This is a genomic window from Oxalobacteraceae sp. CFBP 8761 (genome assembly GCA_014841595.1).
Classification (GTDB): domain Bacteria; phylum Pseudomonadota; class Gammaproteobacteria; order Burkholderiales; family Burkholderiaceae_D; genus Telluria.
In genome coordinates, this window is record JACYUE010000001.1 from 1,779,176 (window position 1) to 1,835,983 (window position 56,808).

General features: G+C 65.1%; 52 protein-coding genes (2 of these 52 only partly in view). 33 read left to right on the forward strand and 19 right to left on the reverse strand.

Annotated features, from left to right (window positions below):
- The 4 genes in view from IFU00_07875 to IFU00_07890 are tightly spaced (at most 39 nt apart) and all read left to right on the forward strand, a layout consistent with a single transcriptional unit that may run on beyond the window.
- On the forward strand, positions 1-726 hold the 3' portion of the coding sequence (locus IFU00_07875; protein MBD8542194.1) for a bifunctional salicylyl-CoA 5-hydroxylase/oxidoreductase. The gene continues 1,605 nt to the left of window position 1, outside the view; the window shows 726 of its 2,331 coding nt (coding positions 1,606-2,331); its start codon lies off the left edge, out of view; the stop codon is at positions 724-726.
- A 39-nt stretch (positions 727-765) separates the two neighbouring features.
- Positions 766-1,605, forward strand: a complete 840-nt coding sequence (locus IFU00_07880; protein MBD8542195.1) for an enoyl-CoA hydratase family protein — start codon at positions 766-768, stop codon at positions 1,603-1,605.
- Positions 1,602-2,771, forward strand: a complete 1,170-nt coding sequence (locus IFU00_07885; protein MBD8542196.1) for an acyl-CoA dehydrogenase family protein — start codon at positions 1,602-1,604, stop codon at positions 2,769-2,771. The genes IFU00_07880 and IFU00_07885 overlap by 4 nt, the downstream gene beginning before the upstream one ends.
- A 21-nt stretch (positions 2,772-2,792) precedes the next feature.
- On the forward strand, positions 2,793-3,185 hold the full coding sequence (locus IFU00_07890) for a RidA family protein (GenBank protein ID MBD8542197.1): 393 nt from the start codon (positions 2,793-2,795) through the stop codon (positions 3,183-3,185).
- A 101-nt stretch (positions 3,186-3,286) separates the two neighbouring features.
- Here the strand turns inward: IFU00_07890 and IFU00_07895 are convergent, their stop codons facing one another.
- Positions 3,287-4,699, reverse strand: coding sequence for an SRPBCC family protein (locus IFU00_07895; GenBank protein ID MBD8542198.1), 1,413 nt, complete (start codon positions 4,697-4,699; stop codon positions 3,287-3,289).
- A 526-nt stretch (positions 4,700-5,225) separates the two neighbouring features.
- Between IFU00_07895 and IFU00_07900 the strand changes: the two genes are divergently transcribed.
- Complete coding sequence (locus tag IFU00_07900; protein ID MBD8542199.1) at positions 5,226-5,567, forward strand: hypothetical protein; 342 nt, start codon at positions 5,226-5,228, stop codon at positions 5,565-5,567.
- 29 nt (positions 5,568-5,596) lie between these two features.
- Here the strand turns inward: IFU00_07900 and IFU00_07905 are convergent, their stop codons facing one another.
- The 4 genes from IFU00_07905 to IFU00_07920 form a co-directional block, all read right to left on the reverse strand.
- The gene (locus tag IFU00_07905) at positions 5,597-7,201 is read right to left on the reverse strand and encodes a cache domain-containing protein (GenBank protein ID MBD8542200.1); all 1,605 of its coding nucleotides are present in this window, start codon (positions 7,199-7,201) and stop codon (positions 5,597-5,599) included.
- A 358-nt stretch (positions 7,202-7,559) separates the two neighbouring features.
- Positions 7,560-8,402: an S-formylglutathione hydrolase gene (fghA, locus tag IFU00_07910; GenBank protein ID MBD8542201.1), complete on the reverse strand. Its 843-nt coding sequence runs from the start codon at positions 8,400-8,402 to the stop codon at positions 7,560-7,562.
- Positions 8,403-8,474: 72 nt separating this feature from the next.
- Positions 8,475-9,056 carry a chromate transporter gene (locus tag IFU00_07915; protein MBD8542202.1) on the reverse strand — a complete coding sequence of 194 codons (582 nt, stop codon included), beginning with the start codon at positions 9,054-9,056 and terminating at the stop codon, positions 8,475-8,477.
- Positions 9,053-9,652 (reverse strand): chromate transporter, encoded by a 600-nt coding sequence (locus tag IFU00_07920; protein MBD8542203.1) that lies wholly within the window; start codon positions 9,650-9,652, stop codon positions 9,053-9,055. Before IFU00_07920 ends, IFU00_07915 begins: the two co-directional genes overlap by 4 nt.
- Before the next feature lie 141 nt (positions 9,653-9,793).
- Between IFU00_07920 and IFU00_07925 the strand changes: the two genes are divergently transcribed.
- From IFU00_07925 to IFU00_07935, 3 genes are all read left to right on the forward strand, one after another.
- Positions 9,794-10,012, forward strand: a complete 219-nt coding sequence (locus IFU00_07925; GenBank protein MBD8542204.1) for a hypothetical protein — start codon at positions 9,794-9,796, stop codon at positions 10,010-10,012.
- 326 nt (positions 10,013-10,338) lie between these two features.
- Positions 10,339-12,432 carry an ATP-dependent helicase gene (locus IFU00_07930; GenBank protein MBD8542205.1) on the forward strand — a complete coding sequence of 698 codons (2,094 nt, stop codon included), beginning with the start codon at positions 10,339-10,341 and terminating at the stop codon, positions 12,430-12,432.
- A gap of 524 nt (positions 12,433-12,956) precedes the next feature.
- A complete protein-coding gene (locus tag IFU00_07935; protein ID MBD8542206.1) occupies positions 12,957-14,390 on the forward strand; it encodes a sugar porter family MFS transporter in 1,434 nt (477 codons plus the stop codon).
- Between the two features lie 18 nt (positions 14,391-14,408).
- On the opposite strand, the gene IFU00_07940 is transcribed toward IFU00_07935, so the two are convergent.
- Positions 14,409-15,038, reverse strand: coding sequence for a phosphohydrolase (locus IFU00_07940; protein ID MBD8542207.1), 630 nt, complete (start codon positions 15,036-15,038; stop codon positions 14,409-14,411).
- 158 nt (positions 15,039-15,196) lie between these two features.
- On the opposite strand from IFU00_07940, the gene glpD reads away from it, so the two are divergent.
- A complete protein-coding gene (glpD, locus tag IFU00_07945) occupies positions 15,197-16,762 on the forward strand; it encodes a glycerol-3-phosphate dehydrogenase (GenBank protein ID MBD8542208.1) in 1,566 nt (521 codons plus the stop codon).
- Between the two features lie 319 nt (positions 16,763-17,081).
- On the forward strand, positions 17,082-17,804 hold the full coding sequence (locus tag IFU00_07950; GenBank protein ID MBD8542209.1) for a LuxR family transcriptional regulator: 723 nt from the start codon (positions 17,082-17,084) through the stop codon (positions 17,802-17,804).
- On the opposite strand, the gene IFU00_07955 is transcribed toward IFU00_07950, so the two are convergent.
- On the reverse strand, positions 17,779-18,051 hold the full coding sequence (locus IFU00_07955) for a helix-turn-helix transcriptional regulator (protein MBD8542210.1): 273 nt from the start codon (positions 18,049-18,051) through the stop codon (positions 17,779-17,781). The two genes, IFU00_07950 and IFU00_07955, sit on opposite strands and share 26 nt — an antisense overlap.
- A gap of 179 nt (positions 18,052-18,230) precedes the next feature.
- On the opposite strand from IFU00_07955, the gene IFU00_07960 reads away from it, so the two are divergent.
- From IFU00_07960 to IFU00_07990, 7 genes are all read left to right on the forward strand, one after another.
- On the forward strand, positions 18,231-18,812 hold the full coding sequence (locus tag IFU00_07960) for a GNAT family N-acetyltransferase (protein MBD8542211.1): 582 nt from the start codon (positions 18,231-18,233) through the stop codon (positions 18,810-18,812).
- A 198-nt stretch (positions 18,813-19,010) separates the two neighbouring features.
- On the forward strand, positions 19,011-22,064 hold the full coding sequence (locus IFU00_07965; protein MBD8542212.1) for a CHASE domain-containing protein: 3,054 nt from the start codon (positions 19,011-19,013) through the stop codon (positions 22,062-22,064).
- 72 nt (positions 22,065-22,136) lie between these two features.
- Positions 22,137-25,547 (forward strand): exodeoxyribonuclease V subunit gamma, encoded by a 3,411-nt coding sequence (recC, locus tag IFU00_07970; protein ID MBD8542213.1) that lies wholly within the window; start codon positions 22,137-22,139, stop codon positions 25,545-25,547.
- Positions 25,544-29,191, forward strand: coding sequence for an exodeoxyribonuclease V subunit beta (gene recB / locus IFU00_07975; GenBank protein ID MBD8542214.1), 3,648 nt, complete (start codon positions 25,544-25,546; stop codon positions 29,189-29,191). The genes recC and recB overlap by 4 nt, the downstream gene beginning before the upstream one ends.
- Positions 29,178-31,103 carry an exodeoxyribonuclease V subunit alpha gene (recD, locus tag IFU00_07980; GenBank protein ID MBD8542215.1) on the forward strand — a complete coding sequence of 642 codons (1,926 nt, stop codon included), beginning with the start codon at positions 29,178-29,180 and terminating at the stop codon, positions 31,101-31,103. The genes recB and recD overlap by 14 nt, the downstream gene beginning before the upstream one ends.
- 89 nt (positions 31,104-31,192) lie before the next feature.
- Positions 31,193-31,855, forward strand: a complete 663-nt coding sequence (locus tag IFU00_07985) for a thiol:disulfide interchange protein DsbA/DsbL (protein ID MBD8542216.1) — start codon at positions 31,193-31,195, stop codon at positions 31,853-31,855.
- Positions 31,856-31,894: 39 nt separating this feature from the next.
- Positions 31,895-32,422: a GNAT family N-acetyltransferase gene (locus IFU00_07990; protein ID MBD8542217.1), complete on the forward strand. Its 528-nt coding sequence runs from the start codon at positions 31,895-31,897 to the stop codon at positions 32,420-32,422.
- A 49-nt stretch (positions 32,423-32,471) separates the two neighbouring features.
- On the opposite strand, the gene IFU00_07995 is transcribed toward IFU00_07990, so the two are convergent.
- A complete protein-coding gene (locus IFU00_07995) occupies positions 32,472-33,443 on the reverse strand; it encodes a serine hydrolase (GenBank protein MBD8542218.1) in 972 nt (323 codons plus the stop codon).
- 335 nt (positions 33,444-33,778) lie between these two features.
- On the opposite strand from IFU00_07995, the gene IFU00_08000 reads away from it, so the two are divergent.
- A complete protein-coding gene (locus IFU00_08000; protein ID MBD8542219.1) occupies positions 33,779-34,747 on the forward strand; it encodes an IS1595 family transposase in 969 nt (322 codons plus the stop codon).
- Between the two features lie 61 nt (positions 34,748-34,808).
- Here the strand turns inward: IFU00_08000 and IFU00_08005 are convergent, their stop codons facing one another.
- On the reverse strand, positions 34,809-35,828 hold the full coding sequence (locus tag IFU00_08005) for a sulfate ABC transporter substrate-binding protein (protein ID MBD8542220.1): 1,020 nt from the start codon (positions 35,826-35,828) through the stop codon (positions 34,809-34,811).
- A 221-nt stretch (positions 35,829-36,049) separates the two neighbouring features.
- On the opposite strand from IFU00_08005, the gene IFU00_08010 reads away from it, so the two are divergent.
- The 5 genes from IFU00_08010 to IFU00_08030 all read left to right on the forward strand — a co-directional run bounded on the left by IFU00_08010 (position 36,050) and on the right by IFU00_08030 (position 38,699).
- Positions 36,050-36,574 carry a GNAT family N-acetyltransferase gene (locus IFU00_08010; GenBank protein MBD8542221.1) on the forward strand — a complete coding sequence of 175 codons (525 nt, stop codon included), beginning with the start codon at positions 36,050-36,052 and terminating at the stop codon, positions 36,572-36,574.
- Positions 36,575-36,685: 111 nt separating this feature from the next.
- Positions 36,686-37,303, forward strand: coding sequence for a DUF882 domain-containing protein (locus IFU00_08015; GenBank protein MBD8542222.1), 618 nt, complete (start codon positions 36,686-36,688; stop codon positions 37,301-37,303).
- Positions 37,304-37,447: 144 nt separating this feature from the next.
- Positions 37,448-37,738 carry a DUF378 domain-containing protein gene (locus IFU00_08020; GenBank protein MBD8542223.1) on the forward strand — a complete coding sequence of 97 codons (291 nt, stop codon included), beginning with the start codon at positions 37,448-37,450 and terminating at the stop codon, positions 37,736-37,738.
- Positions 37,739-37,744: 6 nt separating this feature from the next.
- Positions 37,745-38,206, forward strand: coding sequence for a metallophosphoesterase family protein (locus tag IFU00_08025; protein MBD8542224.1), 462 nt, complete (start codon positions 37,745-37,747; stop codon positions 38,204-38,206).
- A gap of 88 nt (positions 38,207-38,294) precedes the next feature.
- The gene (locus IFU00_08030) at positions 38,295-38,699 is read left to right on the forward strand and encodes a hypothetical protein (GenBank protein MBD8542225.1); all 405 of its coding nucleotides are present in this window, start codon (positions 38,295-38,297) and stop codon (positions 38,697-38,699) included.
- A 5-nt stretch (positions 38,700-38,704) separates the two neighbouring features.
- Here IFU00_08030 and IFU00_08035 read toward each other — a convergent pair whose 3' ends face one another.
- The gene (locus IFU00_08035) at positions 38,705-39,676 is read right to left on the reverse strand and encodes an SMP-30/gluconolactonase/LRE family protein (protein ID MBD8542226.1); all 972 of its coding nucleotides are present in this window, start codon (positions 39,674-39,676) and stop codon (positions 38,705-38,707) included.
- A gap of 126 nt (positions 39,677-39,802) precedes the next feature.
- On the opposite strand from IFU00_08035, the gene IFU00_08040 reads away from it, so the two are divergent.
- Complete coding sequence (locus IFU00_08040) at positions 39,803-40,912, forward strand: Gfo/Idh/MocA family oxidoreductase (GenBank protein ID MBD8542227.1); 1,110 nt, start codon at positions 39,803-39,805, stop codon at positions 40,910-40,912.
- Between the two features lie 61 nt (positions 40,913-40,973).
- Positions 40,974-41,813 (forward strand): transporter substrate-binding domain-containing protein, encoded by an 840-nt coding sequence (locus tag IFU00_08045; protein MBD8542228.1) that lies wholly within the window; start codon positions 40,974-40,976, stop codon positions 41,811-41,813.
- Between the two features lie 60 nt (positions 41,814-41,873).
- Here the strand turns inward: IFU00_08045 and IFU00_08050 are convergent, their stop codons facing one another.
- The gene (locus tag IFU00_08050; GenBank protein MBD8542229.1) at positions 41,874-42,227 is read right to left on the reverse strand and encodes a hypothetical protein; all 354 of its coding nucleotides are present in this window, start codon (positions 42,225-42,227) and stop codon (positions 41,874-41,876) included.
- Positions 42,228-42,358: 131 nt separating this feature from the next.
- A complete protein-coding gene (locus IFU00_08055; protein ID MBD8542230.1) occupies positions 42,359-44,035 on the reverse strand; it encodes an electron transfer flavoprotein-ubiquinone oxidoreductase in 1,677 nt (558 codons plus the stop codon).
- A gap of 182 nt (positions 44,036-44,217) precedes the next feature.
- On the opposite strand from IFU00_08055, the gene IFU00_08060 reads away from it, so the two are divergent.
- From IFU00_08060 to IFU00_08070, 3 genes are read left to right on the forward strand one after another with little or no spacing between them, the layout of a single operon-like run.
- Positions 44,218-44,994: an SDR family oxidoreductase gene (locus IFU00_08060; GenBank protein ID MBD8542231.1), complete on the forward strand. Its 777-nt coding sequence runs from the start codon at positions 44,218-44,220 to the stop codon at positions 44,992-44,994.
- A gap of 41 nt (positions 44,995-45,035) precedes the next feature.
- On the forward strand, positions 45,036-45,443 hold the full coding sequence (locus tag IFU00_08065) for an acyl-CoA thioesterase (GenBank protein ID MBD8542232.1): 408 nt from the start codon (positions 45,036-45,038) through the stop codon (positions 45,441-45,443).
- Positions 45,440-46,975: an aromatic amino acid lyase gene (locus IFU00_08070; GenBank protein MBD8542233.1), complete on the forward strand. Its 1,536-nt coding sequence runs from the start codon at positions 45,440-45,442 to the stop codon at positions 46,973-46,975. The genes IFU00_08065 and IFU00_08070 overlap by 4 nt, the downstream gene beginning before the upstream one ends.
- 34 nt (positions 46,976-47,009) lie before the next feature.
- On the opposite strand, the gene IFU00_08075 is transcribed toward IFU00_08070, so the two are convergent.
- A complete protein-coding gene (locus IFU00_08075; protein MBD8542234.1) occupies positions 47,010-47,567 on the reverse strand; it encodes a PAS and helix-turn-helix domain-containing protein in 558 nt (185 codons plus the stop codon).
- A 129-nt stretch (positions 47,568-47,696) separates the two neighbouring features.
- Between IFU00_08075 and IFU00_08080 the strand changes: the two genes are divergently transcribed.
- Together IFU00_08080 and IFU00_08085 are read left to right on the forward strand one after the other, a co-directional pair.
- Positions 47,697-48,401 carry a CoA transferase subunit A gene (locus IFU00_08080; protein ID MBD8542235.1) on the forward strand — a complete coding sequence of 235 codons (705 nt, stop codon included), beginning with the start codon at positions 47,697-47,699 and terminating at the stop codon, positions 48,399-48,401.
- A 36-nt stretch (positions 48,402-48,437) separates the two neighbouring features.
- Positions 48,438-49,097 carry a CoA transferase subunit B gene (locus IFU00_08085; protein ID MBD8542236.1) on the forward strand — a complete coding sequence of 220 codons (660 nt, stop codon included), beginning with the start codon at positions 48,438-48,440 and terminating at the stop codon, positions 49,095-49,097.
- Positions 49,098-49,233: 136 nt separating this feature from the next.
- Here IFU00_08085 and IFU00_08090 read toward each other — a convergent pair whose 3' ends face one another.
- The 6 genes from IFU00_08090 to IFU00_08115 all read right to left on the reverse strand — a co-directional run bounded on the left by IFU00_08090 (position 49,234) and on the right by IFU00_08115 (position 54,285).
- Complete coding sequence (locus IFU00_08090; protein MBD8542237.1) at positions 49,234-50,505, reverse strand: M56 family metallopeptidase; 1,272 nt, start codon at positions 50,503-50,505, stop codon at positions 49,234-49,236.
- Positions 50,502-50,888, reverse strand: coding sequence for a BlaI/MecI/CopY family transcriptional regulator (locus tag IFU00_08095; protein ID MBD8542238.1), 387 nt, complete (start codon positions 50,886-50,888; stop codon positions 50,502-50,504). Before IFU00_08095 ends, IFU00_08090 begins: the two co-directional genes overlap by 4 nt.
- 88 nt (positions 50,889-50,976) lie before the next feature.
- Positions 50,977-51,387, reverse strand: a complete 411-nt coding sequence (locus IFU00_08100) for a response regulator (GenBank protein MBD8542239.1) — start codon at positions 51,385-51,387, stop codon at positions 50,977-50,979.
- A complete protein-coding gene (locus IFU00_08105) occupies positions 51,380-51,883 on the reverse strand; it encodes a GAF domain-containing protein (protein ID MBD8542240.1) in 504 nt (167 codons plus the stop codon). Before IFU00_08105 ends, IFU00_08100 begins: the two co-directional genes overlap by 8 nt.
- Positions 51,884-52,025: 142 nt before the next feature.
- Positions 52,026-53,327: a dicarboxylate/amino acid:cation symporter gene (locus IFU00_08110; GenBank protein ID MBD8542241.1), complete on the reverse strand. Its 1,302-nt coding sequence runs from the start codon at positions 53,325-53,327 to the stop codon at positions 52,026-52,028.
- Positions 53,328-53,490: 163 nt separating this feature from the next.
- Positions 53,491-54,285, reverse strand: coding sequence for a 3-hydroxybutyrate dehydrogenase (locus tag IFU00_08115; protein ID MBD8542242.1), 795 nt, complete (start codon positions 54,283-54,285; stop codon positions 53,491-53,493).
- Between the two features lie 137 nt (positions 54,286-54,422).
- Here IFU00_08115 and IFU00_08120 point away from each other — a divergent pair, with 137 nt between their 5' ends.
- The 3 genes in view from IFU00_08120 to IFU00_08130 are tightly spaced (at most 41 nt apart) and all read left to right on the forward strand, a layout consistent with a single transcriptional unit that may run on beyond the window.
- On the forward strand, positions 54,423-55,310 hold the full coding sequence (locus IFU00_08120; protein ID MBD8542243.1) for an alpha/beta hydrolase: 888 nt from the start codon (positions 54,423-54,425) through the stop codon (positions 55,308-55,310).
- Between the two features lie 41 nt (positions 55,311-55,351).
- Positions 55,352-55,702, forward strand: a complete 351-nt coding sequence (locus tag IFU00_08125) for a RidA family protein (GenBank protein MBD8542244.1) — start codon at positions 55,352-55,354, stop codon at positions 55,700-55,702.
- Positions 55,703-55,706: 4 nt separating this feature from the next.
- A protein-coding gene (locus IFU00_08130; protein ID MBD8542245.1) for a bifunctional (p)ppGpp synthetase/guanosine-3',5'-bis(diphosphate) 3'-pyrophosphohydrolase crosses the window boundary here: on the forward strand, positions 55,707-56,808 show its 5' end (the start). The gene runs 1,139 nt beyond the window's last position; only the first 1,102 of its 2,241 coding nucleotides appear in the window; it begins with the start codon at positions 55,707-55,709; the stop codon falls past the right edge of the window.

Consider the following 56,808-nt stretch of genomic DNA (forward strand, 5'->3'; position numbering starts at 1 on the left):
GTGGCGGCGTCGCCCCAGCAATACCTGGCCGGCGTGTCGCAGGTGGCGCGCCAGGCAAGCGAGGCCGACATGGCGCAGATCGAAGCCGATTTCGTGCGCGCCACGTTGGCCGCCAGCGAGGCAGGCTTCGACTGGCTCGAACTGCATTGCGCGCACGGTTACCTGCTCTCGGGTTTCATCTCGCCGCTGACCAACCAGCGCCCTGATGCTTACGGTGGCAGTCTTGAGAACCGCTGCCGCTTTCCACTGCGCGTGTTTGCCGCCGTGCGCGCGGCCTGGCCGGCGCACCTGCCGATCAGCGTGCGCATCTCAAGCCATGACTGGGTCGATGGCGGGATCACCCCGATGGACGCCGTCGAGATCGCGCGCCTGTTTCGCGCCGCCGGCGCCGACATGATCGACTGCTCGTCCGGGCAGGTGAGCAAGGCCGAGCAACCCGTGTATGGCCGCATGTACCAGACGCCGTTTTCGGACCGCATCCGCAACGAGGCAGACATCGCGACGATCGCCGTCGGTGGTATCAGCGAGGCCGACCACGTCAACAGCATCATCGCCGCCGGCCGCGCTGATCTGTGCGCGGTGGGGCGCCCGCACCTGGCCAATCCCGCGTGGACGCTGAGCGAGGCGGCGCGCATCGGCTACACTGGCGCCGCGTGGCCGCGCCAGTACGTCCCTGGCAAGCAGCAACTCGAGCGCAATCTGGCGCGCGGGCGGCCAAACACGTGACCGGTTCGTCCATTTTTCAACGCGTCATCAGGAGCAGGCATGCATGATCTAGCGGGCAATCCAACGGGGCTGACCGGCTACGTGGCGCAGCACGTCGGCTTGGTGCTTGACCCGGCGACGCGGGTAGCAACCGTGACGCTCGACCGGCCCGAGCGCAAGAATCCGCTCACGTTCGCCGCCTACGCCGAGCTGCGTGACCTGTTTCGCGCGCTGGCATATGCCGACGACGTCAAGGCGGTCGTGCTCACCGGCGCGGGCGAAAATTTCTGTTCGGGCGGCGACGTGCACGAGATCATCGGACCGCTGACGCAACTGGACATGCCGGGCCTGCTGGCCTTCACCCGCATGACGGGGGACCTCGTGAAAGCGATGCGCGCCTGTCCGCAACCGATCGTCGCGGCGGTGGATGGGGTATGCGCCGGCGCCGGTGCCATCCTGGCGCTGGCCTCGGACATCCGCTATGCCACGGCGCGCAGCCGCACCGCCTTTCTATTTACGCGCGTGGGCCTGGCCGGCTGCGACATGGGCGCCTGCGCCTTGCTGCCGCGCGTGATCGGCCAGGGCCGCGCGGCCGAATTGCTGTACACCGGCCGCTCGATGGATGGCGAAGAGGGCGAGCGCTGGGGCTTCTTCAATCGCTTGTGCGCACCGGGCGACGTCCTCGCCGAGGCGCAGGCGTTTGCCGCGCAGCTGGCGGCCGGCCCGACGTTCGCGCACGGCATGACCAAGAAAATGCTGCAGCAGGAATGGAATATGGGCGTGGACGAAGCCATCGAGGCCGAGGCACAGGCTCAGGCCATCTGCATGATGACGCAGGATTTCCAGCGCGCCTACCAGGCGTTCGTGGGCAAACAGCGGCCGCAGTTCGAGGGCAACTGATGGAACCCGATGTCCTCGACTGGCCATTTTTCGATGCGCACCATGGCGTGCTGGCGCGTGAGCTCGACGCCTGGGCCGCGGCGAATCTGGCCGATGCGCACGGAACCGATGTCGACGCCGTCTGCCGCGCGCTGGTCACGAGGCTGGGACAGGGCGGCTGGCTGCGCCACGCCGTGGCTGGCGTCGAGCATGGCGGCGCACAGGCCGCCATCGACACCCGCGCCATTTGCCTGATCCGCGAAATCCTTGCGCGCCACGCCGGGCTGGCCGATTTTGCGTTCGCGATGCAGGGCCTGGGCAGCGGGGCGATCTCGCTGTTCGGCAGCGCTGCGCAGCGTCAACACTGGCTGCCGCGTGTGGCCGACGGCAGCGCGATCGCCGCCTTTGCGCTGTCCGAGCCTGCCGCCGGCTCCGACGTCGCGGCGCTGCAATGTGCGGCGCGCCGCGACGGCGATGCCTGGGTGCTCGATGGCGAAAAAACCTGGATCTCGAATGGCGGCATCGCCGACTTCTACGTCGTGTTCGCACGCACGGGCGATGCGGTCGAACGCAGCGCGTGCGGCATCTCGGCCTTCATCGTCGATGCGGCCACACCGGGCCTCGAGGTCGCCGAGCGCATCAATGTGATCGCGCCGCATCCGCTGGCGCGCCTCTGCTTCAACGGTTGCCGGGTGCCGGCCGGTTGCCTGGTTGGCGGCGAGGGCGACGGCTTCAAGGTGGCGATGGCCACCCTCGACGTGTTTCGCACGTCGGTGGCGGCAGCGGCATTGGGCTTCGCGCGGCGCGCCATGGCCGAAGCACTGGCGCATGCGCAGGCGCGCCCCATGTTCGGCAAGCTGCTGGCCGACTTCCAGCTCACGCAGGCCCGACTGGCGCAGATGGCGCTGGAGATCGACGCCGCCGCGCTGCTGACTTACCGCGCGGCGTGGCTGCGCGACAGCGGCAAGCGCGTCACAAAAGAAGCGGCAATGGCCAAGCTGGCCGCAACCGAATCGGCGCAGCGCGTGATCGACGGCGCGGTGCAGCTGTTTGGCGGGCAGGGCGTGCAACGGGGCCAGGTCGTCGAAGGCCTGTACCGCGAGATCCGCGCGCTGCGCATCTACGAGGGAGCCAGCGAAGTGCAGCTCCTGATCATCGCGCGCGAACTGCTCGCGCCGCAACACTGAGGCCGCATGTCGGGAGATTTAATGAAATTCTTGCAGCCGCCTGGTTGGCCGCGTCCGAAAGGCTACGCCAATGGCGTCGTCGCGCGCGGCCGGCAGGTGCATGTCAGCGGGATGGTTGGCTGGACGCCGGCAGGCCGGTTCGAGACGGATGATTTCGTCGGGCAGTCGCGCCAGGCGCTTGCCAATATCGTGGCCGTGCTGCGCGAAGCCGGCGCCGGCCCGGAACACATCGTACGCATGACATGGTATGTGCTCGACAAGCGCGAATATCTCGATGCCGGGCCGGCACTGGGCGCAGCCTACCGCGACGTCATCGGCCGCCATTATCCGGCGATGACGGCGGTGCAGGTGGCGGGCCTGATGGAAGACCGCGCGCGGGTGGAGATCGAGGTCACTGCGATCATTCCGGATTGAACGCTGCCAGACGAACGAATGGCCCCGCTTGGGGGCCATTCATGGTCTTGCACCGCCTTGCCGTTTATCGTTTTGCGCGGCAACGCAGGGGCCGGGACGGGTTAGCGGCGGCCTGCGCCACGCGCACCACCGCGTTCGATGAACGCTTTCATCTCCGCCAGGTCGTCATCCATCTGACGCTGCGGATCGACGCCCAGCATGCGTGCCACGCCGTGGCCCAGCGCGCCCGCTGGTGGTGCGTAGCTGATGCGCACCGTCGCACGCGTGCCGCCATTGACCGACTCGAACGTGACGCTGCCGTCCTGTTCGATTTCCGAACCCGGCTCGCTGCGCCACGACAGGCGATCCGGACGCGATTGCTCGGTCATGACCGCGTTCCATGCGTATTCCATGCCGGCCGGGCCGCGCACGACCCAGTGCGAACGGCGGTGGCCGAGGTCACGCACTTCGGTCACGTGCGACATGAAGCGCGGGAAGTTTTCCACGTCGGCCCACGCATCGAACACTTCACGTGGCGATGCATCGATGAAGACGCTGTTCTCGACTTCGACCCGGCTTGCTTCGCCGCGGTGACGCAGCGAGTCGACCAGGTTGCGGCCACGGTCACTGCGCAGCAGCACTGCCAGCGCGCCCAGGCCCAGCAGGGCGACGGCCGGCGAACGGCGCGCCAGGCCGACGATGCTCAGCGCGCTGGTGCCCAGCAGCGCCGAGTTGGTCAGCGTCGGGCCGCGCGAGCCGAAGGCCTGCGTCAGGTGATCGGTCCATTCGCGTACCTGGTTACCCACGTCGTTGGCGCGGGCACGGGCCCCGTTACCGGCGCTGTGCGCGGCATGTGCCAGGTTTTCACGGGCGATGTCGGCGCGTTCGCGTGCGCGGTCGGCAGCGTCATCGGCGTTGCTGCGGGCCTTGTCGGCAGCGTCACTGGCGCTGCTGCGCGCCTTGTCGGCAGCGTAGTTGGCGCGGTCACGTGCGTCGTTGGCGACGTGGTGCGCGCGCGAGCGGACGTCGTCGGCGTAGTCACGTGCATCGTCGGCGGCGCGGGCGGCGGCGGTGCGGGCCGTGTCGGCAGCTTGCGACACGCGGTCACGCGCCGTGTCGGCAGCATGCGATACGCGGTCACGGGCATAGTCCGCAGCGTGCGAGGCGCGGTCGCGTGCATCGTACGATGCTTCGGCCAGGCGGCCGCGCGCGCGTTCGAGGCGGTCGCGCGTTTCGTGCGATGCCTCGGCCAGGCGGTCACCGGCAGCGTGGGCGGCGCCGGCCAGGCGCGCGCCGGCGCGCAGGTAGACCGATTCGGCACGCTCGCGCGCCGAGTCGAAGCGCTCGCCGGCAGTATGCAGCGCGTGCTCGAGTTTGTCGGCGCCGCGGTGACGCGCGTCGCGCAGTGCGCCCTTGGCGCGTGCACGGCGTTTCGGGCCGCGGTCTGGGTCGAATGCATACATCAGCAGGGCGCCAGCCACTGCGGCGCCAATCCATTTACCTGCGTTGTTTCCCTGATCGTTCGATTCGTTCATGTCGACTCCTCTCGGTTAGTTGTACTGTGTCGTGCTGGACCTGGTCGCCAGGCGGTGCCACGGCATAGCCGGCCCATCACTGGTCTGTTACTGACTATTCATCGTGCTTTGCAGCGTCGCTTTGCCGCGTCGCTTGCACACATAAAAAAACGCACCGCTTCGCTGTCATGCGTTGCAGTGCGTTCCGGCGAACCATCACGCGATTCGAGCCGAACCCGATGCGCAGTAGATGGTCAGACGACGTGCTTTGTCAGCCTGCTTTTTGCAGGATCAGTAGCAGTACGCCGTTCTCGAGCTTCACCCATGTCACCACGTCCACGACGCCGCTGATTTGGTGAAGCCGCGCAGGTATCTGCGTGCATTGCATTTAGCATACACCACGGTTTCGCGTTCCCGGCGTTCGTTTGCCGCATGGCAATTGACCGGGGTCAGCCTTGGCGACGGGCGTGTTCAAGGACTTCGGGTGGCCTGCGCCGCGTACCACGGGATTCTGATACGGTGGTTGCCAATGAAACAAGGAGATAACATGAATCACCATATCGTTCGCATGTTGCCCAACTTCGAAGCGGCCGAGGCAGCCCGCAATGGCTTGCTGGCCGAGGGCTTCGACGGCGACGGCATCAATGTCAATGTCACCACCGACGAAGCAGGTCCTGCTGAAAGCAATTTCTATGTGGGCGACTCGCCCGCTGTCAAAGGCGGCACCGATTACGAGGATGTCTTCAAGCCTGCCGTCCGCGGCGATCTGTGCATGATGACGGTCACCGTTGCCGAAGCCTTCCAGCTCGAACGGGCTGCTGCCATTCTGGAGCACCATGGCGGGATCGACGTCGATCCGGCCCATGGCGCGGCCAGCAGCACCTTCTAACACCGCATCACGCCAGGGAAGGCGAAAGATCAGTGACCGGCGCGTGACGTCAATACAAGGCGGGGCGCCGTGCCCGGGCGAAGCTGGCTTGCCGTCAGTTTGAACAGGCTCACAGCACCGGTCAGATTGTGTGCCTGCGTGTGCAGCGAGGCGGACGCCGATGCTGCTTCTTCGACCAGCGCGGCGTTTTGCTGCATCGTGCTGTCCATCTCGAGAATCGTGTCGTTGATCTGTTGCAGCTCCACCTGCTGCGCTTGTCCGGCATCCGCGATTTCCGCGATGATATCCGTTACGCGTTTGACGCTCGCGACAATGTCATCCATCGTGCTGCCGGCTTCGCCGACCAGTTTGCTGCCTGCCTCGACCTTCGCAACCGAATCCCCAATGAGCGTCTTGACGTCCCTGGCCGCTGCCGCCGAGCGCTGGGCCAGGTTGCGCACTTCAGCGGCAACGACAGCAAAGCCGCGACCCTGTTCACCCGCCCGCGCTGCTTCAACAGCAGCGTTCAATGCCAGGATGTTGGTCTGGAAGGCGATGCCATCGATGACGCTGATGATGTCGACGATCTTGGTCGATGAGGCATTGATCGACGCCATCGTCACCACCACCTGAGAGACGATCGTGCCGCCGTGGGTTGCCACATCGGACGCCGACAACGCCAGTGTGTTCGCCTGGCGCGCATGGTTACCGTTTTCGCGCACGGTGCCGGCCAATGTTTCCATCGACGCGGTGGTTTTGTCGAGCGAAGCGACCTGCTGCTCGGTACGCGCCGACAGATCCAGATTGCCTTGCGCGATCTGCGATGAAGCGGCGGCGATCGCGTCCGTGCCCTGGCGTACTTCGCTTACCACGTTGGCGAGGCCTTCCTGCATTCTCGCGAGCGACGACATCAGTTGCGCGATCTCGTCCTTGCCATCGATCGTGATGTGATGGGTCAGGTCGCCGCCGGCCACGGCGTCTGCTGCACTGACCGCCTGGCGGATCGAACGCGTGATATTGCGCAGTACCAGCAAGACAATCGTGCTGAGAACCACCCCGCAAATGGCGAGGAAGACGACTGCGCGCCATATGTCGCCAATGAACGCGTCGTGCAGGTCATCGAGGTACAGCCCCGTCATGAAGGTCCAGTCCCACGGCTTGTAGGTGAGCACGTAGGCACCTTTCGGGAACACCTGCTGCTGGTCCGGGTGGCCTGGCTTGGGCCAGACATATTCTATCCAGCCTTCTCCGCTGCCTTTGGCAATGGCCGCCACGTCACGGTACAAATAGGTGCCATTGGTGTCCTTGAAGTCGCTGAGATCCTTGCCGATCAGCTCTGCCTTGACCGGGTGCATCAGCATTGTCGGGGCCGAATCGACGACCGTGTAATAGCCATCCTTCCCGTACCGCATGGACTTGAGCCGCTTCAAGGCTTGCTGCTGCGCTTCGGCGACGGGCATTGCTCCAGATGACGCCAATTCCGCGTATTCCTTGACGGTGGACATGCCGACATCGGTCGCAAATCTCAGGGCGACCTTGCGTTCTTCCAGGCGCTGGACGTTGCTTTCATAAACATGAAAAATTGCCATCGCCGACAGGCATAGCCAACTGAGGATAAGGGGCAGGTAAAGTTTGGCGCGGAAGCTTAGTTTCATCGTGTGTTGACGTTCTCTGGGTACTGAAAAAGGGAAGGGGGCATCGTGGCGAGCCGAATGCGTTCACAACGTCTGAAGATCGTGAACAATGACGTGGGCGGATTGAAGACCGGCTTGTATCGTGGCGACAGGACGCAATACGCGCGAGGGCCGTGATGCACATGGACATTTGTGCAACCATTGTATCCTGTGGGAAACTTTATGGGCGGCGTAATTCACGCGCTCTGCATGATCGCCTGATGAACCGGGATGTTTGTTGCAGTTATCAGACAGCAATCAGCCGTGGCATGCTGCTTCGGCCAGAGTCTTCATACCGAACGCGGGAAATCGGCTTCAGGCGGACTGAAGCCGTACGCTATCAGCCGAGCTGACGTGCGTGGAAACGCAGATGGTCTTCGACGAACGTCGAGATGAAGTAGTAGCCATGGTCATAGCCCGGCTGGCGGCGCAGCGTGAGCGGCTGGCCGATGCGGGCGCAGGCGCCTTCGAAGGCTTCCGGCCGCAACTGCTCGGGCAGGAACTTGTCGCCCAGGCCCTGGTCAATCAGGATACCGTCCGGGAACGGCGCCGTCTCTTGCTGCGCCATCAGCGCGCTGGCGTCGTATTGCTGCCAGGTGCTTTCATCCGGGCCCAGGTAACCGCCGAAGGCTTTCACGCCCCATGGGCAGCGGCTTGGCGCGGCGATCGGTGCAAACGCCGACACCGAGTGGAACAGCTCAGGGTGGCGCAGTGCCATGACCAGCGCGCCGTGGCCGCCCATCGAGTGGCCAAAGATGCCCACGCGCGCCGGATCGGCCGGCAGCAGATCCAGCACCAGCGCGTGCAGTTCGAGCAGGTAGCTGTGCATGCGGTAATGGGTCGACCATGGCGCTTCGGTGGCGTCGAGGTAAAAGCCGGCGCCAACGCCGAAGTCCCAGCTGTCGGTCTCGCCCGGTACGTTCGCGCCGCGCGGGCTGGTGTCGGGCGCCACCAGGATGATGCCCAGTTCGCTCGCCACGCGCTGCGCGCCCGCCTTGGTCATGAACGTTTCTTCGGTACAGGTCAGACCGGCCAGGTAGAACAGCACCGGCAGCTTCTTGCCGCTGGCCTCGGGTGGCAGGTACACCGAAAACTTCATCGGCAAGCCGATGGCGCTGGAATCGTGCTGGTAGAAACGCTGCTCGCCGCCGAAGCAGGCATGTTGGTTCAGGAGTTCGGACATCGTCATGTGGGGGACAGTGAAAGATGCGGCCAGTATGCCGCGTCCTGCGAAGGCATGCCAACTACATGCCAACTACAGCAGTCCAAGCGCACCGAGCGCGGCGCCGGCCGCCAGCATCCACAGCAGGTGCAGACGGGTGCGCCAGATAATGATGCAGCTGGCCGCCGACAGCAGCCACAGTGGCCAGTGGTCCGGACCGGTGGCGCCGCCCGAGGCCAGCAGCCAGGCGGTCGACAGCAGCATCGCAATGACGAGCGGGGCCATGCCCTGCTTGAAGGCGCGTACGGCCCGCCGTCCACGATTGCGATGCGCCCACTGCGCGACCTGATACGTAAACACGGTCGACGGCAGCATGATGCCGATCATCGCGATGAGCACGCCGCAGAGCGCGGCCATCGTGCTGCCGTTGTTCAGGCCCACGTTCCAGCCCAGCAGCGCCACGAACAGCACGTTCGGCCCGGGCGACGATTGTGCCAGCGCGACCGAGTCGCCGAACTGTGCGGGCGTCAGCCAGCCCTGGCGCTCGACCAGATAGCGCTGCATTTCGGACGTGGTCGAGATCGCGCCGCCGAGCGACATCAGCGACAACCCCAGAAAGTGCGTGAACAGGCTGACCCAGTCGTGCCAGGTGAAGACGAGTTGCGGCGCGCTCATGGGGAGAGCCTGCGCCAGGCCAGTACGCAGCCCAGGCCGCCAAGTCCCAATACGACGGCCGCCAGCGGCACCCGCACCCAGGCCAGCAGCACGAAGGCGACCGCAGCGATGAGTACGCAGACGATGAGCGGCAGCACGTTCTTGCCCAATGCGGCCGACATCTTCAGGCCGGTGGCCGCCACCAGGCCAGCGGCGACGGCCGCCATGCCGCGCAGCGCGCCCTGGACCTGTGGCACATCGGCGAAGCGGGCGTACACCAGCGCCAGCGCCAGCACGACGACCAGTGGCGCCGCCAGCAAGCCGGCCAGTGCGCTCATCGCGCCGGCCAGGCCGAAATGGCGCTGACCGATCATCAGCGCCAGGTTGCACACGTTCGGCCCGGGCAGGATTTGCGCGACCGACCATTCCTCGATGAATTCTTCATTGCTCAGCCAACGTTTGCGCTCGACCATTTCGCGCTGGATCACGGCCAGCACACCGCCGAAGCCCTGCAGGGCGATCAGCGTGAACGAGACGAACAGGTCGGTGCACGAGGCCGGCACCGGGTGCGCTGCGGCGGGCGGCGCGCTTGGAGAGGGAAGGGGTGAGGGGCTCATCCCGTTATTATCGCTGTTGCGCCGTGCTCGCGCTCGGCATGACATGGTATTTGCGAACTGATACAGGTTTGCCATTGACTTTGGATTTACTTCGCCAATAATCGTGGTGCATGACGCATCCACCATCACCGGAGTTCAGCGATGAAATCACTGCACGCGCAAGACATCCATCCACGCGCTGCCAGCGTGTCCGAGTTGCGATCGAATGCCGACCAGCGCGATGTCGTCACGCGTGGCATTGCCACCTTGTGCGAACTCGGCGTCGTCCCGGCGGTCGAATACCTGAAGTCCAACGGTGTGCGGCCGAAGGTCATCGAGCGCGTTTTGCTCGAGCCCGAACGGCGCCGCGCACTGGCGTAATCCGCACAGGGGTACGCGCGCTGTCAAGGGTGCCGGCACCTTTGTCAGGGGCTATTTTGCAGTTGTCACCGTCGTTGCCTTCCCAATAGGCAAATTGTTGAAAGCCGCCCCGCAGGCCATGTTCAGCGTGTCAAGCCCCCGCTTTTCCACATAGTTATTCACAGACTTTGTGGATATCCAAAACAGTTTATTTTTCCATGGCCTGGCGCTGGGACGGTAATTCGCGCCCGATGTCAGGCGTGGGCAGGGCGCGCGGACGGGCGATTTAGCGCTTGTGGTTTGGTACTGGATAAATGTACAGTATCGCTTTCTCCGTCTGCCATACCATGACCACCGCCACCGCCGAGCCTGCCATTGAGGACCCGTTCGCCAGCCTGAATCCAGAGCAGCGCGCCGCGGTCGAGCATGACATCGGCGTGGCCACGCCGCGTCCGCTGCTGGTGGTGGCTGGCGCTGGCTCGGGCAAGACCAATACGCTGGCGCACCGCGTGGCGCGCCTGATCGGGGCCGGCGCCGATCCGCAGCGCATCCTGCTGCTGACCTTTTCGCGCCGCGCCGCCGGCGAGATGAGCCAGCGCGCCAGCGGCGTCCTGCACCGTTTGCTTGGCCGTGGCGCGGCTTCCCGGGCCCAGGCGCCGGTGGCGCTGCCCTGGGCCGGCACCTTCCACAGCATCGGTGCACGCCTGCTGCGCGAATTTGCCGGGCGCATCGGGCTCGATCCGCAATTCACGATCCACGACCGGGGCGACGCCGAGGACCTGATGGGCATGGTGCGTCACGAAATCGGCCTTTCGCGCACCGAAAAACGCTTTCCCATGAAAGGCACCTGCCTGTCGATCTATTCGCGGGTGGTCAACAGCCGCGATCCGCTGGATCAGGTATTGCAAGCCTGTTTCCCGTGGTGCGCCGAATGGGAAGCCCAGCTCAAGACGCTGTTTGGCGCCTATGTCGACGCCAAGCAGGAGCAGAACGTGCTCGACTACGACGACCTGCTGCTGTTCTGGGCCGAGATGGCCGCCGACCCCGTGCTGGGGGCTGAGCTGGGCAGCTGGTTCGACCACGTCCTGGTCGACGAATACCAGGACACCAACCGCCTGCAGGCCGCGATCATCACCGGCATGAAGCCCGATGGCAGGGGTGTGATGGTGGTCGGCGACGACGCCCAGTCCATCTATGGATTTCGCGGTGCCACCGTGCGCAACATCCTCGATTTTGCGGGCCAGTTCTCGCAACCGGCGCACCTGATCACGCTCGAGCGCAATTACCGCTCGACGCAGCCGATCCTCGACGCGTCCAACGCTGTCATTGGCGCGGCGCTCGAACGCCATGCCAAGACCCTCTGGACCGACAAGGCCTCGGCCATCAAGCCGCAGCTGGTCCTGATTCCCGACGAAGCCGAGCAGGCGCGCTGGGTCTGCAGCCGTATCCTCGAGCAGCGCGAAGAAGGTATGCCACTCAAGTCGCAGGCGGTGCTGTTTCGGGCGGCCAGCCACAGTGCCGCGCTCGAACTCGAGCTCATGCGGCGCAACGTCCCGTTCGTCAAGTTCGGCGGCCTGAAGTTTCTGGAGGCCTCGCATATCAAGGATGTGCTGGCGCTGCTGCGCTTTGCCCAGAACCCGAGCGGGCGGCTGGCCGGGTTTCGCGTGCTGCAACTGATCCCCGGGATCGGCCAGGCGACTGCCACCCGCGTGCTGGACGCGGTGGGCGAGAGCAGCGAAGTCACCGCCACGCTGGCGGCGTTCCCTGTGCCAGCGCGCAGCAGCGTCGAGTGGCAGGCATTCAGCGCGCTGTATGCACGCCTGCGCGCACCTGGCCTGCGCTGGCCGCAAGACCTGGAACTGGTGCGCGACTGGTACGCGCCGCACCTGGAGCGTCTGCACGACGATTTCCAGGTGCGCGCACTCGACCTCGACCAGCTTGTCGCCCTGTCGGGTGGCCATGCCAACCGCGAGAGTTTCCTGGCCGAGATCACGCTCGACCCGCCCGAAGCGACCAGCGACCGCGCCGGCCCGCCACTGCTCGACGACGATTACGTGATCCTGTCCACGATTCACTCGAGCAAAGGGCAAGAGTGGAAATCGGTGCATGTGCTTAATGTGGTCGACGGTTGCATACCGTCGGACATGGCCACTGGCAACCAGGACGATATCGAGGAAGAGCGGCGTTTATTGTATGTGGCCATGACCCGGGCCCGCGACAACCTGCACCTGATCGTGCCGAATCGCTTCTTCATCAAGCAGCAATCCAACATGGGTGACCGCCATGTGTATGCGACGCGCTCGCGCTTTGTCACGCCTGTCATGCTCAAGCATTTCGAAGAATCGGCGTGGCTGAGCGCCGACAAGCGCGAGCTGCGCACGCCCATGCCTGACAGCGTCCGCATGCTCGTGCGTGACCGGGCTCGCAGCGCCTGGAAATGACGGCGAATCACGCGACGCTGGCCACTTATCCCCCATGTCATGCTTTTGTAGGAGTGGACCGCATATAAACTTGTTGCTCCCATGTGGTGCACGTGCAAGTGGTTGATTTTATTGGAACAAAATTTTGCCTCTCGAACGGGCAATTTGTTGAAACCCGCATCCCGTCTGGCTTTGTGGCTTGTCAAGTGGCGCTTGTCCACACAGTTATCCACAATTCTTGTGGATAGTCTAAAACCATGAACAAAATCAGCTAGTTAGCTTTCATTAATGCCTCCCGGCATGTTTGGCTTAACAGCTGATCTGGGTTCAACATCGACAACATGGTTGTTTTTTTGTCAGTGGCAAACATTCACTAATATGTTTGTTATCGAACAGTCGTGTCATCTGCAGTTCTTTATCCTTTGCCAAGTAATATGCCGTGATGGGTAACGTCTCCGTGCGTTTGCCAACGCTCCCGTCGTCCGGACGGTAACGAAATGGGCCCGCTGTTTCCCTGTCCTGTCCATGTCCAACAAAGGATCCGTATGTCTTCAGCAGTCCCCCCGGCAGACGCACCAGCGCCGCCCGATACCAAGGAAAGCCGCTTCGTCTTCAAGGTCGCCATCGTTGCCACGATGGGCGCGCTCGCGTTCGGCTACGACACCGGTGTGATTTCCGGCGCGCTGCCATTCATGAGTGCGCCGCCATCGCAGGGCGGCCTCGGCTTGACCCCGCTGACCGAAGGCATCGTGACGTCCGCGCTCGTGTTCGGCGCTGCCGTGGGTTCGCTGATGGCAGGCACGCTGTCGGACAAATTCGGTCGTCGCATGACGCTGATCTGGCTGTCGCTGGTGTTCATGATCGGCGCGCTCGGTACGACCCTCGCGCCATCGGTCGAGGTCATGGTCGCGATGCGCTTCGTGCTTGGCCTGGCCGTGGGTGGCGCGTCCTCCACCGTGCCAGTGTTTATTGCCGAGATGGCTGGACCCAGCAGGCGTGCCAGACTGGTCACGCAGAACGAGCTGATGATCGTGACCGGCCAGTTGATCGCCTATGTGCTCAATGCGGTGCTGGCGCATTATTCGAATTCGCCGGATGTCTGGCGCTACATGCTCGCCATCGCTGCCGTGCCCGCCTTGCTGCTGGGTGTGGGGATGATGTTCGTGCCGCCGTCGCCGCGCTGGCTGGCCAGCAAGAACCGGATGGACGAAGCGCGCGCCGTGCTGCAGCAGATCCGCTCGAGCGACAAGCAGATCGAGACCGAGATGGCCGACATGACCAGGCTGAACCAGATCGAACACGAGCAGGCCGGCTGGTCTGCAGTGCTGGGCACGCCATGGATCAAGAAACTGCTGTGGCTCGGCATCGGCCTGGGCTTCATGGCGCAGTTCACGGGCGTCAATGCCTTCATGTACTTCACGCCGATCATCCTGCAATCGACCGGCCTGGGCACGAATGCAGCTCTGACCGCGACCATCGGCAATGGCGTCGTGGCCGTGATCGCCACATTCATCGGTATCTGGCTGATCGGCAAGCACGGTCGCCGCTCGATGCTGATGTCGGGCCTGACCGGCGTGGTCGTCATGCAGTTTGCGCTGGGCGCCGTGCTGCTGTGGATGCCCGATGGCATCACGCGCAGCTACGCTGCACTGGCCTGCATCCTGTGTTTCCTGCTGTGCATGCAGATGCTGATCGCGCCCGTGTACTGGCTGTTGATGTCCGAACTGTTCCCGATGCATCTGCGCGGCGTGCTGACCGGCACTGCGGTGGCGTGCCAGTGGATCTTCAACGCGATCGTCGCCTTGCTGTTCCCGCTGGCGCTGGCGCAGTTCGGCAGTGCGACGTTCTTCCTGTTCGCCGCCATCAATGTCGGCTCGCTGATCTTTGTTGCGCTGCGCCTGCCGGAAACGCGCGGTCGCTCCCTCGAAGGCCTGGAAAAGTTTCTGGAAAAAGAACTGACCCCGCGCGCGAAAGCGTAAAGGGGAGGCCGGCGCTCCTCAGGGCGCCGGCTTGATCGATGCCGGCGTGATCGACGACGTTGCGGCAGATTCCGTGAGCCGTTCGAGCTCGCGCAAAAAACGCTCACAGGCCAGCGCCGGTGGCCACGGTTCCCATGGCGCGCAATCGTAGTAGCGCGCCAGCGGGTCCTCAGGCAGGATCGCCGCGCGAATCTTCAGCGTGCGCCGGACCTCTTCAGCCGACCAGCCTGCCACATGGACCGCTTCGCTGGCAGCGGCCAGCCGGTCGGCTTTCTTGTGCGCCGCGTGCGACTTCGCATCCCAGGCCGGCAGGCCGTAGCGCAAAAACACCATGTGTTCCAGGCGCTGGGTCAGGGCGCGAAAGGCGTCGCCCAGAAACGGCTTGATGACCGAAATCGCATCGAATCCCAGCAAGCCTTCTTCGGCATCGTGCAGCAATTCGCGCAGTTCGTCGAGCGGCGACAACGAGGGCATCGCCGCGCGCCGCAGCAGCATCACGCTGATCGAATGCTGCGCGACGGACAGCGGCAGCGGCCACGCCGAGTGACCGCCCCAGCGGTAGGTGCGGGCCAGGCCCAGCGCCAGGTCGGCGTCGTCCCAGTCGAACGGGGTGGGGTCGAGCAGGTCGAGGCGGCGGCCCGACGGCATGCGGACCCAGGCGCGCGTCGTGGTGTCCGGCCTGGTGCCTTCGGGGGCCGGCGAAGATGGTATGTGCATGTGGCGATTTTACACACCGGCTCTTTCATTTTGCGCATAATTGGCCGGGCAGGGGCAGAGCCCGGCATGACAGCGGTGAGGGGGGAAGGATGGCAACGGACACGTTCATCGATTGCGACCTGCTGGTCGTGGGCGCCGGGATCAATGGCGCCGGCATCGCGCGCGACGCCGCCGGGCGCGGCCTCAAGGTCATCCTGTGCGACAAGGATGACCTTGGCGCGCACACCTCGTCCGCATCGAGCAAGCTGATCCATGGCGGACTGCGCTACCTCGAACACCGCGAGTTCGGCCTGGTGCGCAAGGCCCTGGCCGAGCGCGAAATCCTGCTGCGCAGCGCGCCGCACATCACGCGTCCGCTGCGGTTCATCATGCCCCATGTGCGTGGCGCGCGGCCGGCGTGGCTGATCCGCGCTGGCCTGTTCCTGTACGACCGGCTTGCGACGCGCGACTTTTTGCCGGGTGCGGAAACGATCGACCTGGCCGGGCACCGCGCGGGTGATGCGCTCAAGCCCGGGTTCGCGCGCGCTTTTGCCTATTCGGACGGCTGGGTCGACGATGCGCGCCTCGTCGTGCTCAATGCGCTCGATGCCCACGAACGCGGCGCGCAGGTCATGCCGCACACGGCGTGTGACGATATCGTGCGGCGCGCCGACCATTGGGAGGCGCGGCTGGCGCGCGCCGGCGGACCGCTCGCCGTGCGTGCCCGTGGCCTGGTCAATGCCACCGGGCCGTGGGCGGGGCGCCTGGCCCTGCGCGCGGGCGGCGCCGCGCCGCAGCGTGCGCTGCGCCTGGTCAAGGGCAGCCACATCGTCGTGCCGCGCCTGTTCAACCATGCCTGCGGCTACCTGTTCCAGCATACCGATGGCCGGGTCGTGTTCGCGCTGCCGTACGAAGACGCGTTCACGCTGATCGGCACCACCGACGTCGAGTTTTCGGGCGACCCCGGCCACGTGGCCATTGCCGACGACGAGCAACGCTATCTGTGCGCACTGGCCAACGTCTATTTCCGGCGCCAGATCGCGCCGCGCGATATCGTCTGGAGCTATGCCGGCGTGCGCCCGCTGCTGGCCGACGATGCGGGCACGGCGGCAGCGGTCACGCGCGACTATCACCTGGCACGCGACGCCGATGGCCCGCCGCTGCTGTCGGTGTTCGGCGGCAAGATCACCACCTACCGCAAGCTGGCCGAGGAAGCGCTTGACTGGCTGGCGCCGCGACTTGGCCGGTCAGTCTCAGGCGCCTGGACGGCGCGCGCGGTGCTGCCCGGCGGCGACCTGTTCGGTGCTATGCCGGACCGCCGGGGCGTGCTCGAATTCGACGGCTGGGTGGCGGCGCTGCGGCAGCGCCACGGCTGGCTCCCGGCGCCGCTCGCGCTGCGGTATGCGCGCGCGTACGGCACGCGCGTGGCGCGCCTGCTGGATGGGTGCCACGCGCTGAACGACCTTGGCCTGGAGATCGCGCCCGGTCTGTATGAAGCCGAGCTGCGCTATCTGATGGCGCATGAATGGGCGACCTGCGCAGCCGACGTGCTGTGGCGCCGCAGCAAGCTGGGCCTGCACCTGCGGCCCGGCGCCGGCAAGGCGGTCGACACGTGGATCGCAGCGGAGCAGGCGGCAGCAGCAATCGGGCGTGCGCAGGTAGAAGACCCGGTCTGATCTTCCGCCTGCTGTAGCAACAGAACGTTCATTGATCTACGTCAAGACACAAATTTGTTTTGCGTTAACAAAAGCATAAAGATGAACTGCAGCAGCGAAATTCAATGCGATTGACCTCACACACGACCGGCAAACGCAATCTGCAAGACGGGTTGAACTGAAAATAGTTGTTGTCATTGCACGACACCAGCGAAATGGCTGCGTGTAAATATCTTGATTGTTAATTTTCGAGGATTTTGAAGGGGGGTGAACCGACTAGGATAGCGCTGATGCATATTCTTGTGACCCCATGATTGATACCGCCTTGCTACTCGAGTTGATGGAAGCCAGGGATGCGACCCAGTGGAGCGCGTCCCTGTTCAATCTCGCGCGAACATTGGGGTTCGATCAAGTGCTGTTCGGGCTGGTCGGTTCGCGCCATGCGCGCTTCGAGTCCGCCTTTTTGCGCAGTAACTACGCGGACAACTGGCGCGAGCGCTACGACCGCAACGGTTTTGCGTATGTCGATCCGACGGTGGCGCACTGCCTGACGAGCACCTTGCCGATGGTGTGGGAGCCGGGCCTGTTCGCGTCGGGTACCCAGCAAGCCGGCTTGTACGAAGAGGCGAGCGCGCATGGCATTCGCAGCGGCGTGACGCTCCCGGTGCACGGCCCGCAGGGGGAATTCGGGGTGATCAGTTTTGCCTCCGATGCGCGGCCGGATATCTCTGCCCAGCGCGCCGTGATGGAAGCCCTGCCGATGCTGGCGCTGGTACGCGATTACGCGTTCGCCTCATCGCATCGCTTTCGCGAAGAAGGTATTCGTCCTGAAGAAGGGCGGGGCGCGGTGCCGCGCCTGACCAAGCGCGAACTGGAAGTCCTGCAGTGGGTCATGGCGGGCAAATCGTCATGGGAGATTGCGCGCATTACCAACTGCTCCGAAGCGACCGTGAACTTCCATCTGGCGAATGTGCGTCAGAAATTCGACGTCAACACCCGCCAGCAGGCGGTGGTCAAGGCCATCGGCCTTGGATTGATTACCCCTGAAGATCACCATCGCTGAGCTTGCCATTGACATACATGCGTAGCAGGATCGACACGGGCGTCGGGATGGCGAGGCCAGTCTCGAAGCGGGAGCCGCTCGACTGGGTGACGCCGAAGCGGCCCCAGAACTTTTCCTGGCTTTCGCGCTTGGTGATGCGCAGACGGCGCAGTTCATGCGGTGCCATGCGAACAGCACCGGCTGCCTGCATGACGTGGTTGGCGTGCATGTCGGCGCCGAGCGCGTCAGACATCATTTCGATTGCCATGATTATTCCTTTCGGGAAAGTGAAGCCAGCACTTGGAAAACTGCATAAGCAAAAGTATTGCACCCCCGACATTGCTCGCCACCTAGCAGAGCTGATAGTACCCACGCTACCCGACTTGCATAACGATTTTATGCCGTTTGCATTTTCCGATCGACCAGATGTCATTTCAGGGAGGGGTAATGAGCATGCATATCCGGATCGCGCCACGCCGCGCCATTCCATCGAACGAGTTGTGCGAAATGCACTTGCTGCGCGCCCGGGTATTCCGCGGGCGGCTTGGCTGGGAAGTGCCGGTGTTGTCGGGCATGGAGATCGATGGCTACGACGCCCTCGAGCCGCGCTACATGCTGATGCGCGACGACGCCACGCTGCGCGGCTGCTGGAGACTGCTGCCCACGGAGGGACCGTACATGCTCAAGGATTCGTTCCCCCAACTGCTCGACGGACAGGCGGCGCCGAGCGACCCGCAGATCTGGGAGCTGTCACGCTTTGCGCTGGAAACCGATGGGGTGGCCGGTTACGGTTTCTCGGCCATGACGATGGAGTCGATCACCGCCATCATCGACGATGCCCACCAGCGCGGACTGTCGCGCTACATCACCGTGACCACGACGGCGATCGAACGCATGCTGCGGCGCGCCGGCGTGGTCATCACGCGGGTCGGCAAGCCACAGACGGTCGGGATCGAGCAGGCAGTGGCGCTGTACGTCGAGATCGAGCCGACCTGGGACGCGCTGTTTGCCAGGCGTCTGGCATCGTGAACGGGGGCCACGGCGCCTGGTACGGCCGTGGCCTCGGCAGACGCAGCCGCCGCCCTTGGGCGGTGGTCCGGTGAGAGGCGATTTGTTGCTCGCGTGCCTCATCGGGATGGTGACCGTGGTCGCGCCAGGCCGGTGCACCGATATACTCATCTTGATTCTTACCAATATGCGGGGCATGCATCGCCCGAAAGGGGAAGCATGAAGCGATCAGCCTTGCGTGGCGCCCGCGCCATCGAACTTGCCGCCGCGCGCGTGGGCCGGCCCATCGTGCTGTGGGGTGGCGGCGTGCTGCTGGCGCTGGCCATCGGCATGCTGCTGCATGCGGTCGCCAGTGCCGCCGTCGAGACCGACGCCCAGCGCCGCTTCGACAACCTGGCGCGCGGCGCCCAGGAACGGCTCGACAACGCCATCGCCTCGTATGCCCGCGCCGTGCGCGCAATGGCCGCCCTGCATGCGGCCGGCGGCGGCAGTGCGGTGCCCGACCGCGCATCGTTTCACCGTTACGCGGCGGCGCTCGACCTGCCGAATAATTATCCGGCCATCGAAGCCCTGACGTTTGCCACGCGCGTGCCCGACAGCGAGCGCGCCGCCTTTGTTGCGGCCATGCGCGCCGACCGCAGCGTCGATGTGCGCGGTTACCCGGATTTCCAGATCTTTCCGGCCGGGCGCCGCCCGTGGTACGAAGTGGTGACCTATCAGTATCCGGCCGACAAGCCGACCCGGCGGCTTGGCTTCGACATGGCGTCCCGTCCGCTGGTCGCGCGGGCGATATCACAGGCACGCGACAGCGGCACCATCGTCGCGTCGGGACAACCCGTGTTCCTGCCCGACCCGGTGCCACACAACGCGCTTGGCATGCGCCTGCCCGTATACGTCGGGGGCGTGCTGCCGCTGGGCGTGGCAGAGCGCCGGGCCGCCTATCTGGGCTCGTTCGGCATTTTCTTTTCGGTGCAGGAGCTGGTGCGCAACGCGCTCGTCTCGCTCGAGGCACAACCGCTGCGCGTGAGCCTGTACGGGACCGGGCGCCGCTATACTGGCCGACCGGGTGCGCCGGCGGCGGGAGATATCCTGCTGCACGGCGTGGACGTGCGCAGCAACCCGCCCGATCCGGCGCTGCATTTCTTGTCGGTACTGGGCGTGGACTACGTCGGCAACGGCTGGAAAGCCCACTTCTCGGCGCCCATGGACGAGATGCTGGTCGGCGTCGACCGCTATGTGCCGTTGGGCGCGCTCGCCGCAGGTTTCATCGGCACGCTGCTGATGTACGGGCTGTTCCTGGCCCAGTACCGGGCGCGCCGCGCCGCCGTCGAGCAGCGCCTGCTGCTCGACACGGTGCTCGACAACCTCGACGCCGAGGTGTACCTGAAGGACGGCGCGCGCCGCATCCGCTACCTCAATGCCAAGGGCGCCTCGCGCCTCGGCCGCCCGGCGACGGACCTGATCGGCCGGCCCGATACCGAGGCGATGGACGTGGGACAGGCCGACGCCACCTGGGAGCTGGACCGCGCCGTGCTGCGGGCCGACCGCCAGAGCAGCGCGCAAGTGGCCCAGGCCGGCCCGGACGGCGCCACGCGCCAGTTGTGGAGCGTGCGCGTGCCGCTGCAGGTCGACGAAGCGCCGGCCGTGCTGTGCGTATCGACCGACATCACCGAACTGCACCGCCTGAAGGCGCGCGCCGATGCCGCCAGCAAGGCCAAGAGCGACTTCCTGTCGAACATGAGCCATGAGATCCGCACGCCGATGAACAGCATCATCGGCATGACGCACCTGGCGCTGCAGGCCGGGCCCGATCCGCGCCAGCGCGACTACCTCGAGAAGATCTACCACTCGGGCCAGCACCTGCTGGGCATCATCAACGACATCCTCGACTTTTCCAAGATCGAGGCCGGCATGCTCGAACTGGCGACCGAACGCTTCATGCCCGACGCCCTGATGCGCAACGTCGAGGCGCAACTGGGTACGGCGGCTGCCGCCAAGGGCCTGGGTTTCGATATCGAGATCGCGCCCGAGCTGATGCGGCCCCTGTGCGGCGATTCGCTGCGCCTCGAACAAGTGCTGCTCAATTTTGCCGGCAATGCCGTCAAGTTCGCCGAGCGCGGCCGCATCACGATGCGCGCGCGCCTGGCGCATGCATTTGGTCCGGAGATCCTGGTGCGCTTCGAAGTCGAAGACCGTGGTATCGGCATCGCCCCGAATGCGCTGCAGCACCTGTTTACGCCATTCCAGCAGGCCGACCAGTCGGCCACGCGCCGGCATGGCGGCACCGGCCTGGGACTGGCGATCAGCCGCCAACTGGCCGAGCTGATGGGCGGCGAGGTCGGCGTGACCAGTACCCCTGGCGTGGGCAGCATCTTCTGGTTCACGGCGCGCCTGGCGCTGGACGATGGTGCCGGCGCGCGGGTGGGGGCGGGCGCCAGTTCCGGCCTGGGCGCAGCGCCCGCGCCGGCCCAGGCGCGCCTGGACGGTTGCGCCGTGCTGCTGGTCGAGGACAACCCGTTCAACCAGCAGGTCGCGCGCGAACTGCTCGAACTGGCCGGGGCCGATGTCGTCGTCGCGGGCAATGGCGAAGAGGCGCTGGCGGCGATGGCGGAGGCACGCTTCGACTGCGTGCTGATGGACGTGCAGATGCCGGTGATGGATGGCCTGGAGGCGACCCGCCGCATCCGGCGCGATCCGTGCCTGGCCGGCACGCTCGTGGTGGCGATGACAGCCAATGCCGGCGTGGACGACCGCGCGCGCTGCATGGCGGCGGGCATGAACGAATTTCTCGCCAAGCCGGTGGTGCCGGAACTGCTGGCTGCCACCATCGCGCGCTGCCTCGGGCGCACCACGGCGCCGGTGTCGGATGTCGCCGTCAATCTGCCTGCCGCCACCGCCCCGGGCAGCGCGGTGCTCGACGTGGCGCTGCTGGCCGCAACGGCCGGGGGCGACCTCGAACGGATGCGCAAATACGCATTCCTGTTCCTGGACACCACGCGCGAGAACCTGGCCGGCATCGACACGGCGCTGGCAGGCGGCGACCTGACCCACACCGCCAGCCTGGCCCACCAACTGAAGTCGGCTGCGCGCGCGGTCGGCGCCACGGCGTTCGCCGCGATCTGCGAAGACCTGGAAGCGCAGCCGGTGCGCGACCTGCGCGGAGGCGGCACAGCGCAGGCGCGGGCATTGACGGCGCGCCTGCGGGCGCTGCTGGTGCGCATCGAGCGCGAGGTCTCGGCGCAGTTTGGCGGGCGCGCCAGCGACGGCCGCTGACCAGCCCGTTTATCCCTACCGTCAGGGGGCCAAACGCGGTATGCTTTGGTCCCGATTGCCCACGCCCAGCGCATGTCTGCCCCGATCACTCCCGGTCTCTTGATCCTCCACGGTAACCAGATGGAGCTGCTGCGCAGCGCCGTCTTCGACTGGCTGCGCAACCATCCTCTGGGGCCGCTCGAGGAAGAGATCTTTCTGGTCCAGTCGAATGGCGTGGCCGAGTGGCTCAAGATCGCGCTGGCCGAGGAAAACGGCGTCTGTGCCGCCACCCGCGTGGCGCTGCCGGCGCGCTTCATGTGGGAAGCCTACCGGGGCATGCTGGGGCGCGAGCGCGTGCCGCAGCGCGCGCCGTTCGACAAGGATCCGCTGACCTGGCGCCTGATGCGGCTGTTGCCGACGCTGCTGCAGGACGATGGCTACGCGCCACTGGCGCGCTTTCTGGCCGATGGCGACGCCGAGCGCCGCCTGCAACTGGCCGAACGCGTGGCCGACCTGTACGACCAATACCAGGTCTACCGCGCCGACTGGCTGGCCGATTGGGCCGCGGGGCGCGACGTGCTGCGCCGCGCCGGGGGCGACGTGGTCCCGCTCGCGCCCGAGCAGCGCTGGCAAGCCTGCCTGTGGCGCGCCGTGCACGCGAGCCTGCCCGAGGCACAGCGCGAGAGCGGCCGCGCCACCATCCACGACCAGTTTCTCGCCGCCGTCGCGGCGGACGTTGCACCGGCCAGCCGGCTGCCGCGCCGCGTCGTGCTGTTCGGGATGTCGACACTGCCGTACCAGACACTGCAAGCGATATCGGCGCTGGCGCGCCACACGCAGGTGCTGTTCGCGGTACCGAATCCGTGCCAGTTCTACTGGGGCGACATCATCGAAGGCAGCCAGCTGCTCAAGGCGGCGCGCCGCCGCCAGCCGCAGCGCGAGGGCGTCGACCTGGGCACGATCCCGATCGAGGAAATGCATGTCCACAGCCATCCGCTGCTGGCCAGCTGGGGAAGACAAGGGCGCGATTTCGTGCGCATGCTCGATGAATTCGACCAGCAGCACGAGGCGAGCGAAAGTGGGGAAAGCGGCGCAGGCCAGCCGGCGCCGCTGCGCGTCGACCTGTTCACCGACGACGACGGCGGCACGCTCTTGTCGCAGGTCCAGGCCGCAGTGCGCGACCTGGTGCCGCTGTCCGAGCACCCGCATGTGCCGCCGCTGCTGGATGACCGCTCGATCGAATTCCACGTCACGCACAGTGTGCAGCGTGAGATCGAGGTGCTGCACGACCAGCTGCTGTCGTGGTTCGCACTCGATCCGACACTGCGCCCGCGCGACGTGGTGGTCATGGTGCCGGATATCGATGCGTTCTCGCCCGCGATCCACGCGGTATTCGACCAGCACCGGCGGCACGATCCGCGCCACATCCCGTTCGAGATCGGCGACGTGCGCGACCGCAGCGTGAACCCGCTGCTGGTCTCGCTCGAGTGGCTGCTGCGCCTGCCGCAGCAGCGCTGCCGCCAGAGCGAAGTGCGCGATTTGCTCGACGTGCCGGCCGTCGCGCGCCGCTTTGGCGTGACGAGCGAGGATCTGCCGATCCTGGGCCGCTGGATCGATGGCGCCGGCGTGCGCTGGGGCCTGGACCACGACCATCGTGCGGGCCTGGGTCTGGGGATGACGGGCGAGCAGAATGCCTGGATCTTCGGCGTGCGTCGCATGCTGCTGGGTTACGCCAGCGGCGCCGGCGCCAGTTTCGGCGACATCGAGCCGTACGCCGAAGTCGGTGGCCTCGATGCCGCGCTGGCCGGTTCGCTCGCGCAATTGGTCGAATGCCTGCTGACCTGGCGCGGCCGGCTCGATGCATCGCTGCGGCCGGCCGAATGGGGCGAGGCAGCGCGCGAGTTGCTGTCGTGCTTTTATGCCGCGGGTGACGAAGCCGACCGCCTGACGCTGTCGAACCTGGGCGAGGGCCTGCAATGCTGGCTCGAGACCTGCGCCGGTGCAGGCTTTGACGAACCGGTGCCGCTGGCGGTGCTGCGCGAAGCGTGGATGAACGAACTCGATGCGCCCACGCTGAATCACCAGTTCGTGTCGGGCGGCGTGACCTTCTGCACCTTGATGCCGATGCGCGCGGTGCCGTTTCGCGCCGTCTGCCTGCTGGGCATGAACGACGGCGACTTCCCGCGCCGCGCGCGCCCGTCCGACTTCGACCTGCTGGCGCTGCCCGGCATGGCGCGGCCTGGCGATCGCTCGCGCCGCGACGACGACCGCTACTTGATGCTCGAGGCCTTGCTGGCCGCGCGCGACAAGTTCTACGTGAGCTGGGTCGGGCGCAATGTGCGTGACAACAGCGAGCAGCCGCCCTCGGTGCTGGTGGCGCAGTTGCGCGACTACCTGAAGGCCGGCTGGGACATGGAAGACCTGGATCACATCACGATCGAGCATCCGCTGCAGCCATTCAGTCGGCGCTACTTCCAGCGCGGCGGTCTGCTCACGTACGCGGGCGAATGGCGCACCGCGCACGGCGCTGATGACCATCCCGTCGATGATGCGTTGCCGGCCTACGAGCTGGAGCCCGACTTCGTCCTCAAGCTGGGCGAACTGGCCAGTTTCCTGCGCCAGCCGGCGCGCTTCTTCTTCCGCCGCCGTCTTGGCGTCGTGTTTGCCGATGCCGCGCACGTGGGCGACGACGAAGAGCCGTTTGGCCTCGATGCGCTGGAGCGCTACCAGATCGAAGACCACCTGCTGGACGACAGCGGCGAGGCCGAGGCCATCGGCGACGTGCGTGCCACGCTGGCGGTGCGCGCCGAACGCCTGGCGCGCGAAGGCGTGCTGCCGATTGGCCTGATGGGCCGCATGTGGCAGGAGCAGCTGGTCGAGAGCCTGGCGCCCGTGCGCACCGAGTGGCTGCGTTTGGGCGCGCGCTTCCCGCAAGCGGCGCCGAAATTCGCCGTCAGCCTGCTGCTGGGTGACATCCATCTGGACGACTGGATCGACCGCTTGCGGTCAAGCGGCGAGGGCAGTGCGTGGCTCATGCAGATCTCGTCGAAGGTGCTGGACCGCGCCGGCAATCCGCGTGGTGACAAATTGATCGCGCCATGGCTGCGCCAGCTGGCCGCCGCCGCTGCCGGCAATCCGGTGACGGGTTACCTGGTGGCGCGCGACGCCGTGCTCGAGATGGCGCCGCTGGCCCAGGATGCGGCGCTGGAAACGCTGCACGACCTGGTGCGCCTGTGGCGGGCCAATCTGGACAGCCCGCTGCCGGTGGCATGCAAGACGGCCCTGAGTCACCTGGCGCAGGGCGATCCGCGCGCGACCTACGACGGCGGCTTCGAGCTGCGCGGCGAGGTCGATGACCTGTGCCTGGCGCGCCTGTGGCCGGACTTCGACGCGTTGAAGAACGCCGGCGGCTGGCCCGATCTGGCCGAGGAACTGTATGGACCGCTGGCACGCTGGATGCAGGAATGCGTCAAGATCAGGCCGTTGCAGGAGTCGTCCACATGAGCACCAAACTTGAGCCAGTCGATTTCCCGCTGCACGGCTCGCGCCTGATCGAGGCCTCGGCCGGCACCGGCAAGACCTGGACCATCGCCGCGCTGTATGTGCGTCTGGTGCTGGGGCACGGCAGGGCGGATGCGTTCGTGCGGCCACTGCTGCCGTCCGAGATTCTGGTGATGACATTCACGCGCGCCGCCACGCGTGAACTGGCCAACCGCGTGCGCGAGCGGCTGGTGCAGGCCGCAAGCTACTTCCGCGGGGAGCTCGACATGGTCGACCCGTACCTGCACGAGCTGGCCGCCAGCTACACGGCGGGCAGCGAACGCCAGATTGCCGGGCACCGCCTGTTCATGGCCGCCGAGACGATGGACGAAGCGGCGATCTTCACGATCGACGCCTGGTGCCAGCGCATGCTGCGCGAGCACGCCTTCGACAGCGGCAGCCTGTTCGACGAAGAACTGGTCAGCGACGAGCGCGAGCTGTTCGAGGACGCCGCGCACGATTACTGGCGCCAGCAGGTGTACCCGCTGGGCGCCGAGGCGCTGGCGATCGTGATGGACAGCTGGCGCGATGTCGAGGCGCTCAAGACGAGCGTGCGCGAGCTGGTGCGGCGCGACGCCTTGCTCGGCGTGCCCGCGACCGAACCACTGAAGCAACTGGTGGCGCGGCTGGCCAAGGCGCAGCGCGAAGCGCTGATGCGCCTGAAGGATGGCTGGTTCGAGCGCGCCCACGAGATGGAGCGCTGGATCGCCGGGCACCGCGAGCGCCAGCCCAAGTGCTTCAACGGCAACAAACTGCGCGCCGACTCGCTCGTCAAATGGTTCGAAGCGCTGCGCGCGTGGGCCACGGACCCGGCGCGCCACATGCCGGACCTGACCGACACGGCGTGGCGCCGCCTGACCCCGGACGGCATCGCCGACGCGTTCAGCAAGGATTTTTCGACCGACGTGCCGGACTGTTTCGACGCCACCGCCGCGCTGCAGGCCAGCCTGGCCGCACTCGACCCGATCGCCCACGCGCTGCTGCGCCACGCCGCCGGTCATATCGGCGCGCGCATGCAGGAGCTCAAGCGGCGCAATCGCCAGTTCGGTTTTGCCGACATGCTTGAGCGCCTGAAGGTTGCGCTCGAGGGCGAGAACGGCGCAGCGCTGCGCGCGCGCATCGTTGGCCAGTATCCGGTGGCGCTGGTCGATGAATTCCAGGACACGTCGCCCGACCAGTACCGCATTTTCGACCTGCTGTACCGGGTCGAAGCGAATGACGCGGAGCATGGCCTGTTCCTCATCGGCGATCCGAAACAGTCGATCTACGGCTTTCGCGGCGCCGACATCCACAGCTACCTGGCGGCGCGTCGCGCGACGGCGGGGCGCCACTACCAGCTCGACACCAATTACCGCTCGACCGCGCCGCTCGTGAGCGCCGTCAATGGCCTGTTCCTGCATGCCGAGGGCGCGCATCCGGGCGCCGCGTTCCGGTTCCGGCGTGGCGACGACAACCCGCTGCCGTTCGACGCGGTCAAGGCGCAGGGCCATCGCCGCCATCTTGTGGGCATGGGCGATGCCACTGGCGCACTCTCCGTGAACATCGTGGACCGAGATGACCTGAAGGCCGACGACTACCGCGATGTGTTTGCCCATCACTGCGCCGAACACATTGTCGGGCTGCTCAACGATGCGCGCGTGGGCTTCGACGACGACACCGGGGAGGCCGATGGATTCACACGCCTGATGCCGGCCGATATCGCGATCCTCGTGCGCGACCGGCGCGAAGCCGGCGCCATCCGGCGCGCGCTGATGCGGCGCAAGGTGGCCAGCGTCTACCTGTCCGACAAGGATTCGGTCGTCGAGAGCGACGAAGCGGCCGACGTGCTGCGCTGGCTGTACGCGGTGGCCAATCCGCTCGATGGCGCGCTGGCGCGGGCGGCATTCGCCACCGCCACCGCCGGCCTGGGGCTGGCCGAACTGGCGCAGTTCTCGCACGACGAGATGGTGTGGGAGGCGCGCGTCGAGCAGCTCAAGGCGCTGCACGGCAGCTGGCAGCGCCAGGGCGTGCTGGCGATGCTGCGCCGCTTCATCCACGAACTGGGACTGCCGGCGCGCCTGCTGCGCGAGCCGGGTGGTGAGCGGCGCCTGACCAATTTGCTGCACCTGGCCGAACTGCTGCAGGAAGCCAGCAGCCAGCTCGAAGGCGAACAGGCCCTGATCCGCTGGTTCGCCGAACAGATCGACGGGCTGGGGTCGAGCGGCGACGAGCGCGTGCTGCGCCTGGAAAGCGACGCCGAACTGGTCAAGGTCGTCACCGTGCACAAGTCGAAAGGCCTGGAATACCCGCTGGTGTACCTGCCGTTCGCCGTGACGGCGCGCGCCACCAACCGTCGCAATCGCGCGTTCTTCGAGTACGTGGACGATGCCGGCACGCGCCATCTCGACCTGGCCTTAACTGACGACGCGCTGGCGGCGGTCGACCGCGCGCGCATTGAGGAAGACCTGCGCCTGCTGTACGTCGCGCTGACACGTGCGCGCCACTTCCTGTGGCTCGGCGCAGCGGCCGTCTCCGGCACGCGCAAGGGCGAGAACAAGCTGCACGAGTCGGCCCTTGGCTATCTGCTGGCCGGGGGCGAGCGAATAGCCGCCGAGGCGCTGCGCGGGCACTTCGATGTCGTGGCGGGCGGCGCCGATGGCATTTCGCTGCACGAACTGGCCGAGCCGGATGGCGTCACGCTGCTGTCGCGCGAGGACATCCGGCCGGACTTGCTCGATGCGCCGCGCTACCGCGCCGAGTTCGAGCGCGACTGGTCGGTCGGCTCGTTCACGTCGCTCACGCGCCACGCGATCGCGCCGCCGACACCAATGCGCGCGCAGGACCAGACGCTGATGGAGGACGTGCCCCAGGCTGCCACGCCGCCCCGCATCGAGGACGCGCCATGGCACCGCTTCCCGCGCGGCTCGGTGCCCGGCAACTTCATGCACGAGCGGCTCGAGTGGCTGGCGCGCGAAGGCTTCGCCTGCCTGGACGACCCGAACTGCGAGGCGCGCCTGGTGCAGCATATCGAACGTGCGGGCTGGGGCCATCGCCTGGCCGATGCACTGGCCTGGCTGCGCGAGATTGTCGATACGCCGTTGCCGCCACTGAATGCACGCCTGCGCGACCTGCATGGCGTGCTGCCCGAGATGGAGTTCTGGTTCCCGAGCGAGCATCTCGACCTGCAACGCCTGGACGCGCTGTGCCGCACGCATCTGCTGGGCGGGCTCGAGCGGCCCGTGCTGCCCGAGCGTGTGTTGCACGGCATGCTCAAGGGCTTCGCCGACCTGGTGTTCGAGCACGAAGGCCGCTACTGGGTGCTGGATTACAAGTCCAATGCGCTGGGGCCGGGCGACGCGTCGTACAGCCAGGCCGCGATGACTGCGGGGATGGCCGAGCACCGCTACGAGATCCAGGGCAGCATCTACCTGCTGGCCCTGCACCGCCTGCTGCGCGCGCGTCTGGGCGACGCCTACGAGCCCGAATATCAGCTGGGTGGCGCCGTCTTCATGTTCCTGCGCGGGATTGCGAACCCGGTCACGCGCGGCTGCTGGGTGCTGGCCCCCGACCTCGATCTGCTGGATGGACTGGAACGCTTGCTGGACAAGGATGCACATGGCGAAGCTTGACGCCGATATCGATGGTCTGTGGCGCGAAATCGGTGCGCTGACCGAAGCGGGCGAGCTGCGTCGCCTGTCGGGCGCGTTCGCGCGCTTCATTGCGCAACTGGGCGACGCGCCGCCGGCGCTGATCCTGGCGGCGGCGGTGCTGTCCGAGCTCGAAGGCCATGGCCACAGCTGCCTGCAGCTGGACGACCTGGCCGCCGGGCCGGCGCTGCTGCTGGGCTGGAGTGACGATGCATGGCGCCAGCTGGCGCAGGCCGCCGCGCCGCTGCCCCGCGGCGTGGCAGGGTGGAGCAAGCTGCTGGCGCACTGCCAGCAGGTCTGGATCCGCGGTGAATTCGATCTCGACCAGCCGCTGGTGCTCGATGGCCAGCGCCTGTACCTGCGGCGTTACTGGCGCGACGAGACGCTGGTGGCGCAGGCCGTGCGCGAGCGCGCGGCGGCCACGCATCCGGTGGATACACCGCTCGTGCGCAGCTGGCTCGACAAGCTGTTCACGACGCAGCCCGGCGCGCAGGGGCCGGACTGGCAAAAGCTCGCCTGCGCCGTGGCGCTGCGCAGTTCGGTGGCGATCATCACGGGCGGCCCCGGCACCGGCAAGACCTACACGGTCGCGCGCCTGCTGGCCCTGTTGTTCGCGACGGCGCCGGAAGCAGGGCGCCAGCGCGTGGCGCTGGCCGCACCGACGGGCAAGGCGGCAGCGCGCCTGAAGCAGTCGATTGACAAGGCCCTGAATGAACTGGCGGATCGTGTCGGTGGCGACCTGCCGCTGCGCGAACTGACGGCGCGCATGGGCGCGGCGCGCACGCTCCACAGCCTGCTCGGCGCGCGCCCCGACACGCGCGCGTTCGCGCACCACCGCGGCAATCCGCTCGACGTCGATGTGCTGATCGTCGACGAGGCATCGATGGTGCACCTGGAAATGATGGCCAGCCTGCTCGATGCGCTGCCCGTTGGCGCGACGCTGATCCTGTTGGGGGACAAGGACCAGCTGGCGTCGGTGGAGGCGGGCGCCGTGCTGGGTGACCTGTGCCATGCCGCGCACGAAGGCCACTACAGCGCAGCGACGATCGCGTATATCGAAGCCGCGAGCGGCGAGATCATCCCGGACATCTATCGCGGCGACGGCGGCGCGCTGGCGCAGCAAACCGTGATGCTGCGCTACAGCCGCCGCTTCGGCGGGCCGATCGGCCAGCTGGCGCTGGCGGTCAATGGTGGCGACACCGCGCGCGCCGAACAGGTCCTGCGGGCCGGGGAAGAGAGCGTGCGCTGGCTCGAACATGCGCAGCCGGCGCAGCTCCTGCAACTGGCGCATGCCGGGTATGCGCCGTACCTGCAACTGCTGCGCGACGGTGCCCAGGGCGAGCATGAAGACTGGGTGCGCCGGATTCTGCTCAGCTTCGAGACCTTCCGCATCCTGTGCGCGGTGCGCGATGGCGAGTGGGGCGTGGCGGGGCTGAACGAGGCCATCGAAAAGCGGCTCGCGGCCAGTCACTTGCTGCGCCATGGCGCCGAGTGGTATGTCGGCCGGCCGGTCATGGTCACGCGCAACGATTACTCGACGCGCGTATTCAACGGCGATATCGGCGTCACGCTGCCCGATCCGGCGCGCGCCGGCGCGCTGCGCGTCTACTTCCTGGAAGGCGACGCCGTGCGCAGCGTGCTGGCCACGCGCCTGCGCAATGTCGAAACGGCGTTCGCGATGACCGTGCACAAATCGCAGGGCTCGGAGTTTCGCCACACGGTGCTGGCACTGCCGCGCGAGCGCAATGCAGTGCTCACGCGCGAGCTGGTCTACACGGGCATCACGCGCGCCAGCGAGGTGTTTACGCTGGTGACGCCGGGCGGCGACGTGCTGCAGGAAGCGATTGCCAGCCGCACGCACCGCACGAGTGGCTTGCGCGATCTGGTGGCGTAAGGGGCCGTGCGCGCGGCGTCGTGAGAATGCGTGCATTTGACGGCGTCGCCGTCCGCTAGAATGTTTGCTTCATACTGAAAAGGATCGATATGCGCGCCCTGCGACTTGCCCTCATCGCCGCCACCCTGGTGGCCGGCCTTGCCAACGCGTCGCCAACCGCGCCGCGCGATGGCGCGGACTTCACGACGCTGGCCACACCGCAGCCGACCCAGGCCGAGGGCAAGAAGGTCGAGGTCATCGAATTCTTCGCGTATCACTGCGGCGCCTGCAATGCCTTCGAACCGACGCTGAAGAACTGGGTCAGGCAGCAGGGCGACCGCATCGCGCTGCGCCGCGTGCCGCTGCCGTTCCAGGGCCCGGCCGATCCGGAAGCGCGCCTGTTCCTGACGCTCGAAGCGATGGGCAAGCTCGAGGCGTATCACGGGCGCGTCTTCAATGCCGTGCACGTCGAGCGCAAGCGCCTGATGAAGGACGCCGACATCATCGCGTGGGCCGGCGCGAATGGACTCGACAAGTCGGCGTTTGCCGACACGTGGAACTCGTTCGGCGTCCAGACCAGGCTCAAACGCCTGAGCCAGATCGTCGACGCCTACAAGGTCACTGGCACCCCGACCATCGTCATCGACGGCACGTATGTCGTGTCGCCATCGCAGGTACAGCAGGCGAACAGGATCCAGGATGCCGGTGACGTCATGGCGGCGACCGGACAGGTGATGGATGCGCTCGTGGTGAAGGCAGCTGCCACCCGGTAAAGCGTGCCGGGCCGGATGTGCAATGAACAGGGGCGTCCCATGCTGTTTTCCACCGACTTCGTCCTCCGCCCTTATGTTCCTGGCGACGCGCCGGCACTGGTTGCGGCCATCGTCGAATCGACACCGACGCTCGCGCCGTGGATGCCCTGGGCGACAGCGCAGTTTTCAATGAACGATGCCCTTGCCTGGATCGCGACCTGCGAGAAAGGACTGGCGGAAGCGACGTGCTTCGAGTTCGCTATCTTCGACCGCGCATCCGGCATGTTTGTCGGCGGCTGTGGCCTGAACCAGATGAACGCAATGCATGGGTTCTGCAACCTTGGTTACTGGGTGCGCCAATCGTGGCAGCGCAAAGGCGCAGCGTCGGCAGCCATCCGCGCGCTTGCCGATTACGCCTGGACGGAACTGGAGGTGCAGCGTCTCGAAATCGTGGTGGCCGTCGGTAACGACGCCAGTCTGAACGCCGCCCGCAAGACCGGGGCATTCGACGAAGGCATCGCGCGCAAGCGGCTCAAACTGGGCCAGCAGTGGGTGGACGCCCACATGCTGTCACTTGTCAAACCGTGAGCGCAAGAAAAAGGGGCCTCACGGCCCCTTGATCCTCCCAATCATCTGATCAGTCGCGGCGCTTGCGCGTCGTCTTGACCTTCGCTACCTTGCGGTTCTTGGTGGCCTGGACCTTCGACTTGACGAGCTTGGTGCGGGCTTTCGCCTTGGCTTTCACACTGCCGGCGCTGGCCTTGATGCGTGGACCGCCCGACGAGGCGCGTGCGGCGCGCGCGACGCGGGCTACCGGTGCTGCGTCGCCGGTCATGAAACGGCGGATGTTCAGTGCGTCGAGCACGCGGGCCGACGAGGCGCCGGCGTTCAGCAGCACCAGCGTTGCCTTCTTGCCGGCGGCCGTGATGTTCATGATCAGGCAGCGGCCGGCTTCGTTCGTGTAGCCGGTTTTTGACAGGCCGATGTCCCAGCCCTTGGCGCCGACCAGGCGGTTAGTGTTGTGGTACTCGACGCCGCGGCCGTTGATGTCGATCATTTCCTTCGTCTCGGTGGTCATGCGCACGATATCTGGGTAGCGGACCGAGGCGACGGCCATCTTGACCAGGTCGCCTGCGGTGGAGCGGTTGTGCGGCGACAGGCCGGTAGGCTCTTCGATCGTGGTCTGGGTCATGCCGAGCGCGCGGATCTTGCGGCGCACGGCCGCCTTGAAGGCTTCGTTGCCGCCCGGGTACGTGCGGGCCAGTGCGGCGGCGGCGCGGTTGTCCGAGGACATCAGCGCCAGGTGCAGCACATCGCTGCGCGAGATGCTGGCGCCAACCGGCACGCGCGAGCTGCTGAACTTGACGCGGTCGACGTCGTCGCGGTCGATCTCGATCTGCTCGTTCATGTCGAGCTTGGCGTCGAGCACGACCATGGCCGTCATCAGCTTGGTCAGCGATGCAATCGGGACGACGGTGTCGGCATTTTTTTCAAGGAGGATTTTGCCGGTGTCGTTTTCAACGACGAGCACGGACTGGGAGCCGAACGGCACGGCGAATGCCGCGGCCGACAACGTCATCAGGGCCGTGGCGAACAGGTGTTTGATCATGTCTGTCTGGAATCTGGGTTGAGGTTGATGGAGCTGGGCGCCGGGCGGCGCGGATCAACATCTGTTTCTAGAGCAACTAGAAGGCAGGCAAGATAGCATCCATCCGCCAGGCATGTCTATGGTGCACAAGAAAATTCCCCTGTCTAAACCCAATTTTCTATCGAAATAGGGCATTGCAGGTGCATATTATTAATAGGGTATGTCGCACGGAAATGTCGATTGACTTGGTTAGTGTGACCAACTGCAAAGGCGCAGTCAACGTTAAATAGAGACTAGCTTTGAACTGACGAGTAGTTCAGTGGTCCAACCCCTGTCCCCAGCGTCAGGAGTCGATCATGAAAGCGCCACGTTTCAAAGGCTGGTTCGCAAAACTGCCTTCGCTGAACCAGCCGCAGCGCCGGCAAGTGCTCGATGCCCTGCATCCTGCAGCCGGACTCGATCAGGTGGTTGCGCTCATCACTGAGGTTAGAGCGCCAGGCCGTTGTTGCCCCAGATGCGGCAACGGGCACTGCTACCGGCATGGGTTCGCCAACGACTTGCAGCGCTACCGCTGCTGTGCCTGCGGCCGCACCTTCAATGACCTGACCGGCACGCCACTGGCGCGGCTGAGGCTCAAAGACAAATGGCTCGCCTATTCGCAGGTGCTGCTCGATTCACTGACCGTGCGCAAGGCGGCAGATCGAGTCGGCGTACACCGCAATACCGCCTTTCGCTGGCGCCACCGCTTCCTGCACTGGGTCAAGCTCGACCGGCCCGCAGTCCTCAACGGCATTGTCGAGGCTGACGAAACATTTCTGCTCGAGTCACAAAAAGGTTCGCGCACGCTCGATCGGCCACCGCGCCGCCGTGGCGGCCATGCTGCCAAACGGGGCATTTCCGGTGAACTCGATTGCATCCTGGTCGCGCGCGACCGCGAAGGGCGCACCATCGATGCCGTTACTGGGCGCGGTGCCCTCAAGACTGCCCAACTCGAGCGTGACTTGCTACCCAGGCTCGATGGGCAGGCCTTGCTGGTCAGTGACGGCCATCCCGCTTACCGCGCCTTCGCACGCAAGCACAGGATCGCGCACGAGGCGGTCAATGTGCGCGCCGGTGTGCGTGCAAGGCGCCTGGGCAGCCTTGCCATCCACGTACAGAACGTGAACGCTTACCACCAGCGCTTCAAGGCGTGGCTACAGGGCTTTCGTGGCGTGGCATCGCGCTACCTGCCCAATTACCTGGGCTGGCGCTGGGCGCTGGATGGGGAGCGGGTTATTTCGCCGGAACAGTTGCTTCGCGTTGCCATCAGCGTCATCAACAGATAACGCTGACTGAGCCAATGCAAACAGCCCTGCACATGGCAGGGCTGTTGTGAGGTGATGCGGATTACTTCGCGGTGTAGATCTTGTCGAACTCGCCGCCATCGTCGAAGTGACGCTTTTGCGCTGCGCGCCAGCCGCCGAAGACTTCGTCAACCGTGAACAGGCTGATCGGCTTGTAGTTGGCCGCGTACTTCTTCATGACCGCTTCCGAGCGAACGCGCATGAAGTGCTTGGCCCCGATTTCCTGGCCCACCGGGCTGTACAGGAAGTTCAGGTAAGCCGTAGCAGGCTGACGCAGCTTCTGGCGATCGACGACCTTGTCGACGACGGCCACCGGCGACTCGGCCAGGATCGAGCTGGTCGGGTAGACGACTTCGAAGTCGTTGCCGAATTCCTTGCGCACCATGCTCACTTCGTTTTCGAACGTCACCAGCACGTCGCCGATCTGGCGCTGGGTGAAGGTGGTGGTCGCAGCGCGGCCGCCACCGTCCAGGATCGGCACGTTCTTGAAGATCTTCGAGACCAGGTCGCGGGCAGCGGCCTCATTGCCGCCTTTCTTGATCACGGAACCCCACGCACCCAGATAGGTGTAGCGGCCGTTGCCGGCGGTCTTCGGATTCGGGATGATCACGGCCACGCCGGGGCGCGCCAGGTCTTGCCAGTCGCGTACCTGCTTCGGGTTGCCCTTGCGGACCAGGAACACCATCGTCGAGTAGTAGGGCGCGGCATTGTTCGGGAACTTCTTGGCCCAGTCTTTTGCCACCAGGCCGCGGTCGGCCAGCATGTCGATGTCATTGGCCTGGTTCATGGTCACGACCGACGCCGCCAGGCCATCGGCCACGGCGCGCGCCTGCTTGCTCGAGCCGCCGTGCGACTGCTTGACTTCGACCGTCTGGCCGCTTTGCTGCTTGTAGGATGCGATGAACGCCGGGTTGATTTCTTTGTACAATTCACGGGCGACGTCGTACGACACGTTCAGCAGCTCGGGCCCGGCGGCGCTGGCGTGCAGCGGCACGGCGCTGCCAGCAGCCAGGACCAGCGCCAGGATCGAGCGGCGCAGCGTGTTCGGAGGGGTGATGCGCATAATGTGGTCTCGCTTGCTTGAAGTTGGAGTGACAGCGTGCATGTTCCCCGATGCGGCCGTCAAACGGAACAATACTTTCGTCATATGGTTATGCCCATCATGCGCTTGTCCCTGCCGCCAGCAGGGTCGTTGCCTTTCAGTGTATAGTCGAGCCCGTGTTAAGCCGGGGATGCCATCTGTCGCCACCTCACGCCTTTGTACCGTATTTATGTTGATGATCGATGTCCACGCGTATTGAAATCCGCAAGGCAGTTCCCGCCGACGCCGCGCCAGCCTGCAATCTGCTGCGCCGCTCCATCGAGGAAGGCTGCAGTGCCGACCACCATGGCCAGCCAGCAGTACTCGACGCCTGGCTCGGCAACAAGACGCCGGCCACCGTCGCCGCCTGGTTTGCCGCGCCCGCCAATTTTGCCGTCGTTGCCGAGAGTGAAGGGCGGATGGTCGGGTTGACGCTGCTGACCCCGGCCGGCAAGGTGGCGCTGTGCTACGTGCTGCCCGATGCGCTGCGCTGCGGCGTGGGCCGGGCACTGCTGGCGGCGGTCGAAGAGCAGGCGCGTGCCTGGAATATCAGCAAGCTGCATCTGCACAGCCCGGCTGGCGCAAGCGCGTTCTTCGAGCGCCACGGCTACAGCAATGCGGGCAAGGAAAAATCCTGTTTCGGCCTCGATAGCGACCTGATGTGGAAGCGGCTCGACGGCGCCAGCGAAGGCGGCGCGCGCAAGCGCTTCTGCAACTGCAGCGACTGAACAGTCGACCAACGCGCACGCTGCACGCCCCCAGCACGCCACGCAGCGCTATCCATGACGAATACGCTATAGTACGGCCCATCGATATTCACGAGTCACACCAACGCATATATGGCTTCCCGCAGAGACTTCCTCCATCAGGGCGCGCGCCTTGCCGCCATCGGTGTCATCGGTGCGCCGTTGGCCGCCGCCGCAACTGACCTCCAACCGCCACCTGACCTGTTCGATTCGCAGGCGCTTGACCTCGATTTCTGGGTCAAGCCACGTACCTTGTCGGTCACGCGCCCGCAAAGCGGCGAGACGGCCAACGTGCTGTACTGGAAAGACGGCGAAGTCATCGAGTCGGCATACCAGGAGCTGTGCCATCTGCTGCGCGACGTGAACGGCAAGGCCTCCGCCCCCATCGATCCGAAGCTGTTCGAGATGCTGTGGAGCACCCAGGCCTTCATCGCCCGTTTCGGCATCATCAAGCCGCTCGAGATTTTGTCGGGCTACCGTTCGCCGGCATCGAACGCGCGCCTGCGCGAGCAGGGCATCCCGGCGGCTCGCCAGTCGCTGCACCTGGTCGGCAAGGCTGCCGATATCCGGATCGCCAACCTGAACGAAGAAGTGCTCGGTGGCCTGATCAAGAGCTTCCGCGGCGGCGGTGTCGGCTACTACTACCGCAGCGGTCCGCGCGGTGGCTGGATTCACGCCGATACGGGCCTGGCGCGTACCTGGAAAGGCTGAGTTCGCGGCCGCAGCCCCGTGTCGGGTCTGCGGTGTGCATGCGCTGCAACGGTGCGTGCGTGTTTGCTAACCTGGGCTAGTATGGACAGCAAGTGCCGGGGCGCCGCCCCGGTGGTGTCCATGTCACTTTTCCAGGAGGCTCTGATGTCAACAATCAATACCCCAACCATGGATCGCCGTTCGATGCCCGATCGTCGCGTGACGGCGCGTACGCATGGCCGCTCCGCCATGTCTGCACTGGATTATATTGCGATGGTGCTATTGATTATTGGTGGCCTGAACTGGGGCATGGTCGGCCTGTTCGACATCGACATGGTCGGCGTGCTGTTCGCGCCGGGTTCGACGCTCACCCGCGTCGTCTACGTGCTCGTTGGCCTGGCGGCGCTGTACTCGGTGGTCACGATGGCCAAGATGGCCGGCAGCAAGCGCGCGTAAGTGGTCATTCGCATTGGCCTGATCGCCGACACGCACGGCCTGCTGCGTCCACAGGCGCTCGACTTTCTGCAGGGTAGCGATGCCATCCTGCACGCCGGCGACATCGTCGATCCGGCCACGCTCGAGCGCCTGGCCGGGATTGCACCGCTCACGAGCGTGCGCGGCAACAACGACAGCGGTGCCTGGGCCCGGGCATTGCCTGACGTCGTCACGGTGAACTTTGGTGGTGTCGCCATCCACATGCTGCACGACTTGAAGGAGCTTGCCATCGACCCGGTGGCAAGTGGCGTGCGCGTCGTGGTCACCGGTCACACGCACAAGCCGGCCTGCATCGAGCGGGGCGGTGTGCTGTATGTCAATCCGGGTGCGGCGGGGCGGCGCCGGTTTACGCTGCCCGTGTCGGTCGGCGAACTCATCATCGATGATGGGCATGCAAGCGTGCGGCTCGTGACGCTCGATATCCCATGATGCAAGCGTGACCCTGGCAAACGTGGACCTGGCCCGCGGCGATGGAAATTGCCGTAAGATACGCCCCGTCCCCTTTTGCTTGCAGCACATGACCCTCCCGCCCGAACAACCACCCCGCTTCAAACCCCGTCCCTGGACCGCGCTTGAGACGCCGCAAGACGTCGAGCTCTGGATTGACGAGCACAACGCCGCCATGCAGGAACTGATCACGCCGCAGGAAACGGGCGTTGGCATCTGTTTCGCTATTGCCGAAGGCGGCCTCGTGCACATGCAGACGACGGCCGACGCCATTCTGCTCGACGTCGACAGCGATGCCGCCTGGATCGCGCCCCTGATCATGGCCGCCACCGGCGCCGAGCAGCCGCGTGGTCAGATCTGGGTGCTGCCGGACGATAAGCTCGTCCAGCTGATCCTGGGCTTGTCGACGCTCGTACAAAGCACCACGCTGGTCACGGGCCACAACTTCGGACCAGGTTCGCGCCCCAGCTGGTAGAGGTGTCAGTAGGGCAGTCCCGTGACTTCCAGCGGCAATTGCCAGACGGCGCCGGCGCCGGTGATGTACAGCGTCTTGCCGTCAGTGCCACCGAACGCCACATTTGTCACATTGGCGTCGACCCGGATCGTCGCCAGTTCGCGGCCCTGCGGCGAGAACACGCGCACGCGCTTGGGTGCGTGTTCCGTCACATACAGGTTGCCATGGCAGTCCAGCGTCATGCCGTCGCCATTCTCGATGCCCTTGATCAGATCACGCCCCGCCTGCGGCACGCCGTTCTTGATCGGGTAGGCGCGGACCGCGCCATCGCTCGCGTTCACGTACAGCGTCTTGCCGTCGAGTGACAGGGCAATCCCGTTCGGATTCTTGCGCGAGCCGTCGACCAGTGTCACTGCGCCATCCGCCCCTACGCGATAGATACCGGTCACCGGCTGGCCGCCGGGCGCTGCGGCTTTCTGATAATCCGGATCCGTGAAGTAAATCGTGCCGTCAGCCGCAATGGCGATATCGTTCGGCGAATTGAAGACCTGCCCTTGGAACTGTGAAGCGACACCCGTGCGCTTGCCGTCCGCCAGGTCGTAGCGCGACAGCGCCTTGTACTTGTGGGTGGCCGCGACCAGTTTCCCTGCGGTGTCGACCGCCAGTCCATTGCTGCCCGCGTCCTCGATGGCGGTGGTCACGTCACCGCCCGGCGTGTACTTGCGCACGCGTGACGGAAAACCCTGGCTGAAGCTGAAGTCCGAAAAATACAGCGCCCCGTTCATCCATACCGCCCCTTCGTACAAGCCTGGTTCGCCCCGCGACGGCGTGATCGCCGCAATGCGCTCGGCTTTCAGTTCGCCCGACGGGGCCTTGCCACTGCAACTGGCGGCCGGGGCAGCCAACACTGCTGGCGAGAGGATAGCGGCGACACTGGCGGCAAGCATCAGGCGGACGAGCGGAATGCGACGTGGGGCACGACGGGGGGACAAGGACATGGGCAACTCCTGGCAAAGTGAACGTTAGATGAGGGCGGTGATACCGCTATCATTTCAAATGAATCAATTGTATCCTTCTCTCCACAAGACGATAACATTCCCGCAACCTTATTGGAGGAGACAAGCATGATCGATTTACAACGGCGCGGCCTGGTCATGGCTGCAGGTGGCGTCCTGGCGGCAAGCGCAGTAAACCCGGCCTGGGCCAGCACCGGCCGCAAACTCGGCTACGCGATCGTGGGCCTGGGCGGCTATGGCCTGGGTCGCATCATCCCGCAGTTCCAGAATTGCCAGCACAGCCGTCTCGTGGCGCTTGTCAGCGGCGACCCCGCCAAGGCAAGAAAGGTAGCGCAGGAATACGGCGTGCCTGAACGCGGCATCTATTCGTACAGCGATTTCGACCGCATCCGTGACAACCCGGACATCGACATCGTGTATATCTGCCTGCCCGTGTTCATGCACGCCGAGTACACGATCCGCGCCGCGCAAGCCGGCAAGCACGTCATGTGCGAAAAGCCGATGGCCATCAATCCAGCGGAGTGTGAACAGATGATTGCTGCCTGCCGCAAGGCCGGCAAGAAGCTGATGATCGGCTACCGCTCGCGCTTCGAGCCGCATAATGTCGAAGCTATCCGCCTGGCACGTGCCGGCGCGATCGGCACGATCCGCTACTTCCGCTCCGAGCACGGCTTTGTCGCGGGGGACGCGAACACCTGGCGCATGAAGAAGGCGCAGTCGGGCGGCGGCTCGCTGATGGACATCGGCATCTATGCGCTGCAGGCGGCGCGCTACATGACCGGCGAAGAGCCGGTGGCCGTGTTCGCCAAAGAAACGACCAACCGCAGCGACCCGCGTTTCCGTGAAGTGGAAGACATGATCGACTTCCAGCTCGAGTTCCCGTCCGGCGCGATCGGCTCGTGCATGTCGATGTACAGCGCCAACCGCAACCAGTTCGTGCTGATGGGCGACAAGGGCCGCATTGAACTGGAACCGGCCACTGCCTACAGCGGCCAGCGCATGTGGGTGGGCCAGGAACGCAGCGACAAGACCGAGGTCAAACCCCCACCCGGACCGTACGCGAACCAGTGGGTTGGCCAGCTCGACCACATGGCGCAGTGCGTCATGCAGAACCGCGAGCCGCTGGTTCCTGGCGAAGAAGGCCTGCGCGACATCCGCATCATCGAGGCCGTGTACCGCTCGGCGCGCGAACAGAAGCGGATCGTCGTGCGGTCCTGACACTGGCCCATCCTGCTGCTTTTCGGTTATAACGTATCTTTGACCGCGCGGGGGCAAGGGGATGGCCGAAGGGATCGCAAACGGGGGGCGGCGCCGGGTGCTGGGGCAGTTGCTGGCGCTGCCAGCGTCAGCCGCACTATGTACGCCATCGGCGGGCGCGGCGGGCCTGGCAGACCAGGCAGACCAGGCAGATTCACCCGGCCAACGGGGCACGCTGCGCATCGCGCTCGAGGGCACCTATCCCCCCTTCAATTTCAAGGATCCGGCGAGCGGGCAATTGACCGGTCATGACATCGACGTGGCGCACGCGGTCGCGACGCGCATCGGCCTCGAGCCGCAATTCGTGCTGACCGAATGGAGCGCGATCCTGCCGGCGGTGCGTGCGGGCAGGGTGGACGTGGCCATCAGCCAGGTCATCATCACGCCACAACGCACGAAAACGTTCGACTTTTCCGCGCCCTATTGCTATTCGCAGTCCCAGCTCATCGTGCGCAAGAACGAGCGCGCTACTTACCGCACGCTGGCCGACCTCAAGGGCCGCACACTGGGCGTGCGACAGAACAGCGTGTTCGAGCAGCAGGCCAGGGCGGTCCAGGGTATCAACATCAAGCGTTGTCCGGCCGCGCCCGAGAATCTGCAGGACCTGGCCTTTGGCCGCATCGACGCATTGCTTGACGACAGCCTGATGGTGCATTACCTGATCCGCAAGACGCAGCTTCCACTGAAGGCCGGTGCCCGCATCGGCACTCCTGAGCCCGTTGGCATCGCCCTGCGCAAGAGTCGTCCGGCATTCAAACTGGCGATCGACAAGGCGCTGCGCGAGGCGCGCTCCGATGGCACGCTGCGCGCGTTGTCGCTCAAGTGGTTCGGTCACGACGCCAGCAGCATGCCGCCATCCTGACGGCGCAAAAAAAAGCGCGGCCCAGTCATGGTGCCGCGCTTTTGTGTGGACAGTGCCACGTCAGCGTTGTTTGTCCTGCTTGCCTTGCCAGTCGCTCTGCTGGTCCATTTGCCGAGACCCGCTGCCCGGCGAACCCTGGTCGCGGCTGGCGCGGTCGGCATTCAGGTCGTCCAGCGCCGGGGTGCCGCCTGATGCATGCTGGCCACCATGTTGCTGGTTCTGCTGTTGGGCACCAGCGCCTTGCCGGCTGCCGGTGTCATGCTGCTTGCCCTCCTGCGTGCGGCCACTTTGCTGGCCGGTGGATTGCTTGTTACCAGCAATATCCTGCTTGCCGCCTTGCAGATTGCTGCTTTGCTGCATGCCGGGGTTTGAGCGCCCCGATGATTGGTCATTACTGCGTGTGGAATCACCCATCGCTGCCTCCTGCCACTGGTGTAGGAGCGACCCATGCTACGCCGTTCGCGTTGACCGCCAATCAGCAGATTGGCGGTGGTATTGCAGGATGATTCTTACAAAGTCAGCAATAAAAGCGGACGGCCCGGCAATCACATATTTGGATAATTCGGCCCGCCGCCACCTTCCGGTGTCACCCAGACGATGTTCTGCGTCGGGTCCTTGATATCGCAGGTCTTGCAGTGCACGCAGTTCTGGGCGTTGATCTGCAGGCGGTCGCCCCCGTCTTCGCGCTTGACGTACTCGTACACCCCGGCCGGACAGTAACGCTGTTCGGGCCCGGCGTACTTGGCCAGGTTGACGTCGACCGGCACGCTCGGATTTTTGAGCGTCAGGTGGATCGGCTCGTCTTCGCGGTGGTTGGTGTTCGAGATGAACACCGACGACAGCTTGTCGAAGGTCAGCTTGCCATCCGGCTTCGGGTAGACGATCGGCTTGAAGTGCGAGGCCGGCTTCAGGCATTCGTGGTCGGCATGCTTGTGGTGCAGCGTCCAGGGCGCCTTGCCACGGAACACGATCTGGTCGATGCCCGTCATGATCGTGCCCAGGACCAGGCCCTTGCTCATCCACGGCTTGAAGTTGCGCGCGACATGCAGCTCTTCGTGCAGCCACGATTGTTCGAACGCTGCCGGGAAGCTCGTGAGCTCGTCGCTCGTGCGGCCTTCGCCCAGCGCGGCAAACGCCGCCTCGGCCGCCAGCATGCCGGTCTTGATCGCTGCGTGGCTGCCCTTGATGCGGCTGGTGTTCAGGAAGCCCGCATCGCAGCCGATCAGCGCGCCGCCCGGGAATACCGTTTTAGGCAGCGATTGCAGGCCGCCTGCGGTAATCGAACGCGCGCCGTACGAGATGCGCTTGCCGCCTTCGAAGAAACCGCGGATGGCCGGGTGCGTTTTATAGCGCTGGAATTCTTCGTACGGCGACAGATACGGATTCTGGTACGACAGGCCGACGACATAACCGACCGCGACCTGGTTGTTTTCCAGGTGGTACAGGAACGAACCGCCGTAGGTATCGTTCGGCAGTGGCCACCCGGCGGTGTGGATCACCAGACCCGGCTGGTGCTTGGCCGGATCGATTTCCCACAGTTCCTTGATGCCGATGCCGTAGGTTTGCGGGTCCTTGCCTTTGTTCAGCTCATACTTGGCCATCAGCTGACGGCCCAGATGGCCGCGCGAGCCTTCGGCGAAGAACGTGTATTTGGCATGCAGCTCCATGCCAAGCTGGAATTCGGGGCCGGGCTCGCCGTCACGTTTCATCCCCATATTGCCGGTTGCGACGCCCTTGACCGAGCCGTCTTCGTTGTACAGGATTTCAGCAGCCGGAAAGCCGGGGAAGATTTCCACGCCCAGCGCCTCGGCTTGCTGACCCAGCCAGCGCACCACATTGGCCAGCGAAATCACGTAGTTGCCGTGATTGGCCAGTGCAGGCGGGATGGCGAATGCCGGCGTGGCATACGACTTGGTCTCGCTCAAGAACAAAACGCGGTCTTCGGTCACGGCGGTATTGAGCGGCGCGCCTTTTTCTTTCCAGTCGGGGATGAGTTCGTTGATCGCGCGTGGGTCCATCACGGCGCCGGACAAGATGTGCGCGCCCAGCTCGCCGCCTTTTTCCAGCACGCAGACCGTGACTTCCTGGCCTTTTTCAGCAGCCAGCTGTTTCAGGCGAATCGCCGCCGACAGGCCAGCCGGGCCGCCGCCGACCACGACGACGTCGTATTCCATCGCTTCGCGCGGGCCGTATTGTTCGAGAAAGTTCGTTGTCTCTGTCATGGTTTTTTTGGGAAAGGGATGACGGTAATCAGAAAATAGCACGAGTGTGCGGGTTTTCGCTGTTCATTGCAATATCGCGGCCATTGTAAAGGCATTATTAGAAGGGACAATCGAATACCGGACATTTGTGGGATCATGGTGCTTTCGCAACTCGTGATCGTACTTACACCGGGGAGTCGGACGTGGGCATTGAAGTCAATTTCGAAGGAAAGATCGCCATGGTCACTGGCGCATCGAGCGGCCTGGGCGCCCGTTTCGCCAAGGCCCTGGCCGGGGCCGGCGCCCAGGTCGTGCTGGCGTCGCGCCGCGTCGAGCGTCTCAAGGAGCTGCGCGCCGAAATCGAAGCCGATGGCGGCGCCGCGCACGTGGTGCGGCTCGACGTGACCGACCTCGGCAGCATCAAGGCGGCCATAGCCCATGCTGAAACCGAGGCAGGGCCGATCGATATCCTGATCAACAACTCGTCCGTATCATCCACCCAGCGCCTGATCGACGTGGGCGAGGATGACTACACCTACATCATGGACACCAATTTGCGCGGCGCGTTCTTCGTGGCCCAGCAAACCGCCAAGCGCATGATCGCGCGCGCCAAGGGCGATCCACGCAAGCAGCATCGCATCGTCAATATCGCTTCGGTGGCGGGCTTGCGGGTACTGCCGCAGATCGGCGTGTACTGCATGAGCAAGGCTGGTGTGGTGCAGATGACCAAGGCGATGGCGGTGGAGTGGGGCAAGTACGGCATCAACGTCAACGCCATCTGCCCCGGCTACATTGCCACCGATGCAAACGAAGATTATTTCGAGACCGAGCAGGGCCGCAAACTTGTCGAGATGTTGCCGCGCAAGCGCGCCGGCCGGCCCGAAGACCTCGACGGCCTGCTGCTGCTGCTGGCCGCCGAAGAAGCCCACTTCATCAACGGCGCCATCATCACGGCCGACGACGGCATGATGGCGCACTAAACGCCAGGAACCACAGAATGAGTAGTGAGACTACCGCACCGATGCTGGTGCACACCATGCGCATGCCAATCCGCTGGGGCGACATGGACGCCATGGGGCACGTCAACAATACCAATTACTTCCGTTATATCGAGTCGGCCCGCATCGCCTGGCTCGAGCAGGTCGGCGGCTTGCCCGACTCGCGCGACCAAGGTCCCGTCATCGTCAACGCGTCGATGAACTTCCTCAAGCAGCTGACTTATCCAGGCGAGATCGAGGTGCGTACCTTCATTGCGCCGCCGGGGCGCTCGAGCATCGAGGTGTCGCACGAAATCCGGTTGCTGGACGCTGACGGCGCACCGGGCGAGCTGCACGCCAACGGGATGGCCAAGGTGGTGTGGGTCGATTTCAAGGTGGGCAAGTCGGCCCCGTTGCCGGCTGCGCTGCGCAGCGTCTTCCCGGCGGCGTGACCGCCGTGGTCTGCATTGACCGCGACCGGCTCGCGCTCGAGGATATCGTCGCCATCGCGCGCGGGACGGCGCGGCCGGTGCTCTCGCCCGACCCGGCCTTTCGCGCTTTTATTCAGCGCGGCGCCGACTTCCTCGACCGGCTGTTGCTTGAAGACGGCGCCATCTATGGCGTGACCACCGGCTATGGCGATTCATGCACGGTGCCGGTACCGCTGGCGCTCGTGACCGAACTGCCGCACCACCTGTACACCTACCACGGCTGCGGCCTGGGCAGCTTTCTGAGCCCGGCCGAGACGCGCGCCGTGATGGCCGCGCGCCTGGCGTCGCTGGCGAAAGGCTTTTCAGGCGTCAGCATCGACCTGCTCGAGCAGATCGTGCGCCTGTTCGATGCCGACCTGCTGCCACTGATCCCCAGCGAAGGCTCGGTCGGCGCCAGCGGCGACCTGACGCCGCTGTCCTATCTCGCGGCCGTGCTGTGCGGCGAACGTGAGGTGCTGCGCAGGGGCGTGCCGATGCCAGCTGCCGATGCGCTGCGCGAGGCCGGCATCGCGCCACTGCGCCTGCGGCCGAAGGAGGGCCTGGCGATCATGAACGGCACCGCCGTCATGACGGGCCTGGCCTGCCTGGCCTGGGACCGCGCCGCCTACCTGACGCGCCTGACCACGCGCATCACGGCGATGGCCTCGTTTGCGCTGGACGGCAATGCCCATCACTTTGACGAGACGCTGTTCTCGGTCAAGCCGCATGCGGGGATGCAGGACGTAGCCGCGTGGCTGCGCGCCGATCTGGCGTATTCCGGCCAGCAGGAGCGTAATGGCAAGCGCCTGCAAGACCGCTATTCGATCCGCTGCGCGCCGCATGTGATCGGCGTGCTGGCTGACGCGCTGCCGTTCTTTCGTACCATGGTCGAGAACGAACTCAATAGCGCCAACGACAATCCGATCATCGATGCCGAGGGCGAGCGCGTGCTGCATGGCGGGCACTTCTACGGCGGCCATATTGCGTTCGCAATGGACAGCATGAAGAATGCCGTCGCCAACTTGGCCGACCTGCTCGACCGGCAACTGGCGCTGCTGGTCGATCCGCGCTACAACGCCGGGCTGCCCGCCAACCTGTCGGGCATGGAGGGCGAGCGCGCTGCCATCAACCACGGCCTCAAGGCGCTGCAGATCAGCGCCTCGGCCTGGACCGCGGAAGCGCTCAAGCTGACGATGCCGGCATCGGTCTTTTCGCGTTCGACCGAATGCCACAACCAGGACAAGGTCAGCATGGGCACGATTGCGGCACGCGACTGCCTGCGCGTGCTGGAACTGACCGAGCAGGTGGCCGCGGCGCTCTTGATCGCCGTGCGCCAGGGCGTCTGGCTGCGCTGCCGGCTCGAGCCGGAGCGGGTACTGCCGGCGCCACTGGCGCAGATGCAGGCGCAGCTGGGGCAGGACATTGCGCCGGTGCGTGAAGACCGGCGTCTTGATGGCGATCTGCGTTTGCTGCTGGAGCGCATGCGCGAACAGCACTGGCAGCTGTACCTGTAATCGCGCGAAGGTGGATCGGGGCTCTGGTGGCCCGCTAGCCCGCACCCACCAGCTTGTGCACCAGTTCCACCGACGTCGATGCCGCAAACTTGCGCATCAGGCTGGCGCGGTGCATTTCGACCGTGCGTGGACTGAGGTCGGTTTCGCGCGCGATGATCTTGCTGGTCTTGCCCTCGACCAGCAGCGCGGCGATCTCTCGCTCGCGCGGCGTCAGTTGCGCCGTCACGGGCCGCTTCTCGCTGACATCCTCGAAGATCCAGACGCCGGCGCCCAGGGGCTCGAGCGGGGACAGCGCACGGCCCGTCACATGGCACCAGAACAGCTCGCCGTTGGCGCGGCGCATGATGCGCTCGTCCGAGTAGCGCCCCTTCGCGTTCATGATGGGGATGATGCGGTCACCCGTGCGCAAAAATTCGTCCATGGTCGGATACAGCACCGAGAACGACGAGCCGGTCAGGTGCCCGGCCGGATGGCCGAACATCGCCGCCAGCGCGCCATTGCAAGCCTCTATCACCCGGTCGCGCGAGATGCACATGCCCACTGGCGCGTGCTGGAAAATCATCTCATAGTCAATCGTGTGCGGCAGGTTCATGTGAGGCGGGTCAGGGCGTGGTTCGTTGGCGTGCAGGTGGCGCAGGATGGCGGTAGTTCTACGGTATTGTGCACGGGCTGCCGGTATTCTATGCTGAGACGGGTTCTCAAACTTATAAAAGGGACAGGTATGAATAAAGTGTATCCAGACGCGCGCTCGGCACTTGAAGGCGTCGTGCAGGACGGCCAGACCATCGCCGTGGGCGGGTTTGGCCTGTGCGGTATTCCGGAAGCCCTGATCGCAGCGCTGCGCGACTCGGGTGTCAAGCAACTCACCGCCATCTCCAACAACGCAGGCGTCGATGGCTTCGGCCTGGGCCAGTTGCTCGAGACACGCCAGATCAAGAAAATGATCGCGTCGTACGTCGGCGAAAACAAGGAATTTGCGCGCCAGTTTTTAGCCGGCGAACTCGAACTCGAATTCACGCCGCAAGGCACGCTGGCCGAGAAGCTGCGCGCCGGCGGCGCCGGCATCCCCGCCTTCTTCACCAAGACCGGCTACGGCACCATCGTCGCCGAGGGCAAGGAAACCCGCGAATTCCATGGCGAGCATTATGTGATGGAGCATGCGCTGTTCCCCGATGTGTCGCTGGTCAAGGCCTATATGGCCGACCGCTCGGGCAACCTCGTGTTTCGCAAGACGGCCCGCAACTTCAACCCCAACGTGGCCACGGCCGGCAAGATCTGCATCGTCGAAGTCGAGAAGCTGGTCGAGACCGGCGAGATCGATCCCGACCACGTGCACACCCCGGGCATCTTCGTGCACCGCATCGTCCACAACCCGTCGCCCGAGAAGCGCATCGAGCAGCGCACCGTGCGCACGGTGAGCAACTAAGCGCTTTAACCCGACGACAGAAACGGAGACAACAACATGGCATGGACTCGTGATGAAATGGCCGCGCGCGCGGCGCTGGAGCTGCAAGACGGCTTCTACGTGAACCTGGGCATTGGATTACCAACCCTGGTGGCAAACTATGTACCGAAGGATATCGAGGTCTCGCTGCAGTCTGAAAACGGGCTGCTGGGCATCGGCCCGTTCCCGACGGAGGATGCGGTCGACGCCGACCTGATCAACGCCGGCAAGCAGACCGTGACGGCGCTGCCGGGCTCGGCCTACTTCAGCTCGGCCGATTCGTTCGGCATGATCCGCGGCGGCAAGATCAACCTGGCGATCCTGGGTGCGATGCAGGTGTCGGAAGAAGGCGACCTGGCCAACTGGATGATTCCGGGGAAAATGGTCAAGGGCATGGGCGGCGCGATGGATCTGGTGGCCGGCGTCAAGCGCGTGGTCGTGGTGATGGAACATGTCGCCACCGCCAAGGATGGCTCCACCAGCCACAAGTTGCTGAAGAAATGTGATCTGCCGTTGACCGGTGTTGGCGTGGTCGATCGCATCATCACCGATCTGGGCGTGCTCGACGTGACGCCTACCGGCTTGAAGCTGGTCGAGCTGGCGCCCGGCGTGAGCGTGGACGAGATCGTCGCAGCGACTGGTTGCGAACTCGACGTGTCTTCCGTCCAGCACGCGTAGCCGTCGCCGAACGTAGGGTGGGGGGCTATGCCGCCCACGCGTTCAACCTGCACGGATTTCGTGGCGCATCAACAATCGTTGAACGGGTGGACGGCGCAGCCGTCCACCCTACGGTAATGCTTGGTGGTAGAGCGAATCAGCTCGCGACCCACACGTACTGCACCTCGGCCCACTGTTCCTTCGGTGCGCCATTCACCGTGCCCGGCTGGAAGGTGCATTTGGCGATTGCCGCGCGCGCCGTCTCGTCGAGCGACCCATTGCCGCTGGTTTTGCGTACCACGGCTTCGCGCACCTTGCCATCGGCCCTTACCAGCATCGCGAGTGTCACCGTGCCTTCGATCTTGGCCGCCAGCGCATCGGCCGGGTACACGGGCCTTGCACACGAATTGAATTTTGCCATTGGTATCGTCGTGTCGTTGTCGGGCATCGCGGCGAACGGGTTGACCGGCGCCGTGCTCGTGCAGCCGGCCAGGGCCGCCAGGGCCAGGCCGAGGACCGGAAGCGCGGCTTTCCAGTTCAGTGCCTGCGTGTCGGGACGAACGAGTTGTTTGATGCGTTGCATGAGATTGCCTCCATTGGCCGCCTGGGCCAGATGCTGGGTTGAAAACTGGCGTCGTTCCAGTTCGGATAGCGCAAGAGCCAGGCGCCGCGGTTCGCCCAGTTGTCTTGCTGCGATGGCGTCGGCAACCAGTTCCCGTTCGGCGCGGATGCGTCCCGAGATCCACCAGATTGCCGGGTGATAAAACAGCAGTGCCTCGACCACGTTCTGCAGCAGGTTGACGAGGTAGTCGTGACGCCGGATATGGGCCAGTTCGTGCGCCAGCAGCGCCTCGAGCAAGTGGGGTGGCATGCCGGATACGAGCGATGCCGGCACCAGCAGCACCGGCCTCCACCAGCCAAAGGTGACGGGGCTGGCCAGGCCCGCGACGATGCGCAGCCGCACCGTGCGCGCAATGCCGGCAGCCTGCGCCATTCGGTCAAGCCGGGCTTGCCAGACCGGTTCGCTTGCCTCGACCGCCGCTGCGCGGTGCAGCCACAGCAATCCTGCGATCATCCGCAATGCGAGGACGACAGCGCAGACACCCCACGTGCGGACGATCCAGCCCAGACTGCGTTCGAATACGGTGCGCCAGCTCTCGTCGAGCGGACCCGCCAGCAGGCTACTCGCCAAGGTTGCCATTGGCTGGGTCGCCATGTCCAGCGTGCCGGCCAGGCGCGTCGCCAGTTCGGCGGCGGGCCAGAGCAGGCACAGCAACAGGCCAGCGCAGGCGACCGCATACCGGTGCTCGGCGCGTGCATTGCGCAGCAGGCTCATCGCCAGCGCCACGGCGCAGCCGATCAGCGCCCCTTGCCAGATGAATTCGACGAGCGTCCAGCCAATGCTGGCAACCAGGTGGGCGGCGGTCATTGGCCGTCTCCATCCTTCAGCAGTTGCTCGATCTCGGCCCGCTCCTTCTTGGAGATGCCGCTCTTGAGCGCCGCCAGCACCAGTGCCTTGGCCGAGCCGGCGAAGGCCCGCTGCATCAGGTCGTTGAGAAGATTGCCTTGCAGCGCATCGCGCGCGTGGACCGGGCTATAGACGTGCGAGCGTTCGCTCTCGTCGCGGCCCAGCAAGCCCTTGGCGTGCATGACCTGCATCAGCCGTAGCACCGTCGCGTAGGTCACGTCGGGCCGCTGCGGCAGCATCGCCTCATGCACTTGCTTGGCGGTGGCGGCGCCCAGCGGCCACAGCACTTGTAGCAGGTCGAGCTCGGCAGGCGTGGGCTTGGGCGCGTCAGGGGAGAGCGGCATGACATCCTCGGATAGACAAGATGAAGCTAGATTATCTTGTCTAGATCGAGTTGTCTACAAAGATTTGGCATGCCGGGCGGAGACGTGCTTAGGTTTTCCCTGCGCGGCACATCGTCTCGATCGTGTCCAGCACGACCCTGGCGCGAAACGGCTTGAGGATCACGCGGCTGATCCGACGTTCGCGCAGGTCGCTCAGGAGTTCGGGCGTGGCCGTCTCGGTCATGATCGCGATCGACAAGCCCTGTTTGTTGGCGGCCGCATCGGCGCGCAGGCGGTCGATCAGGCCCAGATCGTAGCGGCTGTCCTTGCCGCTGCCCACGCAATCGACAGCGATCACCGCGCCCTGGAAGGTGCGCACGCTCAGCAGGCGCAGTGCGGCCGCGCTCGTTGCCGCTTCATGGACCTGGCCCAGGTTCAGGCTGCGCGCCGTCATCGCGACAGTACGGCGCAGCATCGGTTCCGGTTCGACCAGCAGGATGTGAGTGGTTGCGTCAGGCATCGGCCACCTCGCCAAGATTGCGCAGTTCCAGTACGACCAGGTCGCGCAGCGTGCGCAGGATGCCCAGCTCCATCGCGTCCAGCGTGCGTGGCCTGCGGTCGATCAGGCACAGGGTCCCAAGGCTCAGGCGTGACGGCATGGTCAATGGCGCGCCGGCATAGAAGCGGATGTGCGGCGCGCCGGTAACGAGGGGATTGTCGGCAAAGCGCGTGTCGAGCAGCGTGTCGTTCACGACCAGGATGTCCTGCTCGAGGATCGCATGGGAGCACAGCGAGATGTCGCGGCCGGTTTCGCAGAGCGCGGTGCCGGTACGGGCCTTGAACCATTGGCGATCCGTGTCGATCAGCGTGATGGTGACGATCGGCACGTCGAACTCGGTGGCAGCGAAGGCCACGATCCGGTCGAAACGCTCCTCGGCGGGCGTGTCCAGGATCAGCAGGTCATACAGGGCGGCCAGGCGCGCGGCTTCGTTGTCGGGGGTAGCGGCAATCAGCATCGTGGAAGCACCGGCGCGGCCGGTCGTCAGTCGGGATGTTCAATATACCAGACGCTACCAGGCCGCCTCCGCACGATCAGGCACGCCAAAAAAAACCGCACCCCGAAGGGTGCGGCTTTCATGGACGGGCAAAGGTAGAAGATTACGCAGCGTTGCGCACTGCCGCCATGCTGTTCTGGTCTTCGACGATCTCGCGGCCATGCAGGACATCGTCCATGCGTTTGGTGTCGAGCTCGTTTTCCCATTTCGACACGACGACCGTGGCCACACCGTTGCCGATGAAGTTGGTCAGTGCGCGCGCTTCGCTCATGAAGCGGTCGATGCCCAGGATCAGCGCCATGCCTGCCACCGGAATCGTTGGCACCACGGCCAGCGTTGCGGCCAGCGTGATGAAGCCGGCGCCGGTGATGCCCGATGCGCCTTTCGAGGTCAGCATCGCCACCAGCAGGATGGTCAGTTCCTGGGTCAGCGTCAGGTCGGTGTTGGTTGCCTGCGCCACGAACAGGGCCGCCATCGTCATGTAGATATTGGTGCCGTCCAGGTTGAACGAGTAACCGGTTGGGACCACCAGGCCGACGACCGGCTTGGAGCAGCCCAGGCGCTCCAACTTGCGCATCAGGTTCGGCAGTGCGCTTTCCGACGACGACGTACCCAGCACGATCAGCAGTTCTTCCTTGATGTAGCGGATGAACTTGAAGATCGAGAAACCGGTGAAGCGGGCGATCAGGCCCAGCACGACGAAGATGAACAGGGCGCAGGTCAGGTAGAACGAGCCCATCAGCTTGGCCAGCGGCAGCAGCGACGCGATGCCGTACTTGCCGATCGTGAACGCCATCGCGCCGAATGCGCCCAGTGGAGCGACTTTCATGATGATGTTGACGATGCCGAAGATCACGTGCGAGACGTCATCGATGAGTTTGGTCACCGGACGGCCGCGCTCGCCCATCATCGACAGCGCGAAACCGAACAGGATCGCGACCAGCAGCACTTGCAGGATGTTACCCGTAGCGAACGCATCCACGAACGTGGTCGGGATGATGTGCATGATGAACTCGGTCGTGGTCTGGGCATGCGCATTGGTCGTGTATTGCGCAATCGAGCTCGAGTCGAGGTGGGCCGGATCGACGTTGAAGCCGGCGCCCGGCTTGGCGACGTTGGCCACGACCAGGCCGATGGCCAGGGCGAAGGTCGAGACGACTTCGAAGTACAGCAGTGCCTTGCCGCCGACGCGGCCGATCTTCTTCATGTCCTGCATGCCGGCGATACCGGCAACGACGGTACAGAAGATCACGGGGGCGATGATCATCTTGATCAGTTTGATGAAGCCGTCTCCCAATGGCTTCATCGCGGTGCCTACCTCTGGGTAAAATACGCCCAGCAACACGCCAAGAACAATGGCGAACAATACCTGGACGTACAGGATTTTATAGAACGGCTTCTTCATGGCAACTCTTCAACGAGGTTGGTAGTGATGCCATGGTGGCGCATTCAAGCGGTGCAAGCTATTGTGGAAATCCGCATGCTGCACTGCAGCAGTGCAGCGTGGAAATTTTCGCACCCGGAGTGTGCGTGGCCAGGCAATTAGCCTGGCCACGACGGGAGAATTGTTACTGAGCGGCCCAGCCGCCGTCCATATTCCAGGCCACGCCGCGTACCTGGTTCGCCGCCGGACTGCAGAAGAACACGGCCAGCGCGCCCAGTTCATCGGGCGTGACGAATTCGCCGGACGGCTGCTTCTCGAGCAGCAGCGCCTTGCGCGCGGCGTCGTTGTCGAGCCCTTCGCGGGCGGCGCGGTCATCCACCTGTTTCTGGACGAGTGGTGTCAGCACGAAGCCGGGGCAGATCGCATTGCACGTCACGCCCGTCTGCGCCGTTTCCAGCGCGGTGACCTTGGTCAGGCCGACCAGCCCGTGCTTGGCGGCGACATACGCCGACTTCTGGCTCGAGCCCACCAGGCCATGGACCGAGGCCAGGTTGATGATGCGGCCCCAGTTCTTTTGCTTCATGCCGGGTAAGGCCAGGCGCGTGGTGTGGAAGGCCGAGCTCAGGTTGATGGCGATGATCGCGTCCCAGCGCTCAGGCGGAAAATCCTCGAGCGCGGCGACGTGCTGGATGCCGGCATTGTTGACCAGGATGTCGACGCCGCCGAACTTGTCGCTGGCATATTGCATCAGCGCGGCGATCTCGTCGGGCTTGGACATGTCGGCATTGTGGTACGCCGTTTGCACACCGAATTCGGCGCCGATATCGGTGTAGAGCTTTTCGATCTGCTGCGCGTCGCCGAAGCCGTTGAACACGATATTGGCCCCCTGTTCGGCCAGCGAGCGTGCGATGCCCAGGCCGATGCCCGAGGTCGATCCGGTGACGAGAGCCGTTTTACCGTTTAGCATGGTCGATGTCATTGTGTCCTCATTGGTAAATGCCCGTTGGCGAGCGTATGGGGGGAACTCCCTCAGAATTGGTAGAATTCTAACCGTAACGCCTCCCGCGCGCGAAAGCAGCCAGGCGCCTTTCATGATTTTCTTATTCCGGAGTCGCGATGTCCGAGCCCAGATTCAAGAGCGTCCAGTGCATCTCGCCTGCTGGTTTGCACCGCGTCGCCTACAAGGAATGGGGCGCGGCGGACAATCCGAAGGTGCTCGTGTGCGTGCACGGCGTGACCCGCGTCGGGGATGATTTTGACCATATGGCGCAGGCGCTGTGCGATACCTTTCGCGTCGTGTGCCCCGATATCGTCGGGCGCGGCCGCTCCGACCGGCTGCGCGATCCGGCCGGTTATCAGGTGTCGCAATACGTGAGCGACATGGTCACGCTGATTGCACGCGTCACGGCGGGCACTGAGAGCGAAGACGTCGCATGGTTCGGCACCTCGATGGGCGGCCTGATCGGCATGACACTGGCCGCCCTCGAAGGCTCGCCAATTTCGCGGCTCGTGATCAACGATATCGGCCCGGCGCTGGGCGGCGAGGCGCTGCGGCGCATCGGCGAGTATATCGGCCAGGACGTGCGCTTTCCGAGCTTTGCTGCCGGCGCGGATTACATCAGGGCCGTCTCGGCCACGTTCGGGCCGCACGCCGACGAAGAGTGGCACAAGCTGGCCAGCGATGTGCTGCGCCAGGACGTCGACGGCCAGTGGCGGCGCCATTATGATCTAAGCCTGGCGCAGCCGTTTCGCAGCATGACGGTCGAACGCGCGGCCGAGGACGAAGCGGCGTTGTGGGCGGCCTGGGATGCGATCAGGTGCCCCACGCTGCTGGTACGCGGCGAACAGTCCGATCTGCTCTCGCGCGCCACGGCGCAGCAGATGACGACACGCGGGCCGCATGCGCACCTGGTCGAAATCCCCGGCGTCGGCCATGCGCCGACGTTCGTGCACGCCGATCAGATCGCCATTGCCCGCACCTTTTTAACCGGCACGGGATCATGACGATCCGGCCTGAATCAACCTTTATCGAACAGAAAGACATCATGGAAATCAAACGACTGCACGTAGGCAAACGACTGTCCGAAGTCGCGATCCACAACGAGACCGTGTACCTGGCCGGCCAGATCGCCGAAGACACCACCCAGGGCATCGATGGCCAGATGCGCGAAGTGCTGGGCCACGTCGACCGTTTGCTGGGCGAAGCCGGCAGCGACAAATCGTGCATCCTGTCCTGCAATATCTTCATCTCGGACATGGACAACTTTCCCGGCATGAACGACGTTTGGGACGAGTGGGTCGCCCAGGGCCACACGCCGCCGCGCGCCACTGTCGAAGCCAAGCTGGCCAACCCGGCCTGCCTGGTCGAGGTGTGCATCATCGCCGCTCTGCGCTGAGCGCATGGTCTCCACCGCACTGTTAGGAGATACCAAGACCGGCCTGGTACAGGGGCTGAGCCCTGAGGACTGCGTGCGCGTGCACGCTGCGCTCGACTACGCGTTCAGCGCGTACGGCACGCGTCTGGCCGGCTCGGGCCAGAGCGCGTTCGAATTCTCGCTCGGTGCAGCCGGCACGCTCGCGTACCTGAATACCGATGCCGAAACGCGCATCGCCGGCCTGGTGTTCGAGCTGGCGCTGATGGACCCGGCCGTGTTCGCCGACCTCGAAGAACGCTTCGGCGCCGGCGTCGTTGCGCTCGTGCAGGGCGTGCATCAGCTGATCCGCCTGCGCGACCTGACCGCCGGCGGCGCGCCCGTGGGCAGCGGCAAGAACGCGGCGCAACAGGCCGCGGCGCAAAACGAGACGCTGCGCAAGATGCTGCTGGCGATGGCCACCGACATGCGCGTGGTGCTGATGCGCCTGGCCTCGTGCGCGGCCACGCTGCGCCACTTCGCCGAACACAAACGGTTTGACGACGTCACGCGCGCCTATGGGCGTGAGGTGCTGGACTTTTATGCGCCGCTGGCCAACCGGCTCGGGATCTGGCAACTGAAGTGGGAGCTGGAAGACCTCGCGTTTCGCTTCATCGAACCCGATACCTACAAACGCATCGCCAAGATGCTCGAAGAAAAGCGCATGTCGCGCGAGAGCTTTGTCGCCTCGTCGATCGAGCGCCTGCAAAGCGAGCTGGCATCGGCGTCGATTCCGGCCGACGTGTCGGGCCGCCCGAAGCACATCTACAGCATCTGGAGCAAGATGCGCGGCAAGGAGCTCGATTTCACCGAGCTGTATGACGTGCGCGCGTTTCGCGTGATCGTCCCCGACATCAAGACCTGCTACACGGTGCTGGGCGTGATCCACAATATCTGGACGCCGGTGCCGAAGGAATTCGACGACTATATCTCGCGCCCGAAACCCAACGGCTACCGCTCGCTGCACACGGTGGTCATGGCCGAAGACGGCCGGCCGCTCGAAGTGCAGATCCGCACCCAAGAGATGCACAACTTCGCCGAGTACGGCATCGCCGCGCACTGGCGTTATAAAGAAGAAGGGGGCTCGAACT

Excerpts from the sequence above, each read along its gene's own strand:
- IFU00_08010 (MBD8542221.1), top strand. The coding sequence starts at position 36,050 with ATGTCCACGCGTATTGAAATCCGCAAGGCAGTTCCCGCCGACGCCGCG.
- IFU00_08125 (MBD8542244.1), top strand. The coding sequence starts at position 55,352 with ATGGAAATCAAACGACTGCACGTAGGCAAACGACTGTCCGAAGTCGCG.
- IFU00_08115 (MBD8542242.1), bottom strand. The coding sequence starts at position 54,285 with ATGACATCGACCATGCTAAACGGTAAAACGGCTCTCGTCACCGGATCG.
- IFU00_07940 (MBD8542207.1), bottom strand. The coding sequence starts at position 15,038 with ATGCCGTCGGGCCGCCGCCTCGACCTGCTCGACCCCACCCCGTTCGAC.
- IFU00_08005 (MBD8542220.1), bottom strand. The coding sequence starts at position 35,828 with ATGCGCATCACCCCTCCGAACACGCTGCGCCGCTCGATCCTGGCGCTG.
- IFU00_08075 (MBD8542234.1), bottom strand. The coding sequence starts at position 47,567 with ATGAACCTGCCGCACACGATTGACTATGAGATGATTTTCCAGCACGCG.
- IFU00_08110 (MBD8542241.1), bottom strand. The coding sequence starts at position 53,327 with ATGAAGAAGCCGTTCTATAAAATCCTGTACGTCCAGGTATTGTTCGCC.
- IFU00_07900 (MBD8542199.1), top strand. The coding sequence starts at position 5,226 with ATGAATCACCATATCGTTCGCATGTTGCCCAACTTCGAAGCGGCCGAG.
- IFU00_07965 (MBD8542212.1), top strand. The coding sequence starts at position 19,011 with ATGAAGCGATCAGCCTTGCGTGGCGCCCGCGCCATCGAACTTGCCGCC.
- IFU00_07890 (MBD8542197.1), top strand. The coding sequence starts at position 2,793 with ATGAAATTCTTGCAGCCGCCTGGTTGGCCGCGTCCGAAAGGCTACGCC.
- IFU00_07905 (MBD8542200.1), bottom strand. The coding sequence starts at position 7,201 with ATGAAACTAAGCTTCCGCGCCAAACTTTACCTGCCCCTTATCCTCAGT.
- IFU00_08090 (MBD8542237.1), bottom strand. The coding sequence starts at position 50,505 with ATGACCGCCGCCCACCTGGTTGCCAGCATTGGCTGGACGCTCGTCGAA.
- IFU00_07935 (MBD8542206.1), top strand. The coding sequence starts at position 12,957 with ATGTCTTCAGCAGTCCCCCCGGCAGACGCACCAGCGCCGCCCGATACC.
- IFU00_08085 (MBD8542236.1), top strand. The coding sequence starts at position 48,438 with ATGGCATGGACTCGTGATGAAATGGCCGCGCGCGCGGCGCTGGAGCTG.
- IFU00_07930 (MBD8542205.1), top strand. The coding sequence starts at position 10,339 with ATGACCACCGCCACCGCCGAGCCTGCCATTGAGGACCCGTTCGCCAGC.
- IFU00_07995 (MBD8542218.1), bottom strand. The coding sequence starts at position 33,443 with ATGATCAAACACCTGTTCGCCACGGCCCTGATGACGTTGTCGGCCGCG.
- IFU00_08105 (MBD8542240.1), bottom strand. The coding sequence starts at position 51,883 with ATGCTGATTGCCGCTACCCCCGACAACGAAGCCGCGCGCCTGGCCGCC.
- IFU00_07915 (MBD8542202.1), bottom strand. The coding sequence starts at position 9,056 with ATGAGCGCGCCGCAACTCGTCTTCACCTGGCACGACTGGGTCAGCCTG.
- IFU00_07955 (MBD8542210.1), bottom strand. The coding sequence starts at position 18,051 with ATGGCAATCGAAATGATGTCTGACGCGCTCGGCGCCGACATGCACGCC.
- IFU00_08015 (MBD8542222.1), top strand. The coding sequence starts at position 36,686 with ATGGCTTCCCGCAGAGACTTCCTCCATCAGGGCGCGCGCCTTGCCGCC.
- glpD (MBD8542208.1), top strand. The coding sequence starts at position 15,197 with ATGGCAACGGACACGTTCATCGATTGCGACCTGCTGGTCGTGGGCGCC.
- IFU00_08040 (MBD8542227.1), top strand. The coding sequence starts at position 39,803 with ATGATCGATTTACAACGGCGCGGCCTGGTCATGGCTGCAGGTGGCGTC.
- IFU00_07985 (MBD8542216.1), top strand. The coding sequence starts at position 31,193 with ATGCGCGCCCTGCGACTTGCCCTCATCGCCGCCACCCTGGTGGCCGGC.
- IFU00_08065 (MBD8542232.1), top strand. The coding sequence starts at position 45,036 with ATGCTGGTGCACACCATGCGCATGCCAATCCGCTGGGGCGACATGGAC.
- recB (MBD8542214.1), top strand. The coding sequence starts at position 25,544 with ATGAGCACCAAACTTGAGCCAGTCGATTTCCCGCTGCACGGCTCGCGC.
- recD (MBD8542215.1), top strand. The coding sequence starts at position 29,178 with ATGGCGAAGCTTGACGCCGATATCGATGGTCTGTGGCGCGAAATCGGT.
- fghA (MBD8542201.1), bottom strand. The coding sequence starts at position 8,402 with ATGTCCGAACTCCTGAACCAACATGCCTGCTTCGGCGGCGAGCAGCGT.
- IFU00_07960 (MBD8542211.1), top strand. The coding sequence starts at position 18,231 with ATGAGCATGCATATCCGGATCGCGCCACGCCGCGCCATTCCATCGAAC.
- IFU00_08050 (MBD8542229.1), bottom strand. The coding sequence starts at position 42,227 with ATGGGTGATTCCACACGCAGTAATGACCAATCATCGGGGCGCTCAAAC.
- IFU00_07925 (MBD8542204.1), top strand. The coding sequence starts at position 9,794 with ATGAAATCACTGCACGCGCAAGACATCCATCCACGCGCTGCCAGCGTG.
- IFU00_08000 (MBD8542219.1), top strand. The coding sequence starts at position 33,779 with ATGAAAGCGCCACGTTTCAAAGGCTGGTTCGCAAAACTGCCTTCGCTG.
- IFU00_07990 (MBD8542217.1), top strand. The coding sequence starts at position 31,895 with ATGCTGTTTTCCACCGACTTCGTCCTCCGCCCTTATGTTCCTGGCGAC.
- IFU00_08030 (MBD8542225.1), top strand. The coding sequence starts at position 38,295 with ATGACCCTCCCGCCCGAACAACCACCCCGCTTCAAACCCCGTCCCTGG.
- IFU00_08100 (MBD8542239.1), bottom strand. The coding sequence starts at position 51,387 with ATGCCTGACGCAACCACTCACATCCTGCTGGTCGAACCGGAACCGATG.
- IFU00_08120 (MBD8542243.1), top strand. The coding sequence starts at position 54,423 with ATGTCCGAGCCCAGATTCAAGAGCGTCCAGTGCATCTCGCCTGCTGGT.
- IFU00_07895 (MBD8542198.1), bottom strand. The coding sequence starts at position 4,699 with ATGAACGAATCGAACGATCAGGGAAACAACGCAGGTAAATGGATTGGC.
- IFU00_08055 (MBD8542230.1), bottom strand. The coding sequence starts at position 44,035 with ATGACAGAGACAACGAACTTTCTCGAACAATACGGCCCGCGCGAAGCG.
- IFU00_07950 (MBD8542209.1), top strand. The coding sequence starts at position 17,082 with ATGGAAGCCAGGGATGCGACCCAGTGGAGCGCGTCCCTGTTCAATCTC.
- IFU00_08045 (MBD8542228.1), top strand. The coding sequence starts at position 40,974 with ATGGCCGAAGGGATCGCAAACGGGGGGCGGCGCCGGGTGCTGGGGCAG.
- IFU00_08095 (MBD8542238.1), bottom strand. The coding sequence starts at position 50,888 with ATGCCGCTCTCCCCTGACGCGCCCAAGCCCACGCCTGCCGAGCTCGAC.
- IFU00_08080 (MBD8542235.1), top strand. The coding sequence starts at position 47,697 with ATGAATAAAGTGTATCCAGACGCGCGCTCGGCACTTGAAGGCGTCGTG.
- IFU00_07920 (MBD8542203.1), bottom strand. The coding sequence starts at position 9,652 with ATGAGCCCCTCACCCCTTCCCTCTCCAAGCGCGCCGCCCGCCGCAGCG.
- IFU00_08035 (MBD8542226.1), bottom strand. The coding sequence starts at position 39,676 with ATGTCCTTGTCCCCCCGTCGTGCCCCACGTCGCATTCCGCTCGTCCGC.
- IFU00_07880 (MBD8542195.1), top strand. The coding sequence starts at position 766 with ATGCATGATCTAGCGGGCAATCCAACGGGGCTGACCGGCTACGTGGCG.
- recC (MBD8542213.1), top strand. The coding sequence starts at position 22,137 with ATGTCTGCCCCGATCACTCCCGGTCTCTTGATCCTCCACGGTAACCAG.
- IFU00_08020 (MBD8542223.1), top strand. The coding sequence starts at position 37,448 with ATGTCAACAATCAATACCCCAACCATGGATCGCCGTTCGATGCCCGAT.